The organism is Arachidicoccus ginsenosidivorans (genome assembly GCF_007971385.1).
GTDB classification, from domain to species: Bacteria; Bacteroidota; Bacteroidia; order Chitinophagales; family Chitinophagaceae; genus Arachidicoccus; species Arachidicoccus ginsenosidivorans.
Genome location: NZ_CP042434.1, coordinates 519042 through 576712, shown reverse-complemented (window position 1 = coordinate 576712; position 57671 = coordinate 519042). Strand labels below are relative to the sequence as shown.

Annotated in this window: 60 protein-coding genes, 1 tRNA gene and 3 pseudogenes (2 of these 64 cut by a window edge); 35 read left to right on the top strand and 29 right to left on the bottom strand. The window is 39.2% G+C overall.

All coding sequences use genetic code 11. The annotated features are described in order from the left end of the window. Positions 1-33, top strand: the end of a protein-coding gene (locus tag FSB73_RS02270) for a SufE family protein (protein ID WP_146779951.1). Its footprint begins 426 nt before the window's first position; only the last 33 of its 459 coding nucleotides appear in the window; its start codon lies off the left edge, out of view; the stop codon is at positions 31-33. 242 nt (positions 34-275) lie between these two features. Beyond that, complete coding sequence (locus tag FSB73_RS02265; RefSeq protein ID WP_146779950.1) at positions 276-914, top strand: HXXEE domain-containing protein; 639 nt, start codon at positions 276-278, stop codon at positions 912-914. Between the two features lie 24 nt (positions 915-938). Here FSB73_RS02265 and FSB73_RS02260 read toward each other — a convergent pair whose 3' ends face one another. From FSB73_RS02260 to FSB73_RS23770, 9 genes are all read right to left on the bottom strand, one after another. After that, complete coding sequence (locus tag FSB73_RS02260; protein ID WP_158639376.1) at positions 939-2798, bottom strand: TonB-dependent receptor plug domain-containing protein; 1860 nt, start codon at positions 2796-2798, stop codon at positions 939-941. 187 nt (positions 2799-2985) lie between these two features. Continuing rightward, on the bottom strand, positions 2986-4248 hold the full coding sequence (locus FSB73_RS02255; protein ID WP_146779948.1) for a DUF4185 domain-containing protein: 1263 nt from the start codon (positions 4246-4248) through the stop codon (positions 2986-2988). 225 nt (positions 4249-4473) lie between these two features. Continuing rightward, complete coding sequence (locus FSB73_RS02250; RefSeq protein WP_146779947.1) at positions 4474-4986, bottom strand: hemerythrin domain-containing protein; 513 nt, start codon at positions 4984-4986, stop codon at positions 4474-4476. 10 nt (positions 4987-4996) lie between these two features. Continuing rightward, complete coding sequence (locus FSB73_RS02245) at positions 4997-5758, bottom strand: DUF2249 domain-containing protein (protein WP_146779946.1); 762 nt, start codon at positions 5756-5758, stop codon at positions 4997-4999. 42 nt (positions 5759-5800) lie between these two features. Continuing rightward, positions 5801-6232: an RrF2 family transcriptional regulator gene (locus tag FSB73_RS02240; RefSeq protein WP_146779945.1), complete on the bottom strand. Its 432-nt coding sequence runs from the start codon at positions 6230-6232 to the stop codon at positions 5801-5803. A 24-nt stretch (positions 6233-6256) separates the two neighbouring features. Further along, positions 6257-6580, bottom strand: a complete 324-nt coding sequence (locus tag FSB73_RS02235; RefSeq protein WP_146779944.1) for a metal-sulfur cluster assembly factor — start codon at positions 6578-6580, stop codon at positions 6257-6259. Positions 6581-6671: 91 nt separating this feature from the next. Beyond that, entirely contained in the window at positions 6672-7685 is a 1014-nt protein-coding gene (locus FSB73_RS02230; RefSeq protein WP_225974393.1) for a cytochrome C oxidase subunit I, read from the bottom strand. 181 nt (positions 7686-7866) lie between these two features. Next, entirely contained in the window at positions 7867-8703 is an 837-nt protein-coding gene (locus FSB73_RS02225; RefSeq protein ID WP_146779943.1) for a DUF2249 domain-containing protein, read from the bottom strand. Between the two features lie 22 nt (positions 8704-8725). Continuing rightward, positions 8726-9226, bottom strand: a complete 501-nt coding sequence (locus FSB73_RS23770) for a DUF2249 domain-containing protein (protein WP_225974392.1) — start codon at positions 9224-9226, stop codon at positions 8726-8728. Positions 9227-9562: 336 nt separating this feature from the next. Here FSB73_RS23770 and FSB73_RS02210 point away from each other — a divergent pair, with 336 nt between their 5' ends. Genes FSB73_RS02210 through FSB73_RS27365 form a run of 3 tightly spaced genes read left to right on the top strand, consistent with a single transcriptional unit; the run spans position 9563 to position 11199 of the window. Beyond that, positions 9563-10357: a HoxN/HupN/NixA family nickel/cobalt transporter gene (locus FSB73_RS02210; protein ID WP_146779942.1), complete on the top strand. Its 795-nt coding sequence runs from the start codon at positions 9563-9565 to the stop codon at positions 10355-10357. A gap of 18 nt (positions 10358-10375) precedes the next feature. Continuing rightward, positions 10376-11032, top strand: a complete 657-nt coding sequence (locus FSB73_RS02205) for a prolipoprotein diacylglyceryl transferase (protein WP_262712460.1) — start codon at positions 10376-10378, stop codon at positions 11030-11032. Further along, entirely contained in the window at positions 10975-11199 is a 225-nt protein-coding gene (locus tag FSB73_RS27365) for a prolipoprotein diacylglyceryl transferase family protein (RefSeq protein WP_394344819.1), read from the top strand. The genes FSB73_RS02205 and FSB73_RS27365 overlap by 58 nt, the downstream gene beginning before the upstream one ends. A gap of 246 nt (positions 11200-11445) precedes the next feature. Here the strand turns inward: FSB73_RS27365 and FSB73_RS02200 are convergent, their stop codons facing one another. The 4 genes from FSB73_RS02200 to FSB73_RS02185 form a co-directional block, all read right to left on the bottom strand. Beyond that, positions 11446-12234 carry a hypothetical protein gene (locus tag FSB73_RS02200; RefSeq protein ID WP_146779941.1) on the bottom strand — a complete coding sequence of 263 codons (789 nt, stop codon included), beginning with the start codon at positions 12232-12234 and terminating at the stop codon, positions 11446-11448. A gap of 34 nt (positions 12235-12268) precedes the next feature. Next, entirely contained in the window at positions 12269-14692 is a 2424-nt protein-coding gene (locus FSB73_RS02195; RefSeq protein WP_146779940.1) for a TonB-dependent receptor, read from the bottom strand. A 229-nt stretch (positions 14693-14921) separates the two neighbouring features. After that, a complete protein-coding gene (locus tag FSB73_RS02190) occupies positions 14922-15230 on the bottom strand; it encodes a helix-turn-helix domain-containing protein (RefSeq protein ID WP_146779939.1) in 309 nt (102 codons plus the stop codon). After that, positions 15230-15829 carry an AraC family ligand binding domain-containing protein gene (locus FSB73_RS02185; protein ID WP_146779938.1) on the bottom strand — a complete coding sequence of 200 codons (600 nt, stop codon included), beginning with the start codon at positions 15827-15829 and terminating at the stop codon, positions 15230-15232. Before FSB73_RS02185 ends, FSB73_RS02190 begins: the two co-directional genes overlap by 1 nt. 251 nt (positions 15830-16080) lie before the next feature. On the opposite strand from FSB73_RS02185, the gene FSB73_RS02180 reads away from it, so the two are divergent. The 4 genes from FSB73_RS02180 to FSB73_RS02165 all read left to right on the top strand — a co-directional run bounded on the left by FSB73_RS02180 (position 16081) and on the right by FSB73_RS02165 (position 23237). After that, positions 16081-17520 carry an arabinose isomerase gene (locus tag FSB73_RS02180; protein ID WP_146779937.1) on the top strand — a complete coding sequence of 480 codons (1440 nt, stop codon included), beginning with the start codon at positions 16081-16083 and terminating at the stop codon, positions 17518-17520. Positions 17521-17558: 38 nt separating this feature from the next. Continuing rightward, entirely contained in the window at positions 17559-19061 is a 1503-nt protein-coding gene (locus FSB73_RS02175) for a family 43 glycosylhydrolase (protein ID WP_146779936.1), read from the top strand. A gap of 649 nt (positions 19062-19710) precedes the next feature. Next, positions 19711-21846 carry an SNF2 helicase-associated domain-containing protein gene (locus FSB73_RS02170; protein WP_146779935.1) on the top strand — a complete coding sequence of 712 codons (2136 nt, stop codon included), beginning with the start codon at positions 19711-19713 and terminating at the stop codon, positions 21844-21846. 14 nt (positions 21847-21860) lie between these two features. Beyond that, positions 21861-23237 carry a DEAD/DEAH box helicase gene (locus FSB73_RS02165; RefSeq protein ID WP_146779934.1) on the top strand — a complete coding sequence of 459 codons (1377 nt, stop codon included), beginning with the start codon at positions 21861-21863 and terminating at the stop codon, positions 23235-23237. A gap of 279 nt (positions 23238-23516) precedes the next feature. On the opposite strand, the gene FSB73_RS02160 is transcribed toward FSB73_RS02165, so the two are convergent. After that, positions 23517-23921, bottom strand: coding sequence for a hypothetical protein (locus FSB73_RS02160; RefSeq protein WP_225974391.1), 405 nt, complete (start codon positions 23919-23921; stop codon positions 23517-23519). Between the two features lie 592 nt (positions 23922-24513). Here FSB73_RS02160 and FSB73_RS02155 point away from each other — a divergent pair. The 5 genes and pseudogenes from FSB73_RS02155 to FSB73_RS02135 all read left to right on the top strand — a co-directional run bounded on the left by FSB73_RS02155 (position 24514) and on the right by FSB73_RS02135 (position 29215). Further along, positions 24514-24795: a hypothetical protein gene (locus tag FSB73_RS02155; protein WP_225974390.1), complete on the top strand. Its 282-nt coding sequence runs from the start codon at positions 24514-24516 to the stop codon at positions 24793-24795. A gap of 24 nt (positions 24796-24819) precedes the next feature. Further along, on the top strand, positions 24820-25911 hold the full coding sequence (locus FSB73_RS02150) for a HigA family addiction module antitoxin (RefSeq protein WP_146779933.1): 1092 nt from the start codon (positions 24820-24822) through the stop codon (positions 25909-25911). 502 nt (positions 25912-26413) lie between these two features. Beyond that, a pseudogene (locus FSB73_RS27165) lies at positions 26414-26539 on the top strand (N-6 DNA methylase); the annotation flags it as partial. Positions 26540-26779: 240 nt separating this feature from the next. Continuing rightward, positions 26780-27529, top strand: a complete 750-nt coding sequence (locus tag FSB73_RS02140) for a DUF6577 family protein (protein ID WP_146779932.1) — start codon at positions 26780-26782, stop codon at positions 27527-27529. A gap of 546 nt (positions 27530-28075) precedes the next feature. After that, on the top strand, positions 28076-29215 hold the full coding sequence (locus tag FSB73_RS02135; protein ID WP_225974389.1) for a hypothetical protein: 1140 nt from the start codon (positions 28076-28078) through the stop codon (positions 29213-29215). A 375-nt stretch (positions 29216-29590) separates the two neighbouring features. On the opposite strand, the gene FSB73_RS23180 is transcribed toward FSB73_RS02135, so the two are convergent. Beyond that, positions 29591-29761 (bottom strand): hypothetical protein, encoded by a 171-nt coding sequence (locus tag FSB73_RS23180; RefSeq protein WP_158639375.1) that lies wholly within the window; start codon positions 29759-29761, stop codon positions 29591-29593. A 210-nt stretch (positions 29762-29971) separates the two neighbouring features. Then, positions 29972-30112: an ATP-binding protein gene (locus FSB73_RS27360; RefSeq protein WP_146779931.1), complete on the bottom strand. Its 141-nt coding sequence runs from the start codon at positions 30110-30112 to the stop codon at positions 29972-29974. A gap of 560 nt (positions 30113-30672) precedes the next feature. Here FSB73_RS27360 and FSB73_RS02125 point away from each other — a divergent pair. Continuing rightward, positions 30673-30963, top strand: coding sequence for a helix-turn-helix domain-containing protein (locus FSB73_RS02125; RefSeq protein WP_146779930.1), 291 nt, complete (start codon positions 30673-30675; stop codon positions 30961-30963). Positions 30964-31280: 317 nt separating this feature from the next. On the opposite strand, the gene FSB73_RS02120 is transcribed toward FSB73_RS02125, so the two are convergent. After that, positions 31281-32162: a helix-turn-helix domain-containing protein gene (locus FSB73_RS02120; RefSeq protein ID WP_146779929.1), complete on the bottom strand. Its 882-nt coding sequence runs from the start codon at positions 32160-32162 to the stop codon at positions 31281-31283. A 475-nt stretch (positions 32163-32637) separates the two neighbouring features. Between FSB73_RS02120 and FSB73_RS02115 the strand changes: the two genes are divergently transcribed. The 8 genes from FSB73_RS02115 (at position 32638) to FSB73_RS02095 (ending at position 41953) form a co-directional block, all read left to right on the top strand. Next, positions 32638-34299, top strand: coding sequence for an alpha-L-fucosidase (locus tag FSB73_RS02115; protein WP_146779928.1), 1662 nt, complete (start codon positions 32638-32640; stop codon positions 34297-34299). Positions 34300-35684: 1385 nt separating this feature from the next. After that, positions 35685-37337 carry a SusC/RagA family TonB-linked outer membrane protein gene (locus FSB73_RS23765; RefSeq protein WP_225974388.1) on the top strand — a complete coding sequence of 551 codons (1653 nt, stop codon included), beginning with the start codon at positions 35685-35687 and terminating at the stop codon, positions 37335-37337. 241 nt (positions 37338-37578) lie between these two features. Then, positions 37579-38454, top strand: a complete 876-nt coding sequence (locus FSB73_RS23760; protein ID WP_394344817.1) for a SusC/RagA family TonB-linked outer membrane protein — start codon at positions 37579-37581, stop codon at positions 38452-38454. After that, positions 38397-38741 carry a hypothetical protein gene (locus tag FSB73_RS23755; RefSeq protein WP_225974387.1) on the top strand — a complete coding sequence of 115 codons (345 nt, stop codon included), beginning with the start codon at positions 38397-38399 and terminating at the stop codon, positions 38739-38741. Before FSB73_RS23760 ends, FSB73_RS23755 begins: the two co-directional genes overlap by 58 nt. Before the next feature lie 26 nt (positions 38742-38767). Beyond that, on the top strand, positions 38768-39289 hold the full coding sequence (locus tag FSB73_RS23750; protein WP_225974386.1) for a RagB/SusD family nutrient uptake outer membrane protein: 522 nt from the start codon (positions 38768-38770) through the stop codon (positions 39287-39289). Beyond that, the gene (locus FSB73_RS02105; RefSeq protein WP_225974385.1) at positions 39271-40404 is read left to right on the top strand and encodes a RagB/SusD family nutrient uptake outer membrane protein; all 1134 of its coding nucleotides are present in this window, start codon (positions 39271-39273) and stop codon (positions 40402-40404) included. The genes FSB73_RS23750 and FSB73_RS02105 overlap by 19 nt, the downstream gene beginning before the upstream one ends. A 182-nt stretch (positions 40405-40586) precedes the next feature. Next, positions 40587-41609 (top strand): aldo/keto reductase, encoded by a 1023-nt coding sequence (locus tag FSB73_RS02100; protein ID WP_146779927.1) that lies wholly within the window; start codon positions 40587-40589, stop codon positions 41607-41609. 8 nt (positions 41610-41617) lie between these two features. Continuing rightward, positions 41618-41953, top strand: a complete 336-nt coding sequence (locus FSB73_RS02095) for an L-rhamnose mutarotase (RefSeq protein WP_146779926.1) — start codon at positions 41618-41620, stop codon at positions 41951-41953. A 332-nt stretch (positions 41954-42285) separates the two neighbouring features. Here the strand turns inward: FSB73_RS02095 and FSB73_RS27355 are convergent, their stop codons facing one another. From FSB73_RS27355 to FSB73_RS23175, 8 genes are all read right to left on the bottom strand, one after another. Further along, entirely contained in the window at positions 42286-42504 is a 219-nt protein-coding gene (locus tag FSB73_RS27355) for a tyrosine-type recombinase/integrase (protein WP_225974745.1), read from the bottom strand. Positions 42505-43067: 563 nt separating this feature from the next. Then, positions 43068-43140 (bottom strand) — tRNA-Lys (locus tag FSB73_RS02085). A gap of 132 nt (positions 43141-43272) precedes the next feature. Further along, positions 43273-44418 (bottom strand): N-acetyl-alpha-D-glucosaminyl L-malate synthase BshA, encoded by a 1146-nt coding sequence (gene bshA, locus FSB73_RS02080; RefSeq protein ID WP_146779924.1) that lies wholly within the window; start codon positions 44416-44418, stop codon positions 43273-43275. A 35-nt stretch (positions 44419-44453) separates the two neighbouring features. Continuing rightward, positions 44454-44612 (bottom strand): membrane protein insertion efficiency factor YidD, encoded by a 159-nt coding sequence (yidD, locus tag FSB73_RS02075; protein ID WP_262712459.1) that lies wholly within the window; start codon positions 44610-44612, stop codon positions 44454-44456. Between the two features lie 322 nt (positions 44613-44934). Beyond that, positions 44935-45384, bottom strand: a complete 450-nt coding sequence (gene rnpA / locus FSB73_RS02070; RefSeq protein ID WP_146779923.1) for a ribonuclease P protein component — start codon at positions 45382-45384, stop codon at positions 44935-44937. A gap of 222 nt (positions 45385-45606) precedes the next feature. After that, a complete protein-coding gene (rpmH, locus tag FSB73_RS02065) occupies positions 45607-45762 on the bottom strand; it encodes a 50S ribosomal protein L34 (RefSeq protein ID WP_146779922.1) in 156 nt (51 codons plus the stop codon). Positions 45763-45917: 155 nt separating this feature from the next. Beyond that, positions 45918-46193, bottom strand: coding sequence for a hypothetical protein (locus FSB73_RS02060; RefSeq protein WP_146779921.1), 276 nt, complete (start codon positions 46191-46193; stop codon positions 45918-45920). Between the two features lie 2 nt (positions 46194-46195). After that, on the bottom strand, positions 46196-46345 hold the full coding sequence (locus FSB73_RS23175; protein ID WP_158639374.1) for a hypothetical protein: 150 nt from the start codon (positions 46343-46345) through the stop codon (positions 46196-46198). 489 nt (positions 46346-46834) lie between these two features. Here FSB73_RS23175 and FSB73_RS02055 point away from each other — a divergent pair, with 489 nt between their 5' ends. The 6 genes from FSB73_RS02055 (at position 46835) to FSB73_RS02035 (ending at position 52550) form a co-directional block, all read left to right on the top strand. Beyond that, positions 46835-48250: a tetratricopeptide repeat protein gene (locus FSB73_RS02055; protein WP_146779920.1), complete on the top strand. Its 1416-nt coding sequence runs from the start codon at positions 46835-46837 to the stop codon at positions 48248-48250. 83 nt (positions 48251-48333) lie between these two features. Beyond that, entirely contained in the window at positions 48334-49113 is a 780-nt protein-coding gene (locus tag FSB73_RS02050) for a phosphosulfolactate synthase (protein ID WP_146779919.1), read from the top strand. A gap of 31 nt (positions 49114-49144) precedes the next feature. Then, entirely contained in the window at positions 49145-49876 is a 732-nt protein-coding gene (locus FSB73_RS02045) for a shikimate dehydrogenase family protein (RefSeq protein WP_146779918.1), read from the top strand. Positions 49877-50235: 359 nt separating this feature from the next. Further along, a complete protein-coding gene (locus tag FSB73_RS23170) occupies positions 50236-50412 on the top strand; it encodes a hypothetical protein (RefSeq protein WP_158639373.1) in 177 nt (58 codons plus the stop codon). A 50-nt stretch (positions 50413-50462) separates the two neighbouring features. Further along, complete coding sequence (locus tag FSB73_RS02040; RefSeq protein ID WP_146779917.1) at positions 50463-51332, top strand: carbohydrate-binding family 9-like protein; 870 nt, start codon at positions 50463-50465, stop codon at positions 51330-51332. A gap of 48 nt (positions 51333-51380) precedes the next feature. Then, complete coding sequence (locus FSB73_RS02035; protein WP_225974383.1) at positions 51381-52550, top strand: glycoside hydrolase family 10 protein; 1170 nt, start codon at positions 51381-51383, stop codon at positions 52548-52550. A 105-nt stretch (positions 52551-52655) separates the two neighbouring features. Here FSB73_RS02035 and FSB73_RS23745 read toward each other — a convergent pair whose 3' ends face one another. The 3 genes from FSB73_RS23745 to FSB73_RS23735 form a co-directional block, all read right to left on the bottom strand. After that, positions 52656-53138 carry an adenylosuccinate lyase family protein gene (locus FSB73_RS23745; protein ID WP_225974382.1) on the bottom strand — a complete coding sequence of 161 codons (483 nt, stop codon included), beginning with the start codon at positions 53136-53138 and terminating at the stop codon, positions 52656-52658. Positions 53139-53208: 70 nt separating this feature from the next. Further along, on the bottom strand, positions 53209-53805 hold the full coding sequence (locus FSB73_RS23740; protein ID WP_225974381.1) for a lyase family protein: 597 nt from the start codon (positions 53803-53805) through the stop codon (positions 53209-53211). Positions 53806-53815: 10 nt separating this feature from the next. Continuing rightward, positions 53816-53998 carry a hypothetical protein gene (locus FSB73_RS23735; RefSeq protein ID WP_225974380.1) on the bottom strand — a complete coding sequence of 61 codons (183 nt, stop codon included), beginning with the start codon at positions 53996-53998 and terminating at the stop codon, positions 53816-53818. A 67-nt stretch (positions 53999-54065) separates the two neighbouring features. Here FSB73_RS23735 and FSB73_RS23730 point away from each other — a divergent pair, with 67 nt between their 5' ends. From FSB73_RS23730 to selD, 6 genes and pseudogenes are all read left to right on the top strand, one after another. Continuing rightward, the gene (locus tag FSB73_RS23730) at positions 54066-54227 is read left to right on the top strand and encodes a hypothetical protein (RefSeq protein ID WP_225974379.1); all 162 of its coding nucleotides are present in this window, start codon (positions 54066-54068) and stop codon (positions 54225-54227) included. After that, positions 54224-54595, top strand: a complete 372-nt coding sequence (locus tag FSB73_RS26185; protein WP_317132854.1) for an MqnA/MqnD/SBP family protein — start codon at positions 54224-54226, stop codon at positions 54593-54595. Before FSB73_RS23730 ends, FSB73_RS26185 begins: the two co-directional genes overlap by 4 nt. Beyond that, complete coding sequence (locus FSB73_RS26180; protein WP_317132853.1) at positions 54544-54843, top strand: MqnA/MqnD/SBP family protein; 300 nt, start codon at positions 54544-54546, stop codon at positions 54841-54843. The genes FSB73_RS26185 and FSB73_RS26180 overlap by 52 nt, the downstream gene beginning before the upstream one ends. Before the next feature lie 138 nt (positions 54844-54981). Further along, on the top strand, positions 54982-55326 hold the full coding sequence (locus tag FSB73_RS02020) for a hypothetical protein (protein ID WP_146779916.1): 345 nt from the start codon (positions 54982-54984) through the stop codon (positions 55324-55326). 161 nt (positions 55327-55487) lie between these two features. Further along, positions 55488-56540 carry a tRNA 2-selenouridine(34) synthase MnmH gene (mnmH, locus tag FSB73_RS02015; protein WP_146779915.1) on the top strand — a complete coding sequence of 351 codons (1053 nt, stop codon included), beginning with the start codon at positions 55488-55490 and terminating at the stop codon, positions 56538-56540. Between the two features lie 21 nt (positions 56541-56561). After that, a pseudogene (gene selD, locus FSB73_RS27350) lies at positions 56562-57658 on the top strand (selenide, water dikinase SelD). On the opposite strand, the pseudogene FSB73_RS02005 reads toward selD, so the two are convergent. Continuing rightward, a pseudogene (locus FSB73_RS02005) lies at positions 57655-57671 on the bottom strand (cation:proton antiporter) (it continues 2213 nt past the right edge of the window). The pseudogenes selD and FSB73_RS02005 sit on opposite strands and share 4 nt — an antisense overlap.

The window sequence follows — 57671 nt, the reverse complement described above, 5'->3', positions numbered from 1 at the left end:
ATAAGCAGAGATCATATGGCAGATGCAGTGTAGTAAAACGTAATTTAGGCTTCTAACGATTTGAAAGTAGGATTGTGAATGATTGCTTTGCTTGGGCTGATTGATTGGCATTAATTTATGGGGGATTGAATGACTATTGTCAAACTTTTTTATCTTTATGGGAAGGTAATGTGTTTTTGTGCATATTGCCTTCCGGTATTTTGGGGTATAAGTAACTTCATCCCAGAATATGGCCAACCAATAAGACGCACCTATCTTATTATAAAATATTTGACATGAATTTTTTACGTCGTCACTGGTACGATATCGGGGGCATTTTAGGTATGCTTACACTGATAATGGTTTTGACATTCCTTAGATATTTATCCCATTATCAGTTGTTAATGTGGCTTAGCTTAATATCCTTGTTTTTCCATCAGGTGGAAGAATATCGACTGGTAGGTACCTTCCCGGGTATGGTCAACCATATTATGTTTAATAGCCAGCTACCGGATCGTTATCCTCTAAATACCAATACTGCTTTTATTATAAACGTAATCATAGGTTGGGCGACCTATATTACAGCAGCGATCATCGGCAAGCATGCAATGTGGCTGGGAATGGCGACGATGCTGGTGTCCCTGGGTAATATTATTGCCCATATGTTTGTCTTTAATATAAAGGGCAAAACCTGGTTTAATGCGGGAATGGTCAGCAGCCTTATTTTTTTTGTTCCTTGTGTTTATGGCTATTATAACCTGGTTGTAGCCCGGCATATGGCTTCATTTAGTGATTATTTAATTGGTATCCCACTCGGTATTTTGTTAAATATAGTTGGAATTTTTAAATTGATCAGCTGGTTAGCAGATAAAAATACCCACTATATCTTTAGCCAGCGGCAATTGCTCGCTAAAGATAGGGTGGGTAAGGCTTGATTTTAAGTTGCTGTATTTTGTATATTATTGGAGCTTGAACTTGGCCCCAAGTGCAAACCATCTGGTTGGCATGGGGACTGCGCCTGCTTCTGTATACTGGGCATCGAAAATATTATTGATTGAACTGTAGAGGGTGATTTTGTTGATTTGATAATTTGCCCTAAAATCAGCGACGTCATAGCCATCTGCCAGTTCACGTTTTAAGAGTCGATTTTCTAGCTGGCAGGAGAACTGTCCTATGCCATAATTAATACCAGCAATAAACTGATGCTTCAGGGACTCGAGTGCGTATTTTGACTGCAAATCACTTGACCTGTCAATAATTGGGTTGAGGTAGTTATAGCTCAGGTGATAGCCAAATTTTTGTTTGTGACCAAGGTCAAATGACTGTTGTATTCTTCCATAAATGCCCTGAATCTTATTTTTGCCAAAATTAATGGGTGCGTAAGGTTCACTTTCATTTTCTCTTACCCAGTCAATGAAATCACTGATTGTTCTGTAAAAATAACCGGCCTGGAATTTAAAATTCTTTTTATTGTACTGGATATTACCTTCATAGTTCCAGGCACTTTCAGGCTGAATATCCGGATTGCCTATATTCCCCGGTCGTTGATCTAAATATAGATCCGTAAAAGAAGGAACACGCTCGCCTGAGCCGGCGCTGGCTGAGATTTTCCAATGGGTATCTATTAGATAAGCAAGATCCAAACCGGGATAAAGCTGCCAATTGTAATCGGTGTTATAATTGGCATATAGGCCCACTGAGCCTTCCAGTTTCCTGCCTATTGAGGACTTTAGTTCCGCATAAGCGCCATGGTTTTCTCTTTTGTGTTTGCCGATATTGGAACTACTGATTTTCTCAAATCTGGATTCCCAGCCAATGCCGATGGTGCCAATGGCTGTTTCCAGGCTACTATTGAGTTCAAGCATTAAGGCATTCGTATAATGTCTGGACCTGGCCGTACTTAAATCATCTTTAAAATATCTGTAATCGTCATCACCATATCGATCACTGATTCTTGGAGCCAGTATAAACTTGCCAAATTTATGTCTGGAGGATAAACTAAAGACAGAGGATTTAACGATTTCTGCAGAATTTACATCACCAGGTGCTGCATAAAAACCGTTGGCGCCATAATGACTTCTGGCATATCCGGCCATTGCTTGGATGCTGTTATTATCATTGATGTTGTAATTGCCATCATAGAATATCTTACTGGCTTTCGAGGCTGAATTATATCTTTGGCCGTTATAATTATTTTGTGAGGCAGCAAGCAAATGGTTAACCTTTTTATTACCAAAGGTTCCGGTTAATGCTGCACCACCACCCCAGTAAATACCTGATCCATCCCCTTCGTCTTTGTTTTTAAAAGAACTTCCGCTATGGACATCAATATTTAAGGAAGGGTGATCTAATGTTTTAGTGACAATGTTAATGGCTCCTGTAAGTGCATTGATGCCATAAATTCTGGCAGCGGCACCCCTTAGAATTTCAATGTGATCAATAGCGCTTAAGGGAATGGGAATGTTCATCATATTGTGCGCGGATTGCGCATCGATTAATTTGACTCCATTTAAAAGTACAAGTGTTTGTTCAGATGTACCGCCATCAATAGAAATGTCCGCCTGCGCTCCAAAGGGGCCTCTTTGGCGTATATCTACACCACTTATGTATGACAATACTTCATTAAGTGATCTGACAGGCATTTGCTCAATCTCTTGCTGTGTAACGATTTGGATATCGCGAGTTGCCTGGCTAAATGGTGTCTGGATGCGATTTCCTTGTATAATTACATCATCGAGTTGATTGCTTTGATCTTTTTTTTGTTGCGCAAATGAGAAAAAGGAGGCGAGTACGCCTATCGTAAGAAATATTTTTTTCATAATTAATACTTGCATCTATTGCCCAGTGATCCGATACAATGATTTAAGTTAAATAAAAGCAGCATTGAGTCATGCTGTTAGTGCGCAGCAAATGTAATGTGTCATTATGAATTAAAACACATTTGGGCTAATTAAAATAAAATACAATCGATACTTTTTTCGATGTTTAAACTTTGGTAGATGATAATTAATGGGTTGTTTTTTGCCAGGTAAGCAATAAAAATCTTGGTCTATAAAAAGTAGGTTCTTTACTTAATTTATTTAAAAAATCAAGTGAGTTGACGTTGTAACTGATGAGAAGTTTGCCGGATGGAGATATACTTGGATGTGCCTTTGCGTTATACACTAATAATTTATTGCCAGCCGTTGGTTCTGTACAATGCCAAAGTGTGTCCATTTTGCTAAAAGGGCCATAAGGTGTAGGTGATAGCTTCATACCAATATATGGTTGAATCCCGTCTAACTGATAGATGAGCGCATAACGGCCATCAGGGGTTTTAGTCACACTTAATTCATTTGATACATGTGCTGTAATGTCCTTCAATTGATGGATGTCTTTTTCCCAATTTTGTCCCGTATAATATTCCCAGGTTTTTGGTTTTGTTAAATTCATTTTTGTTGTGCGGGCAACGATTAAGCCCTTATGTATGCCGCGTACACCATAGATATAAATAAAGGGTTCTTCGGCTATGCTGGGCTTATTTTTGGTTTTAAGGTAATTATTTTCCTGGTAAATTCCAGCACCGAAATTTCCCTCGGCAATAACAGGTAACTCGATTGTTTTTATAATATTAAATTGAGGATCAGTTAGCAATAGATCATTAGCAATATCTTTAAAGCCAAAAGGTTCTGAACTGGTGTTGATCATTTTATAGGCAAAGATAGCTAGCGCGGGATCGTCTTTACTTTGCTGAGTTTTATTATCTAAGGCAATGCCATCTCCCAGCCAGTAATATATGGAGTCATCTGAAGATGCGTTTAGTTTTTGCTGGTCGGTTGGCATAAATACAGATCCTGGATGACCTGTGGCTCTTTTTTGCCAATGAAAATGTATTTGTGGGCTATCTGGGCTGACGCCATTTAATATTGCCACTGCATTATGAACCATGGTAAATCCATTGCCTGTTTGATTGCCGTTAACGAGGGTATCTATAATGGAATCACTAAACAGGAATAGAATATTTTTTTCACCTTTTCTGACCATAGGATTTTGAAATCCTGCAGGTAACTGTATGGAATAGATTCCGTCGCCGCCGGTCCAGCCCATCTGACGTTTGAATAATTTTGTCCACCTGTCAGATTTTTGAATGCTATATTTTGATGTTGAATGTGCTTTAGATAAATTCTCTTGCTGAGCGAAAACAGTAGTACTATTTAAGGCGATGATTGCGAGTAAAACATAAGTAATGTATTGCTTTGACGCTTTTAATCCTTTTTGCTTGACTATCATGATTATTGATTTTTTATACAATAATGCAATTTACGGATCAAATCTGGATCGACCGCGATTTGAGGCCCCTAACTGGGTCCAAAGCTGCTTTTTAAAAACGTTGGGTCTAGCAGGTTTTACACTGTGTGGTGAACGATTAGCACGCTGTTAGTAATTGAGTTGATTTATTTAGAGAAAATAATTTGATCACTTTTTTACAGCAAAACCAAATGAAGGTTGCTAAAATTAAGAAATATCCATGTCGAACCCGGCCCTTTTGATGGATCTTTTGGCTGCGTCCAGGGCATAAACAGCCAAATTGAATGGATGGACCGGGACAGGCGTTACATTTTTTAGATCATTCAGTATTTTTTGCGTCTCGTGCAAGGTTAAATTTTCGCATGCTTCGTACATGCCACCTTCCTCTTCTTCAAGTTTGTCGTGCTGGTGCATGATTTGTGCAATTGCATTAATTACTTGCGCAGTAGGAAAGCAAACTAACAGGGAGGTGAGGGCTCCATGGTCCAATCGCAGTTTAGCCTGTAAAGGAAGTGGTATACCGCCGTTGGCTTTTTGAGCCGCCACAAAGAGGATTTTTTCCTCCATTTTAATATGTGTCAATAGTCCAATCCTAAATTCGTGGTATTTTTCTAAAATCACATTATACCTATCTTTTGTGGCCTGCTCAAAGATCGTTTCAATTCTTCTGTGATCACTGGTAAAAAAATCACGGAGTGACCTCTCCTGTTGCCTTTTCATGGGGTGGTTGTTATTTTTTATTTTTAACTTTGATCACCCTGACTTTCCAGTCTTCGGGTCCCTTTTCCAGATATTCCCATCTGAATGGCTCTTTGCTTTCTGCTTCCATTTGGTAATAAAGGGGTTTTGGGTCATGATCATTGGTGAATTCAAAAGCTTCTCCGGGTCCAATATCTGCAAATGCCTTGTAAAACATTTCATGCCTTTCAGTTGGTGGAAATGGCCGTAAATCAAATTCATTGACCACGGAGAATCCATCATCCCCTAATCCACTATTATCCAGTTTGGTTATATGAATAACAAATTCATGTTCGTTTTTCTTTTTATAAATCCATTTGTGTTTGCCCTCAAATTTTCTGATAAAAATACCGTGTATATCTACCGGATCTTCTGAAGCGATTAATTCCATTGTTGTATTTGCTTCCATCATTCCATAACGGTGAAACACAATTTGATTCCATTTGGACTTTTCAGCAATATTAAGATCTAATAGCGTAGAGATGCCTTCAAATTCTACTTCTTTTGATTCTTCGAGCCGTTTTACCTTTACCTTCCATTCTCTACCGCCACGGTTAAGATAGTCCCAACCTACAACGTCGCCGTAGATGGAACGAAGCTCATAGAATAGGGGTAGGGGATCATGGTCATTAATAAAGACAAAGTCATCATTTAATGGCAGTTCTTTAAAAAGATTGATCAGTAATTTATGGCGTTCAATGGGTATCAGTACCCGTACATCTAGTTCTCCATTTATGTTTTTTTCTATACTCATTGTTTAAAATTTAATCTTAAAATGTTTATTATGGAATTCGGTCTAACCAATCAGGTATGCCGAACCCTCCTGGACAGAATTACAAAGATTTTGTATTTTTCTTTCCCTAAATATCTTCTCCATTAATTCCCTTGCAACCTTATATTCACTATGAATAGGGCATGGGTGCGCGGAGGAACACTGGCTCAAACCAAGGCCACATTCTTTAAACACCTCAATGCCTTCGACTGCCTCGACAATTTTTATAATGGGTTGTTGCTGTTGTGCTGGATTTAGATAAAACCCACCTGCAGGTCCTTTTAGACTATTAATTATTTTGTTTCGGGCTAATAGCTGCAATATTTTGCCGACAGTATGTTCACTGGCGTTGATTTCGCTGGAAATCTCCTTTATATTTGCTTTTTCACCGTTTTCGCTTTTTTTTGACAGATAAATAACCGCTTTGATGGCGGTTTTACAAGTAAGACTCAGCATATGTTTAATTTTATTGTACTACCCTTATTGACCTAAATATTCACGACCGGTCATAGAAATCATATTCATATTCCATGCTGGTTCAAAAATAAGGTTGATGATAATGTCCCAATCTGGGAATGATTGCTCAAGAGAATTGTGTGTATCTGATGTGATAGCTTCACCCATAGGGCAAAATTGGGTGGTTAACGTCATGATGCATTCTAGTTTTTTTGCATCTTCATCAAAATACATTTCATATAGAAGACCTAGATCCACGATGTTTAGGCCGATTTCCGGGTCTATTACATTATATAAATCTTGTAAGGCATAATCACATTTTTCGTTATTATTTGTCTTGATATTCATAATTATTTTGATTTATGGTTGGTTGTAATCATCATGTTGTAAACGTATAATATGGCTGAAACAAATAAGAATATTGCACCCGTCTGTAAAATTATTTGATTGAGTAGTATGATGCCAATGATAATGATGGCAAATCCCCTAGGTAACACAATTGCATGATTTTGTAGACTTTGTTATTGAAAATCTCTTTTGGAGCTGGCGTTCTGCCTTTGTGTGCTTTGCTGTGGTATACTTTGTTCCAGATAATAAAAGGCATCGTTTTGAAGGTCATGCCTAGAATTATTGCAGTGATCCAACCAAAAAATATAGTGAAACCATATAACATAACCATTCTATTGATATAGGCTTTTGGTATTGCGCCGATTGTTACTATAAGTATGATAAATGGTATAAGCATAAGCACGATAGAAATTAAAGATGTTGTTACTTGCTGATCTACATTTTTCCTTATTCTGATTTTATAGGCCTTGTAACAATGTCTGCCAAATAATAATATAGCAGCAACACCCATTACGTTTGGTATATAATATAAGTAAGTTGGGGCGCCTGAAAGATAAAAGCCTAAAAAGCTGATTAATGCAAAGTTCAATAGCGCAAAAATCAACCAAAGTATCTTGTTATTTGTGTATTTTGAGATTAAAAACATGGGTATCAATCTTGAGCCAAGGCCAATCACCATTAATAAGAACCATCCAATAATGCCGAGATGTGCATGGACAGCTAAATAATAAACTGAATTATTTGTCAGAAGTGGTGTTTGAAAATTAAATACCAGTAACAGCCCCAGAAACGTTGTTGTTAACAACCATATGGTAGCTGTGATAGCAAACCAGGCGTGGATGTTTTTCTGGTTATTTTTAAAAGCCGTGCTTATGACATTGAGAAGGTAACAAAGAACGCCTAAATTAATCATAGTTGCACCTATTTTAAGTGGTGCACCAACATTAAATACATAAAATCCATAAATTAAAAAAGGAATACCTATAGCCATCAATCCAAAGGTGAGGTAGGCTAATTTATCACTATTTAGCTTTCCCTCCACTAGAACGGGCAATAATTGATGGGAGGCACCAAAGATGAGCATGGTACCCCAGGCTAGTGCCATAGAATGGGTAAGGGCTAGTATATGGGGATTGAAATAATGTACAAATAGGTCTTTGGTGCTAAACAATAAAAGGGTAGTACCCAAGAGTAAGCCTAAGGATGCATAAATATAAAAGGGCAATACCACTCTATAATTTGTGGTTTTTTGTAATCCTCCGATAATAGGCGTCATTATAAGGTACTTATATATTTTTAAATATCAATAGGTAGACTTCCCCCTCCTGTACTTCCTTAATCCGGTAATCAAATTGTCGATCTTTTAACTCTGTTAAAAGGAAAACTGGGATTCTTTTGTGCTGGACATAGAGCGCTTTGTCTGTAGGCATGGTTTCCAGGTTTTCTAAAATTGTCATCATTGGCATCGGCATTTCCAGATGACGGACATCTATATTGACCATATTTCCCTCATATTTTTTTACAAGCGTATCCCAATCCTCTGATGTCGACAGATTTTCATCACCTACATTGGTTGGTGCTGTTTTTTCATCCTGCTTCGTTGTTTTATAAAAATAGGTTTTAATGGTGTCCTGGTCAATAAAATCAACATATGTCTGAAATCCTTGCTTTTCTAATAATTTTATTAAAGGAACAGGTTCAAAGTTATTAATGATGACCAGCACTTCACCCGGATTTAAGGATTTTACTTTTTGTTGGATGGATTTTAAGGGGTCGTTGCCTGTATCCAACATGGCACGTACATCAAAATTAATGAGTTTATCTTGTGGTATGTTATGTAAATATTCGGGTATGGACTTATTTTTTTGGTGGCCTTGATTTTTGGTGGCTAAAGTAGTCTGATCGACCTCAAAACCTAGTGGTACCAATGCCTTATAAAAATCCTCTGGGGTACATCCTCCAATTTTGGAGGCCATGGCGATGGTTGTCCTGCCTGCCATTAATTTTCTCATGACCGGGTTGCGGAGTTTTTTAAAGTCTGGACTGAGTGGCACAATGGCCTCCAATGCATCTGGATGGTGCTTTAAAAGTGCTGCTATTTTAGTCCGTTCATTGATCAGCATAATAATTATGAATTTTTTTGTGTTATTTACTTGATTCCAAGTTTTTACTTACACGTATATCCCACCACTGGGGCCCTTGCTGCAGATAATCCCAGCTAAATGTGTCTCCATGCAACGCTTGCAATTGATAGAAAACAGGTTTGGGATCATGATTATTATGGATAATAAAGCTTGCTCCTGGTTGTTGGGTTTCAAATACCTTGAATATTAATGCATGTTTTTGCTGAGGTTCCACCTTTGGTATATTCAGTATAATCTCCTCTTGCTTTTCTGTGGGGATTATCGGGACGGTTCTGGTAACTTTGATATCCCACCACTCAGGTCCTTGTTGTAAATATTCCCAGGAGAAAATGTTGCCCCTTAATTCCAGCAATTGATAATATACTGGCTTGGGATCGTGATTGTTATGAATAAGCAAATGTTCGCCTTCCATTAAGGTGTTAAATACATTGAATATCGTTTGATGCCTTAATCTGGGTTCAATCTCCTGAACATTAATGATGTTCTCATCAGTTGTTTGCATGTGTTGAAGTTTTTATTGAATTTTTAATAATGAGACAAAGGTAGGTGATTTCTTTAAAAAAGTATTAAAGTACTTGTATACGTTTAATGCAAGAAAGTGGCTAAAAAATTTATATTAATGCTAGGAGCAGAGGAGGAACAACCGATTAAAATAATGTTTATAAGTGGCTTAGAATGAAGTGTGTGCAGTAGCAGCATTTACTTTATTTATTTGAACCTTGATTTGGGGTGGAATGTATACTGTCACTGTATTAGCATACAGTAATGTGTCTGTGAATTGTACATAAATGCAACAGTGTTGCAATAAAATCCTTAGCTTTGCTGAAAATGATAAAAGATGGAATTGGATATATATGGTATTTTGTTGGTTTTCTTATTTGGGCTAAGGCATGGATTAGCTGCTGACCATATAGCGGTCATTGACGGTTTGGGGATGCATTTGAGTAGAAATGGTAAACATCGTATCGTACCCTGGCTAGGGACGCTATTTGCGCTGGGCCATGGCATGGTGATTATCCTTTTCATTACGCTTACTAATCAGGGGGTGGAAGCGCTGCTTTCTGGTCATTATGCATTCCATTGGCTGGAATGGTTTCCAGTAGGACTCCTTTTTATGATTGCTTTTTTGAACCTGAGAACACTTTTGTTAAATAAACCCCATGTTCACTGTTGTATTAAGCTTTATAAAGGCAGCAACAAAAAGGGCAATTCCTTAACTACTATACTAATCGGTGTTAGTATGATTATGATTTTTGACACCTTATCGGATGCGGCCGCCTGGGGGTACTCTGCGGCCAGCAAAGGCAGTATTTTTAGTGCATTGGTAATTGGGGCTATTTTTACTATTGGGATGATTATTACAGATACTATTGATAGTAGGTTACTGGCCAAAACGATTCAACGTTCTTTTATGAATGAAAAAGTATTAAGGCAAAGACGGCTGCTCAGTTGGGTAATTGTAATCTTCTCCTTAAGTATTGGCGTGCAAAAAATGCTAAGCATAATTAATCCTGCCTATGAACTTTCCGAAATGCTTAATTTATGGTTAGGCCTACTTTTGGTACTATCAGTGGCCATATCCTATATAAAAATATATAGAACGCTTCCTGTGGATATTTCACCTGCCAAATAATTTCGATAAAATCTTTATATGTTTAATTTTATAATTTGGAATCTTTCGCCAGAAATCTTTAAGATTCATGGTTTTGCATTAAGGTATTATTCTGTTCTTTTTGCATTTGGGTTTATTTGTGGCATTTGGATTTTGCAAAGAATTTATACCAAAGAAGGGGTTGACCAAAAAGGGTTAAATAAATTGGTTTTATATGTTGGCATAGGAACGCTGGCGGGCGCCAGGCTTGGGCACTGCCTATTTTACGAGTGGGGATATTATGAGCACCACATAGTGGAAATCTTTTTGCCACTGCAAATTAGACCGGGTGGTAATATTGTTTTTACGGGCTATCAAGGTCTGGCCAGCCATGGAGGTGCAATTGGAATACTGCTTGCGATACTGCTTTATTGTAGAAAGTATAAAGTTAACTTATTTTGGTTACTGGACCGGATGGCCATTGTCGTTGCCTTGGCTGGGTTTTTTATTCGTGTGGGCAATCTGTGTAATTCGGAAATTATAGGAACGCCTACAAACGTGCCATGGGCATTTATTTTTAAAAGAGTTGATGCATTGCCTAGACATCCCGCACAACTCTATGAGGCTTTTGCATATTTATTAATCTTTTTGGTATTAAGTTGGTTGTACAAAAAAATAGGGGGATTAAAAAAGCGTATCTTTTTTCTATATTCCTAATTACGGTCTTTGGTGTGCGCTTTATCATCGAATTCTGGAAGCAAAATCAGGAGCTTTTTGAGCATTCCATGCCGCTAAATATGGGGCAATTGCTTAGTATTCCATTCATATTATTGGGCGTATACCTGCAATGGAAAATAAGTAAAAATGCTGCATGGACTAATTGAGGATTGTATTTTGAAGTTGGTTACTAACCCTCTTTGCCGGTTAGTAACCGCTTTAATTAATGATCATTTTTGGAAACTAGGAGCGCTTAAGTAAAATGTGGCATTACCATTCGCTATTATAAATGAATCTTGTGGCTTTTAAGTTTTTGGGGCGCTTTGATGGATAACTTGAATACAGCATATTAAAAAAGCATAAAACCTGACGTCAGGCTTTATGCTTTCCGTTAAATAGTCGTTTAATTTCTATTAATTCACCGTTTGGATATGCAGGTGGAATAGGGTGGCAAAATCTGTGGCGCCATAGGGGGCATTTACGTCATTACTGGCTTTAGAGAAATCGGCATCATACCAAGGATAGTTATTTTCAAACTTGTTTTGGATGCCATGGCGCAAATCTACCACCAAATCAAATGTTTGACCTGCCTTTACAACGGAAAAATAACCGTTTAGGCCAATCATTAGGTTTTTGGTGCCGTCCTGGCTTTTATCTGCATATTGATAATCCAAACCGCCATGATCTTCCAATCCCTGTAAATTTACATATCCCAGGAGCGGATCGCCGTCATCATTTACTTGATCGATTGGTTTTACAGAGCCGGTGGCGACAGGGACAAAGAAGAATTGATGAATATTAGCACCTTCATCCTCATTGCCTTCTTCTGTATACTCATCGTTGCTTGACAGGCCATCCTCACCACGGAATTCAATCTGGAATCGGTAGTCATGATCAGATTTCATGGTCACAGTAGGGGTTTCAGCTTTGGTCGTGTCCCCATCTTTGATGGTAAAGTATTGGCCTGTTGCACCATCTACGTATAAAACCTGTGGGTCTCCATCTGCTGTAAAATCGGTATTGATGCCCGTGCCACTGGCATGCCCTGGAGTGATGGACAGTTGTGTGGAAGAGATGAACTCCTGAGGGGCGACTCTTTGGCCGTTTGTAGGCGGCGTTTTGGAACAAGCACTAAATAGTAGTAATCCTGATAAGATTGTTGTGGCTGACAATACACTTGTTGTTGTTGCTTTTGTTTTCATTTTTTTACTTTTAGTCATTAATGGATAAATTGCTTTAAAATCTAAATATTGCATGTAATTGGATATTGCGGCCTATGTCTTCCGTATAATAGCGGAACCTGTTCATATAATCTCTATAGGCGATATTAAATAGATTATCGACTGTAATATTCAAGGCTAAGGTGTGAGTGCCGCCATTGAATGAAAGGTTGGTTCCTGCTATTATTCCCCAAAGTCCATAGGGTGACGGTGGTGCTATAAAATCACTGTTAGGGGTATAACGTTTTTGCCTGGTAACATATAGATAATTTACCGAAAGGTAATTTTGGGTCATTTTTGCAAGCTGGGGCAGATTCCATTGTAAGCTATTGGTATATCGATCTGCGGGGATGAAAGGCAGATAAGTATCTTTTGTTAGATTATTTGCCCTGAGTAGCGATGCCTTAAGCTCATATTCAAATAATTTGCCGTTGTTGCCAAAACGATATTTGGCATTTAAGTCAATTCCCCTTAAAAGTGCATTGGTCTGTAAATAACGAAAAACCGGATAAGACCCCGTAACGGTTTGTTCAAATGAATCAGTTGGATTGAGATAGATATAATTACGGATATACTGAAAGTAAATATTGGTGTTTAAATCAAATCTGGAGCCAGATTTTGAAATAGTCGTTATCCATTTATACCCCTGTTCACTTTTTAGTGTGCTGTCGCCATACTCAATCGAACTAACGCTTTGGTGCAATCCAAAGCTATATAACTCCTCTGGATTCGGTGCGCGCCAGGCAAGCCCCAGATTGGATCTTACCTGCCAATATGTATTAGGGCGCCATAATGCACCAGTTATAAACGAGAAGCTTTTGAATTTACGATCACCGCCATAATCATGATATCCTCCGTGAAGCCTTAAGGTGTCATGGCGAAAAGGTACTTCTGCGTTAGGCACAATATTGCCGTCCTTATCATAATATAAATAGAGATATCGTTTGCCGGCAGCGTTGAATGCCTGATAATCAAAGCGCATGCCGGCTTCTAATTCTACTTTTTTGTTCAAGGAAAGTCGTTCAATACCAAATAGGCCCACGGAATTAGCACTATAATTTGGAATAACAGGATTGGCTAGTGTAATGGTGTCATTGTAATTACTTTGTGCCCTGAAGCTGATACCAGCGGTACTGTGCCATTTGCCCGCAAAAACTTTTTGCCAACTCCCCTCGAGGGTGTTTGTTGTTAAATGTAAATCCGTAATAGGAATAGTTGCTCTTGTTGATCGTCGTTTGTCATATTCACTGCGGAAATCCTTTTGCAGGTTATATTTTATCTCAAAACGACTGCCAGATACTGTATTGTAATAGAAATCGCCCTTCAATAGCTGATGTTTTACCTTTTGATAGGGGGCGCGATAGTCATAGCTAAATTCCCCTTTTTCAAAGGGGCCTGTGGCATGGATGCGGGCATATAAATCAGCCACGCTACCAATATCGGAACCGATAAATATGCCCAGACTTGTCTGGTACTGGCTGAAAAAAAACTGACCGCCGAAGTGTGCTCCTTGATATCCCAAGGCACCGGAAAAGTTTTTTTGCTCCATACCTGTATTTTCCAAAAAATAATCCTTCGCCCTAAAATTGCCCAACTTATTGTAAGAGCCTTGTAGTCGCCATGCTAATGCTGGCAATCTTCTGAAACTACTACTTAACATAGCAGAACCCGAACCGCCCCTTCCGTTGGAAACACCGTTAAGGGCAATTTCTCCATGTAATGCCGAATCATAAAAGGGAAGAGGAGGCGGGTCTAGTAATATGGCGCCCCCCAATGCTTCCGCCCCATATCTTACACCGTCTGCACCTTTAACCACGGTAATTTGTTGTGCAAGGGACGGGTCAATCTCTGGTGCGTGTTCAACACCCCATTGTTGGCCTTCCAGTTTTACCCCATTATTGATGACCAGAACGCGGTTGCCATATAATCCATCAATTACCGGTTTACCAATTGTATTACCGGTTTGGAGAATATTTAACCCAGGAATTGCCTCTAGGATTTTGGCAAGGTTTGCTCCCCTGGTTTTATCCAGATCGCTGGCGGTAAGTGTCGTGGCAGGTGCAAGTGCATTCACGCCACTTTTCATACTATAGCCCCTAATCGTTACTTGCTGCAGTTGGCTGTCAGCGGCGGATAAATAAAGCGTATCTTTTTCCATGGACTGCTTTGGAAAAAAATGAATATTCAGTGGATCATATCCTGTATGCGTAATTAAAGCGTGAAAGCTCCTAAAAGTGGACTGAGTATAAGTGACTATTCCCTTATCGTCTGCTAACAGCTCAAATGCACCTATTTTAATGGTAGTACCGGGGAGGACTTGCCCATTTTGTTGATCTTTAATAAGTAATGAAAGTACATAATGACTTTTTTGCCCGTAAACGAATAACACACTAGAGAGAATGATCGTGCACAGCAGGGTAAAGCCTTTAATTTTTGCCATATAAATTGAATACTTAAATAAATGCAATGTTGTTGCATTTGGCAAATGTAGGGTAATAAATGCAACATTGTTTCAAAAATATTTCTTAAAATTGTTGCCTTTATTTCCAGGACATCCAATTGGTCTTTTCTATAAAATATTGTTTTATTGTGCGTTCCTAAATGCGCCCAATTTTGGTAGATAAACTATAGCGCAATTTATCCAATCAATGACCGAAAAGGGATTTAGGTTAAAAGGTTTGATTAAGCTGGCGACGATTTAAGTTTCTGAAGCTAAGTGGGGTTTTTCCTGTTTTGTTTTTAAAAAAAATGGAAAAATAATTTGTTGATTCAAATGCAAGCGTGAATGCGATTTCTTTAATAGGCATAGAGGTGGCTATCAGCATATTTTTGGCTTTTTCCACCTTGATGTTCATCTGGTACTGAGCCGGTGTAATACCGGTATATTGCTTGAATAATTTTCTAAACCACGAGTAGCTCATATTTAGTGCAGCGGCAATTGATTCCAGTCGGTTATCTCCAAAAGGATATTCCTGCATTAGCAAGCGCGCCTTATTAATTTTATGGATGATTTCCTTGTCCTTAACAGCATCATTTTTACGGTGTAATGAATAAGTCCTAACAAATGCATCGTAATTCCAGAGAGTAATGGTTGGAAACTCGTCTGTTCACGGCTCGCAATGTCAAGTGCTTGCTGAAATAAATTGACCATTTGCTCATTGTGACCAATATTTTGGATAGGAGCCCTTTTTTGAAGAAACTGTTTGTCCAATAAATTTCCAGCTATTAATCCTTTGAAGCCTATCCAATAGGCGTCCCAGCCTTCTTTGGCAGAAGGACGATAGGTATGCCATTCATCTGGAAAAAGAAAAATAATTGAACCTTCTTCAATGGCAGTGGCGTCTGATTGGGCAGATTTAAATGATCCTTTGCCTTTAGTCACATATATAAGTTGAAATTCCTGTAGGATTCTTCCATAATCAGGGTAGAAGTAATAGGGGGAAGGGTGCTCCTTTGTTGGATAGTCCTGGCTTGGTTTTATCGATTGGAAACCAACGGTGGTAGTTGTCAGACCCCATTTGAGATCATTATCATTGATAGTAAGGTATTTGACGCCATTGAAATATTTGTTGTGCATAGGAAATCCTTTAATTCGAGATAGATTAAAGGTATAGCATTTAAAATCATGCAACTTCAGAAAAGATCAAATTTTATACAAATTCAATCAAAAATCAGATTTTATTGTCGCAGTAAACCGCTAATATCGTATATAAGTTAACGTGTTTTCGTGCCGGATTCGGTAGAATCTTGTCAGGTGGTGTGTTGGTAATGGGTTGTAATATAGGTAATTGAATTATCCAAGGTATTAATTTTATAAGGTCAAACGTTATGCAAAGCAAATTAAAATTAGGGTTATTCGCCATTGGTCTAAAGACTTATTGGAACCAGTTTGATGGATTAAAGTCCAGGCTTGAAGGTTATCTAGGTGTGGTTGAAGGAAAAATTAAAGCATTGCACCCTCAGGTTATTAATGCAGGACTGATTGATACGGTAGACAAATCTTTTGAGGCGGGGAGTCTTTTTAGAAGAAATGAGGTGGATCTTGTGTTTTTATACATTTCAACATACGCGCTTTCCTCTACAGTACTTCCTGCTGTTCAGGCAGCCCAAGCCCCGGTTATTCTATTAAACCTTTCCCCTGAAAAGGCAATAGATTATGATACCTTTAATGCGATGCAGGACAGAACCCGGATGACGGGTGAATGGCTAGCATATAGTTCTGCCTGCCCTGTGCCTGAGCTAATTAATGTGTTTAAACGTATTGGCATCAGATATCATCAGGTTACCGGCCTGTTAGAAGACGATCCTTTGGTGTGGCAGGAAGTATCAGAATGGATTGATGCGGCGAAAGTTAAAAACGTTATGTTCTATAACAGGCTTGGTTGCATTGGTAATTATTATAATGGAATGCTGGACATTTATACAGACTTGACAAGGCAGTATAAGTATTTTGGAGGTCATATAGAATTAATTGAACCGGATGAACTAACCTCTATCAGGAATTCTGTAACACAAACTGAAATCAATCGACAGGAGTTGTTATTTGAAACGCATTTTGATATTGAACTAGATTGTTTGAAGTCTGAGCTTACTCGGGCTGCCAAAACCTCTGCTGCGCTTGAAAAGCTGGTCAGGAAATATAAATTGGGAGCTATTGCATATTATTGCAAAGGCTCAGATTCAAATAATGAAGATACTTTTGCATCTGTAATCTTAGGAAACTCACTACTGACCGCTAATAATATCCCGGTGGCGGGCGAATATGATATAAAAAATGCGCAGGCAATGAAAATTCTTGATAGCTTTGGTATTGGAGGATCATTTACTGAGTATTATGCTATGGATTACCAGGATGATGTAATACTTATGGGGCATGACGGACCTGGACATATTCTGATTGCTGATGGAAAACCTAAAGTAAAGCCTTTACAGGTGTATCATGGCAAAGTAGGAAAGGGGCTTTCTGTTGAAATGGTGGTAAAACACGGCCCCGTGACCATGTTATCAGTGATAGAACAGGCAGATGGAACACTTGCGCTACTTGTAGCAGAGGGAACATCAGTTGCTGGTAAAATTTTGAAAATAGGGAATACCAATAGTCGTTATAAGTTTTCTATCGGTGCAAAGCGTTTTTTAGAGTCATGGAACAGTCATGGCCCTGCGCATCATTGTGCTGTAGGTATCGGGCATATTTCTGATAAACTTAAGAAACTGGGAGCACTATTAGATATGGAGGTGATAATAGTTTGTCGATCCTTTATTGAATAATTTTTATTTTACTTTAAGGACCAAAAAAATAATCATTTATGAAAAAAACGCTTTTTATTTTCCTCTCCTCCCTTTGTATTAATGCAGCCTTGTCTCAGTTTGTTAATTTTAATAAAGAGGGGCAGCCAATTGTTCGTCTTAGCACAACTGGAGATGCCATTGATGCGCATGATGGAGAAATTACTTACTTTAATGGTACCTATTATTTATATGGGACAAGTTATGACTGTGGTTTTGAATGGGGGAATAAGGATGCGCCGTTTTGCGGGTTTAAAGTCTACGCATCAAAAGATTTAAAAACTTGGGATTACAAGGGTTACCTGTTTGATGCCCAAACCAAGCAGTGGCAGTGCCGGTGTAACGGTAAGACTTATGGTTGCTTTCGGCCTCATGTTATCTTTAATAAAAAAACGAAACGTTATGTATTGTGGGTAAATGTCTACGATAATCGTGTGGGGTATCGTGTATTTACAGCTTCCAAGCCTACAGGTCCTTTTAAGGAGGTAAAGGAACCTCATTTGGCTGTAAATAGCGATATGCCCACGGCAGGATTAAATAATGGGGATCATGACCTTTTTGTAGATGATGACGGCACAGCTTATTTAGCCTATACCGATTGGCGTAAAAAGGGTGCTATTGTTATAGAAAAACTGAGTGATGATTATTTAACAGGAACTGGGCAATATGTGGATTCTGTCACAAATGGAGCAACTGAGGCACCTGCAATGTTCAAGCGTGAAGGTAGATACTATATTCTTTATTCTGATCCAAACTGTGGCTATTGCGGCGGTACAGGAACATCATATAAAACGGCATCTTCACCTTTGGGCCCTTGGTCGCAGCCAGTTAAGATTACCAATAACTCTTGTGGAGGTCAGCCTTCCTTTGTCTCTGTTATAAAGTATAATGCTAAAACGATATATGTGTATGGTAGTGACCTTTGGAATAATGGGGCAAAAAATGAAGCATTGGCCAACTATTTTTGGACACCTCTTGAATTTAATGCTAATGGCAAGATTCAAGCGATTGATTGCTCAAATAAAGTAATGAAGGGGGGAGTGATTAAACTTGCAGATAATGTCATTGACAGTGTTCAGTTCACCGCAAAAGGGGATATTACAGGTAATACCCGGTATTTGCAAGTATGGCAGTCGCCCATGTCTGGAAATCTAAAAGAAGTATCGATGACGATATTCAGAAGTGGTTATCCGGATGGTGAATTAGTTTTTGAAGTTTTTAAGATAAACGCTAAAGATTACCCGATTGGGCTACCGCTATTTTCCAAAAAAGTCGCCTCAAGTAGTATCGGATGGTCACCCAATCAGTTAAAGATTTATCCTGGCCTCGATGTTAAGAAAAATGAACGACTTGCTTTTATACTAAGGTCCGAATCTACACCTTTATCAGGTCGCTATGGCGGCGTCTTTGGCCAATCACCTAATTATGGTAATAACAGGGCGTATATTAGCAAGGACCGTGGGAGCACTTATGTTTTAGATTCTGGAAGGATTTTAAAATATACAGTGGATCTTGAAAACTGAAGGGTAAAAGCGATAATAGCCCGTTTTATGAATAACACTGAATTACGTGTAGTAGGCGAACGGTAAATAGTGAAATCTCGTAAAATGCATTCCACGAGATTATTTTAATGTTTTTTAGATTCTGGTAATCAATTACGTACGAAATGGTTACTTATTTTTACTTTTTCATAACTTTGTACAAATGCATGTCGATGGTGAAAGAGAAAAATTTAAAATTGTCATTTGAAGAAAATTCACTCAGAGGGCGAGAAATCCTTAAAAGGCAACCGCCGACCACTTATGAAGAGGCATTGAAACAAATTGAGCGGTTAAAAAAGAATTCGAAGGTTGGGAATTCAGCCAAGAAAAACAGATAGGGAGCCTAATCGAATCATGTAAGCTGAATGGTCATTTTAAAGAATATTAAACCCAGCTCAAGACTAGCGGCCCTTTGCTTTTTGAACCTTTGAAATGCCACATGCCTAAAGAAGAGGGGGAAACCGGGAGGTGCAGATAGTAAAACCTATGTTGAGTAACTGGTTAAACACCATCTAAGCGACTGATCTTAAATTTGTTTTTAGTGTTACGACGTCGCTTAGGGCGATTCAAAACATTAATTGTACTTTTATGCCCAATTTTTAAGGTACTAAAGCTTCAATTATAGGCGGCGATGAGCAAATTTTTTGGAAAAACATGGTGGGGGGAATCTTGGTTAAACGCGTTAAGTCAGATCGATTATAGTAACCGACTGCCCAGGGGCAGTAGATATGCCAGAAATGGCTCTGTGAAATCAATTACTATTGCCGGTGGCGCTATCCAGGCTGAGGTCCAGGGGAGTAGTTATAAGCCTTACAAGATCTCCATCACACTGCCGCCTTTTGCCCCTTCCAAATTGGAGCGCTTCCTGCAGTCATTAAAAGAACACCCCTCATTGGTTTCCAAATTATTAAACCGGCAACTGGACCCTCAAATCCTGGAACTCGCCAAGGATGAAGGTTTGCAGATCTTTCCTGAGTCCTGGAAAGATCTGTCAATGCATTGTAGTTGTCCAGATTCTGCAGTCCCTTGTAAGCACCTGGCTGCGGTAATTTATAAGATTAGTGAACAAATTGATCTTGATCCCTTCGTTGTATTTGAACTTCGACAGGTGAAGTTGTTGGAAGCTTTCCAAGGTGAAGGAACAGGGACGGTAATGGAAAATCAGCGTGTTCCAATGCTGGATGAATTGCTGCTACTTCAAAACAGCAATAAAAGCAGCAATAAAAGTGGTAATAAAGTTCAGGGGAAAAACAAGCAGGTCCCTTCTGTTACACTTAAATTAGCATATGGTGACCTCAAAGATATCGAAGCACCACTTGTTGCTCTATTAAAACCAGCCCCAGTATTCTATAGTGGCACCAAAGATTTTTTGCCCAAATACAGCCAGGCACTCCACAGAGTTATATTGCAGGCAAATAAAATCATTGACCAAGACCGGCAATCAAGGCAGGAAGGGAAGGAACTGCAGCCGTTTAGCCGTCATAGTCATGTGCTGGTCTTAATAGATGAGGCTTTTTGTGGTGAATTTCTGCTGGATGATTTACCTGTCTCATTTGAGCAGACAGCTGAAACTATTTTAAGTATACCAGCTGTTCATCTACCTGATTATCAGCAATCTATTGCGGTGCTATTTCATGGGCTGCAGTTCGCTTTGCATTTATTGGCTAAGGGTGCCATAATTCCGCAGGTATTTCTGACAAAAAAGGGAGATACCAAGATCAGGTGGCTACCTGCATTAATCAGTAGTGAGGTGCGGCTTTTGATGGATCGTTTTGCACAGTTTTACCCAGCAGGCTACTTGCAATTTGTGGATAAAAAGAAATCGGCAACTATTGCAACCTTCAATGATGAAGCCGTGCAATTTCTTTCCCTTTTAATTAGTCATTGGATTGAAGAGGTGAGTCAGAGGCAGGAACCAGATAGCTTTTTACGCCTGTTTTTTCAGGGAGCGTCTATGGCTTTTAATCAGATAAGTGAGGAGGGAATCAGTGGAGCTATACAAACGTGGTTGCAACGTTATCATCTGGGGGCCGCAAAATATAAACCTAGGATTCTGGTTAAAGAAACCAATAAAGATGCTTTTAACCTAGACATTGAGGTGGGGATTGATAGCTCGTCCTCCAAACGCTTTGTGACTTTGGCTGCGATACTGCAACAAGCTAAATATGACAAAACTAGACTTGAAATATTGCAAGCGGTTTTGCAATTGGAGGAGGCGCTGCCTAATTTAGGGCAATATATTTATAATAAGGCAAAATCTCCAATAGTTTTGCATCAAGACGCTTTTGCAACATTTCTATTTAATATGGTGCCAGTCATTCAACTCATGGATATAGATGTCCTGCTTCCTAAATCCTTGCAAAACATCCTGAGGCCAAAAGCCTCCATGAAGATTTCTGCCACGAAAGGAAATGGCATGCTCAAATTGCATGAAATGCTCGCATTTGATTGGCAAGTGGCTATCGGAGATCAAGTGATAAGTGAAGCGGAATTTAGAAAGCTTTTGACCCAATCGGACCGCCTGATTAAATACAAGTCACAATACCTATATGTCAGCAAGGAGGATCTACAAAAATTGCATCAGCATTTTAGTGATAGAAAGGTAATCCAACCAATGGATGTGCTAAGAGCAGCCTTAAGTGAAGATTATGAAGGTGCCGATATTGCCATCTCTTTGGATGCAGCCAAGATAATTGAAAAATTGACCAAAGTAGCAACCATAAGTCCGCCTAAGGGCTTAAGGCAACACTTCGCCCTTATCAGTTAAGAGGGTATAACTGGATGTATCATAATGCCAAGATTGGCTTTGGTTCTGTCATTGCTGATGATATGGGACTCGGGAAGACTTTGCAAGTCATTACTACTTTACTGAAGTTTAAACAAGAAGGAAGCCTTGATAAGGAAAAGGCATTGATTGTAGCGCCAACAGGTCTGCTGACCAACTGGTCTGCAGAAATTGAGCGGTTTGCGCCCAGTTTGAAAGTGCAGGTTTTTCATGGCAACCAACGCAAAATTGCAAAGGATTTTGATATTTTATTGACCTCTTATGGTATTGCCAGATCAGATAGTGCCAAACTAAAGAAACTCCCCTGGCATTCTCTCATTATAGATGAAGCACAGAATATTAAAAACCAGTATACGCGGCAATCTAAAGCCATTAAAAGTATTGAGGCCAAAAATTTTATTGCCATGAGTGGCACACCGGTGGAAAACAGACTCAGCGAACTCTGGTCAATCATGGACTATAGTAACAGAAACTTGTTAGGGGATTTAAATGCTTTTCAGGAGAACTATGGTAAGCCCATTGAGTCCTTAAATGATGAAGATGTTGCGGCTAAACTCAAAAAAGTGATTGCGCCTTTTATGATGCGCCGGCTTAAAACCGACAAGAAAATCATCAGTGATCTCCCCGATAAGGTAGAGATCAATAGTTATGCGAATTTGACTGAGTCTCAGGCCAGTCTCTATGAATCAACGCTAAAAGAGGCAATGAAGTCGATAGAAGCCATGGATCCCAAAGACAAAAAATCATTATTTGCAAGAAAAGGCCTGGTCTTGCAGCTCATCCTGGCATTAAAACAAATTTGCAATCATCCGACGCAGTTTTTAAAAAATAAAATCTTGAACAGTCAGCTTAGCGGCAAAATGGATTTACTGTTTGAGAAATTAGATACAATAGCAGAAACCGGAGAAAAAGTGCTCATTTTCACGCAGTTCAAGGAAATGGGGCTTTTATTGCAATATTTTATTGAAGAGCGTTATAAAGAAAAGCCATTATTCTACCATGGAGGTTGCTCAATTAAACAACGCAAAGAAATGACGGATGCCTTTCAGCAAAATCCAGCGGATAAGGTTTTTATTTTGTCTCTTAAGGCAGCTGGTACAGGATTGAACCTCACTGCGGCGAACCACGTTATTCATTTTGACTTATGGTGGAATCCGGCCGTGGAGGCCCAGGCAACAGATAGAGCTTTCCGTATTGGACAGCAGAGGAATGTATTTGTACATCGGTTTATAACTAAAAATACATTTGAGGAAAAAATTGATGCGATGATACAATCCAAAAAGAAGCTGGCAGATCTGACCGTCAGTTCAGGAGAAAGTTGGATAGGCAATCTCAGCAATAAAGAACTTAAAGAGATTTTTCGGCTGGATTAATACGTGATATCTCTAAGACTTATGGAAATGTCCTTTTCCTCCTTAATAATGCGAGTAAGTTCTTGAATGCGTTTGTGGTCGCGTAAATAAATAAGGATCAGGTTGTTAGCTTGTCAATGAATCAAATAGTTTTCTAGTGTTGACAGTTCCAAAATCACGAGCAAGTTGTTTTAGCTGATGGGAATTCATCTCGCCAGAACGTTTTGCTATATTTTCTGTTAACAAGGTCTGATCTTCTGCCAAAGATTTTAAATTATTGACCAGATCAACCAACAATAACTATTTGGTCACCTTACTCGGAACATAAGGCTTCCTAATAAACCGGAAAGTGCGATTGCCTAATTTAAAATCACCTTGTCGGCTGTGATTATAAACCCTGCGTTCCTTATAAAGTTGAGTGGTTCCTACTCCCAGGGCGTTGTAATCGTTGAATGACACGATGACAAAACGGTGATCTTTTAAAAAAGCTTTTACCAGCTTCTGTTCATCTGCTGGAACTTTTCCAAATACGCTTTGTGAAGGGACATAATATATACCTCTAAATAGCTTTTCTATCGTTCCTTCTTTCACCAATTCCTGCATATGGCGGTCAATAGAAGTGGACCACTTCCTGAGGTCAGCTCTGTGATAAACCTCTCCAGGTTTTAGGTGTTCTTTTACTTTATCCAGACTTTTCATATGCACAAATATTCAAATTTTAAATTAATTGCGCAGGTGTTTTAATGTAAATTTTATTCATCGAGCGTAAGGATGGCTATTGGTAATGTGTGCGCCAACTACTGGAAATATTAATTTTGGCTAGTTGCAGCATTTTATTTGCCATTTAGTGCCCAGGGTTTGTTACAGGTTGTAGGCGTTGTTGACCGATATTAAAAATTCCCACGCCCATTGCCAATGAATGGATAAAAACAGATGAAGCGCCTCTTACGGCTAGGGCCTCGAAAACAATTGGGAAAAAAATTAAGTCAGCCATTCCTGATGGCGGCGTTTTGGAAAAACAAATGGAAGTAATGAAGCGGTTATTTTATATTTGATCCGAGGTTAGGAAGAATTAAATATAATATGGAATGGATATCAAATATAATTAGAAAGAATTTATTCCCAAATATTGTCACTTAAATTCTCGAATTTCGATACATAAGTTAACAAATGCGTCTGAAAGCTTGTCTGTTTATTTAATTAAACTTACATTTGCTGTTATTTAAAAAACCGTATTATTGCCGTGAAAATTGCCTTTAAGAAAAAAACTTGAAAAACTAGCTAATGATTACAAGAAGTGCCAAAAGGAGTTGGGATAAATCGGGCTAAGCTCTATAATAGACGCCTCGGCGATCTTCAGAGAGCCTACACCCTGGAGGGTGTTCGTTACTTACCTGGTCATTATCATGAATTTGTAGGTAATTATAAAGGAAAGTGGGGCTGTGATCTCGACCAACCATACCGGCTGGTGTTTGAGCCCCATGAGAGCCCTGTTCCAACCCATGAGAATGGGCAATCTATTTGGATGGAGATAATGGGCATTGAAATTATTGAGGTGACCAATTACCATGGCAAATAAAAGAGAAGTCAATCATAACAGACTATGGCAAATATAATAAATAAGTATAATCCGCAGACCTTTTTTCATCCAGGTGAAACCCTTGCCGAAAAGTTACAAGAAATGTGTATGGGGCCTAAGGAATTTGCTGTTCGGACAGGCAAGCCTGAAAAAACAGTATTTGCTATATTAAAGGGCAAAAGTAGCATCACTGCTGACATGGCGGTGCAATTTGAAAATGTGCTTAAAATTCCTGCTCATTTTTGGCTTAACATGCAGCGTAATTATGATGAATTTGTTGCTCGTAAGGAACGCTTAGAACTTTTAAATCAATCTACACAATGGGCGAGAAATTTTCCGATTGCTGACATGCAAAAAAAGGGTTGGCTACCTGTTAGAACAACTATTGAAGAGAAAACTGCTGAGTTGTTAGCATTCTTCAGCCTTAGCAGCCATACTGGTTGGGAAGATTATTATTGCAAGCAACAGCTGAAAGTGGCCTTTCGTATTTCACTATCGCATACCAAGGAGTGTCATGCAGTGTCTGCATGGTTGCGTAAAGGGGATTTACAGGCGGCAGAACTTAATGCCCAACCTTACATTGAAAAGAAATTTAAGGACAGTCTGCCTGTAATAAAAAAAATTATGGCCAAGCATCCGAAGGATTTATTTAAACAGTTGCAAACGATATGCTTTGATGCTGGTGTAAAGGTGGTTCACACTTCTTGTATAAAAAAAGCTCCAATAAATGGAAGTACTCGTTGGTTGAATGATACGCCATTAATTCAGTTAACAGGACGCTATAACCGCTATGATATTTTCTGGGTTACCTTTTTTCATGAAGCTGGACATATTTTATTGCATGGCAAGAAGGAGATTTTCATGGAAGATGTAGACTATTCAGATAAAGATTTACAAAAGGAAAAGGAAGCCGATGAATTTGCTATAAAGTGGACACTGTCTAAAGACGAGGAAAAGGAAATTTTACAACGAAAGGTTATTAAGGTGGGGGAGGTGGTTGAGTTTTCCAAAAAGTTTAATACGCACCCTGCTATTATTATAGGCCGCCTGCAACATGAAAAAGTAATTCCTTTTACTTTTGGCAAGCAGTTTATTGAACCAGTAGAATTCGAATAAAGGCCACCAATCACCGAAAATGTTATCGAGTCATTCTAAATAAAGGTATTAGAAGCTATTGGCTATCCGTAAACTATAGGGCGCCGGTATAGCATCCGATAAAGAAACACCAGGAAATTTGTAACAAAATAAGGGCAATTATTTCCTTTATTTGTAATAGAATAAGGGTAGAGTACAAGTAGGTTACTGTTCTAAGGATAATATAATTACCGTTTCGATTCAGTCGCAATTTGCGACTACTTCATTTTAGCTTGGATAATTATTTGAAAACCAAATTTTTCTGTAGAATATTCAATGTTTCTTTGAGCCATTTCATAAGGAGCTTTTTAAAGGAACCTTTGATATTCCTCAAATGGCCAGGTCTAGATCCAAATCGAGGCTTATGAATAGCATTGATATTATGGAATTCTTGTCCCTAATTGTGTTACGGAGGCCTGAAATAGTAGGACCTTGTAATTCAACTACCAATTTTTAGGCTAAATAATTCAGGAATAATAAGTCGACCATTTATGGCCAGGAAGGCAACCAGACCTCCTGGCGGTTGGCAAAGATGAACCTGGCAATTCGTGATATTGATGTCTCCCAGGTGAAATGGAATAATGTGGGCTCATTTTTGAATGCATATTGAGGAATTAAGGAAAATTGTCGTATTGGCAATACGACAATTTATCATATGATAGTAATTGATCGTACTAATCTACGTAGGAGGCGTAATTCGTAGAATAAATATTTTAATTTAACAATAAATTATGTAATCAAATATTTGACAATAAAATTCATTTATTGTCTTTTTTTGGTTTCAAAAATTTGACTATATAATAGTTTTATTGTCCGTTTTTTGATTTAAATTTGGATAATATAACAAAAAATGAGTACGGATTTTTTGACATATCAATTAGAAGAGAAATTTCGCGGAAAAGAATTTATTACCCGGGATGAACTTTATGAATTCTATAGGTTGTTTGAGCCAGATTTGAGCCTGGCTACTTTTGGTTGGCGTATTTATAACCTTAAAGAAAAAAATATACTGCAACCTGTGAAGCGGAATATCTACACACTGGTGGAGAAAAGCAAATTTCAACCAGTGACCTCTCCTAAGTTGCAAGCGCTTGGCAGAAAAGTTAATAAACAGTTCTCTGCGGCTCATAATTGTGTATGGAGTACAAAGTGGCTGAATGTATGGACAATACATCAGTCAGGGAGATTTTTAACGGTGGTAGAAGTAGAGGCATCAGCAATAGAATCCGTATTTTATTTTTTAAAGGATGCTAATTATAGAAATGTATTCTTGAATCCTACGGAAGATATAATTGAAAAGTATATATATGAACAAATGGAAACTATCGTTGTTAAAACGCTTGTAACAAAAGCGCCTATCCAAAAGAAAAAGCACTTTAGTGTCCCTACACTGGAAAAAATATTGGTAGATTTGTTTATTGATAAGAACCTTTACGCACCATTTCAGGGAGGAGAGCTTATCCATATCTTCAACGCTGTCTATAAAAATTTTTGTATAAATACTACAAAATTGCTTGGGTACAGTAAGAGAAGGGGCAAAGAGGAAGCATTGCTTGAATTTATTACTAAAAACACTTTATTAAAAGAATTAGTCGATTAATGATATTGCAGAATCGGATACACCTGACTGGATTAAAGCCAATAGAAAAATTTACACGAAAAGTGACCCCAGTATCATGGAAATGGTTATTTATGCCCTTTCTTTGGTGGAGCATTTGGTCAAATTTGGGCTGAATTACACATTTAAAGGTGGGACTAGCTTGCTTTTATTACTTCCCGAACCTAGTGATGTTTTTATGTGTTTGAATGGTAATAATATATGTTAATTTGTGTCAATTATTAGTCAATTACTACTTTTAAATTCCTAACCTGGCAAAGCCAGAACCGAAAAGGATAAAATTGTATCTTGGCTAAAATTTTGGCCATGGAACTAATACAAGATAGATATTCAGACAAAATATTGGGTTGCTTGGGTTGTTACGATCGGATAGTAATAAAAGGAATACTGCCCAGTATCTGCTATGCTGATGGTATGGGTCATTATTTATTTGATCATGGTGTTTGAATATTTGACTATGCCCATTTTGCTGATGGTTTCAGAGATCAATTAAGAACCAATGCTGAGTGTCTGGCATCTAAATATAATTTGGATATTATATTTATTCGCAGCCATAAGGCCAGAAAGGAAGACATTGTAAAAGAGAACTGGGATGGAGAGAAGCAAGGATTGATATGCATATTATCAGCAATGGAAGGATGCCAGAGGTACCAACCGTGGCATGATAAGATCGCTCATAAAACCTTTCTGAAAGCTACGCAAGGGAAGTGCCCGCATTATTACTTTTATTTTAATAACCCTGAGATTGGGTTTGGCTATGTACGTGTGCCAACCTGGTGCCCTTTCATGTTACAGGTTTACCTTAATGGCCATAATTGGTTAGCCTTGGAATTACAAAAAAAAGGAATTGATTATTCGATGCTTGATAATGCTTTCGACAATATAGCAGATTTCAAGAAGGCACAGAAGATGGCAGACAATTTAAGCATTAAAAAACTGCATAAAAAGCTTGATTGGCTTTCAAATTTATATTGTCCAGTGCATAATGAATTTGATATAAAATACCATTGGTCTATCATGCAGGTTGAATATTCCACAGATATTGTTTTTAAGGATCAAAAGGATCTGGCTCTAATATATGATGAACTGATATCAACCGCCATACATACTGTTAAACCAGATAATATAGCCAGTTTCCTCGGTCAAAAACTTCATGGTAACTATATAGGTGAGGTAGGTAACAATTACCATGTACGCATTGAAGGTAGGCGTATAAAGCATGTAATGGGAACTGTTTCAATAAAAATGTACGATAAGTATTCTAAAATACTGCGTATAGAGACCACCGTCAATAATGTGTCTCAATTTAAACACTACAGAACAGTAGAACACCGGGATGGAACAACATCCCAAAAGCAGGCTTCTGTCAAGAAAAACATTTACAGCCTGGAGCCACTTTTAGATCTTCTAGGTGCATCCAACATGAGGTATATTGAATTCATTTCTGCGATAGAGGACCATACAGGTGGTAAAATGCAGCTCAATAAAATCACAAACCCTAAAGTTGAAAACAACCGAAATTACAAGGGAATAAATTTTTTTGAGAAAAAAGACATTAAGCTCATACAGATACTTACACGTGGAGAATTTAATATTAATGGATTCAGAGCAAAAGATATAAAAAATGGTGTCAGTCACTCTCCGCGTCACAGATCTCCAGAATCCTAAAAAGATTACGCGTACTGGGAATAATTAAAAAGGTAGGAAACAGTTATAAATACTATCTGACTATAATCGGCAAAGCTGCAATCACTACAGGGTTAAAGCTTAAAAATATAGTGATTATTCCAAGCCTATGTGCATAATCGTTCTGTTTTTTTGCCAGTTTGCGTTAAAATATAATTGTTCAGATACTAATGAGATATTTTTCAGTTCGTCCTAAAATATTTACTAATTCACTAGATTTAAGTGGTCGCCATTTACAGAGCTTTAATATTATATTACTCAGTAATATGTGGTCTTTGTTTCTTTGTGGGAGACTTCTATTTTTTTCTGAAGTTCAGGAGGTAATTGGTTAAATAATATTTTATCAACTGGTGCACTTTAATTATCAGTTTTACCGGTATTCTTTTTAGTTGTCTGATAATCAATATTATCAGGGTTCCAGTATTGAAAGCTGTAATTAGGGATATAATAAGTTGAACGCCCCTTGCCCTTTTGAAGAATTATATTTTTATCTCTAAGATCACGGAGATCGGTGCTTAATTTTATCATATCTATACCATTAATCTGCCTATGCGCCGCATTATCTATTGCACCAACTTCTCTCAAAAATATAAGTGCGCGTTTCTGGCTGTCATCCAATTCAAATATGTTAAAGGTTGTTAACTAATTAATGTCGGTTTCACTTAAGAAATGATGTGATAATAATCGCATAGTAAACGGATTATCAGTGTGATTGCTTTCAAATGTGGGCGGCAATAATTAAGCCTTTTCCATAAGCGATCGCATCGAGCGAATCCCACTGCCTTTAGTTTCAGCTAAATTTGTTTCATGAAAAATTGCTGCAATGAAAGGATTTCGATTTCGAGATCCGGGTTCTCTCAATAGGTCTTCTGGCTTCAACGAAAACCTAGGATTTTAATTGCTAACCTATTCCCATACCGAATTAACTGAAAAGTCTGATTTCCTCGGTAAGTTTTGTAAATCAAGCTGTTAACTAATGCTTCGCGGAGAACACGAGTGGGAAGCCCAATACCATTGGCCTGGAGTGCACCTTCAGGCAAAAGAAAGCCTTTTGGCAAATCATCGGCAATTGCGCTAAATCAAAGGGAATAAGAAATGATATGGGCTTGTAAATTTGTCTGCCAAAAAGGTAATGAACATGCGAATTGCTATTGTGAAATATTCATTTGCGGGTCTTTGTTAAGCGCCTTTTAAAAATCGTGTTACAATTAATTTTTTTGAATGATTGGTCTAGGGAATTGCGGTGCAGGCTCGTGTAGGAAACTACCAATGGATAGAATACCGTTCAGTTGGCTTTTGGGTAAAACTCCTCATTCAAGCGTAATTGGGAGATGTATTGGCCAGATACGACCTGGGAGTTGCAAATGTTTGGATAATAAATTTTTAATTTTGGCCTAGTAGGGAAATATGATACAGGGCTGGTAAATCTGGGAGATTATATGGGATATTTACGAAATGATCATTTGGTTGCCGTTGACGACCTAGAAAATTTGAAGGAGGAACTTTTGGTTAATATGAGGCAGATCCTGGCTGGTAAAAGTGAGCGGCCAATAAAGAAATGGCATAAGGCTTCTGAAGCCCGTAAATTGCTTGGCTTTTCTCCAGGTAAGCTTCAGGTGGTAAGGAATAGCGGTTTGCTCACATTCTCTAAGATTGGAGGCAATATCTATTATGATCGCGATGATCTTATGGATCTTTTTGAAAAGTCTAAGGTTGTTAGAACCAAATAATATTGATAGGAATGGAAGGATTTGGGAAGTGTATTGCACCTGAAAAAGAACATGTTATAGCAAGTACTCTACGGAAAGGTCTACCAATTCCTGAGCCCTACTTCCAGTATCATACATCAATGCAAGTATTAAAAGGGGGTGCAGCTCCTTATAGGGCCCGCTATCTGGTTGTTCCAGCAATAATTTTATACGTAAGATTCAACGAGAAATATTTAGGTTGTATGGGATTGCATGTGGTGACTGAAGCAGAAAGGTTGTCTTTTTATTGTTTGTTAGTTTCATATTTCATCCTACTGCATTGGTTTTGGCAACGGGTCTTAACATTTGGTGAAGTGCAGTTGCTTTTTGTACTCACTGGGTGACATACCCGTTATTTTCTTAAATGTATTGGAAAAATAGGATAAATTATCAAATCCTGTCTGATCGCAAATATCTGATAGGATCATACGACTAGTAGCCATTAAATACTGGGCTCGTTCTATTCGCTTTTCATTAATATAAGCAATGGGTCGCATCCCTGTATATTGCTTAAATTGCCTGGAAAAATGATCGACATTTTGATAGACCATGGAAGCCAATTGCGTAACAGATAGATCAAGTTGAAGATTGGCCAGTATATAATTAAGCGATTCGATTATTTTAATGGGAATGACGTGCTCATTTGGTTTCTCATTCTTATTCAGATTGAGGAACCTGGACAAGAATTGCATTAATATACCTTGGGTTTCAATATAAACTCCTTGGCTTTGGCTGTTATTCAATTCTTGGTATTCATCATAATATATATTTTTCTCATAAATTTTTGGATCGTCTGACCGATTAATGCCTCGCCCGGGGTTAATTTGCAATAATCGATTGAATAGTTGAATATCAATATCAGTGGCTTGAATTTTTAAAACGGATCTGTTATTGGAAAACATGGAGATGCCATGTGAAGATTGCTCAAAAAATTGCACAAAATATTGACTTAGTTTGTCTTTGCAACTAAGATTACACATGGTGAAACTGGGTATTATATATAAATATCCAGGTTCAAGTTTAACCGTTTGATTAAAATCAGATATTTCGCCCTCACCATCGTCAATATAATAGATTCTATAGTATGGACTTAAGACATTTCTATAATTCCATTTAGCTGTCAATTGAACATAATCAATATTTAGCAGGGAAAAAGTGTATTGTAGAACTCGTTTAATCATACTGTCAAATATAAAAAAATAAAGAATGAATCTCTTATTGTTTTTGTACAATAGGTATTAAAGTCGGATTTTTATAAATATTGGTCTATTTAATTAAAATTCCTTGCGCTTATTTATTTTAATTTTGATTTTTATCCTTTTAATTTAAAAGAAATAGAATTTAATTGATTATATCCTGATTTTGCTTCATTTCCAAGGTTTCGCTAATTTGATAGGAGCTCTTTTTGAAAATCATTTTTAAGAATTGGCCTATAAATATGCATTTGGGATATAGTTAGGTAATCGAACCGCTCATTGCCCCAAACCTTATTTGCTTGAACATAATAGATGAGGCGCTTAGACTAGGATATGGTATTAGGTTGGGATTAGTTATTTTAATGATTATGAACAAGATAATATAGACGTGGGCCTAAACATTTGCTGGAAATTATTATATGGATTTTTTAAACTGACTTAAAACTAAAATTAATTAGAAATGCAAAGAAGAACAGTAATCAAAACCCTTGCTGCGGCACTTCCTGGCTTGTTTTTTCTCAAAAGGGGTGTTGCATTTGATCACTTGGGTGCATTCGGTCAGGATGGAGCCTTTGTAAAAGGTCCCTTCAAGCCCAATTGGGATTCCCTTCAAAAATATGAAGTTCCTGAGTGGTTCAGAGACGCGAAGTTCGGTATTTGGGCGCACTGGGGCCCTCAATGTGAACCTGAACGGGGTGACTGGTATGCCAGAGGGATGTACCAGGAAGGTAGTGATCAATACAGCTATCATTGTAAGAAATACGGTCATCCTTCTAAATTTGGTTTTAAGGATGTAATTAACGTATGGAAAGCTGATAAGTGGGATCCAGAAGAGCTAGTTGCATTTTATAAGAAGGCTGGTGCTAAATATTTCATGGCCCTAGCAAATCATCATGATGATTTTGATTTATATGACAGTACTTATCAACCGTGGAATTCCACTAAACTAGGTCCGAAAAAGGATCTGATTGCTGGTTGGGCTAAAGCAGCAAAAAAAAATGGTCTCACCTTTGGTGTAAGTGTACATGCAGCACATGCCTGGAGTTGGTATGAAACAGCGCAGCGTTCTGATAAAAAGGGCCCGCTAAAGGGAGTGTCCTATGATGGACGGGTCGCGAGGAAGGATGGTAAGGGTAAATGGTGGAATGGATATGATCCCCAGGTTGATTTATATGCACAAAATCACGCGCTTAGTGAGAACAGCCTTGATGATGGTGAGATCCATAGACAATGGAATTGGGGAAATGGTGTAACCCCACCTTCTGATGCATATTGTGAGAAGTTTTATAGGAGAACGATAGAATTGATTGATAAATACAGCCCAGAACTTGTCTATTTTGATGATACGGTGCTTCCATTTTATCCCATTAATGATAAAGGCGTTCAGATCGCAGCACATTTATACAATAAAACGATCAAGGATAATGGAAAGCTGACAGGAGTAGTAACTGGTAAGATATTAAATGAACAGCAAAGAAAGTGTATGGTCTGGGATATAGAAAGGGGACAAAGTAATGAAATTGAACCCATTCCATGGCAAACCGATACCTGTATAGGTAGCTGGCATTATGATCGGCGGCTTTATGACAATAATCAATATAAAACTGCCAAAACAGTTATTCATATCCTGGTGGATGTAGTCAGTAAAAATGGGAATTTGATGCTCAATATACCCATTCGTGGCGATGGTACGATTGACGACAAGGAAAGAGCTGTAGTTGAATCTATTGGTAAGTGGATGATGGTAAACAGTGAAGGTATTTATGCTTCACGGCCATGGAAGGTCTTCGGCGAGGGGCCGGCAATAGAATCTGCAGCACCTTTAAGTGCGCAGGGTTTTAACGAAGGAAAAGGAAAGCCCCTTGGTGCCCATGATTTTCGCTTTACATGTAAAGGGAATACACTTTATGCCTTTATGTTAGGCTGGCCTGGTGGCCAAGCTGCTTTAATCAAGAAGCTCGCACAAGGAAATGGTGTAGGTCGTATCAAAACTGTTCAATTATTAGGTGCAAATGGCAATTGTCGTTTTGAACAGACGGCTGGAGGTTTAAGAATTGATTTGCCGGAGCCAGGCGAATTAAAAGATGCCTATGTATTTAAAATCGAAGGCGCTATCGTTTAGTGTGGTTGAAGCTAAAAGAGACCAGCGGTATATAATGGATTCGGTTTTCCTTGTAGTGGATTATAAATCAATAAGGTTTAAGGTTTCAGGGGTTGGTCTTTAAGCCTATATAAAATTTATCCCTCAATTGGTTTGATGAATCAATTATGTAGGAATTCAATACTCCAAAGTGTTCTTTCTCCAGGAGATCAATTAATTTGTCATATGATTTGAGTGACAGAGATACTCAGCCCCCCTTTGGGGCTGGAGTGTCTTTGAGCGCAAATTAGCAGGTTCCAATATTGATGAAAGTTGGGATTTGGGGGCTATTTTATAAAAGCAGGGCCAACGTATGAAAGTGAAATGTAGCAGCGGTATTTGTTCTATAAAGGAGATTTTTCCCAATAAAATTCTGGATATTGGGGCCTTCCTTGTTAGTTTGCCCTTAATGTAAAAGACGATAATATTGGGTCTCAGGTAGGCCGATTTTTACAGTCGATTGCATAATTCTGACCAACTAAACTTATAAAAAATAAAAGAGCTATAGCGAATTTTTACATGTTCTCTTTGCGCACAGGACTAACCATATTGACAGAGACACTGGGTCGATTGCGGGTAATTGCAAATAAGGATAAGTCAAATTTTAATACGGTGGTTACAAAAATTAGAGCAATCCCTGAATAATGGATGAAATTATATTTAATTTTGCGGGCTTTTTATATAACGATACTCCTAAATGGGATAGAGGCTTGCTTTTACCTCTAATGGAGCGGCGACTGCTTTTGAAATAGAAACTAATTATGAGTGGCAGGTAGGCTTATTTAAAATGACTGCACATTATTGTTGACATGTAGGCTATTACATCGCCGAAGCTGTGTTTTGGAAGAGGAAAGGGAATTATGCCTTGTGCCCAAAAGCATACGGGTAGAAATGGTAAGTTAAAAGGAGGACTTCCTGCTTTATTGACCTCGATAAAGTGATGTATCAAAACGGTGAACCAACGGGTAAAGGCAGTTGAGCAAAATTATTTAATTACAACACTATTTAAATTGCAATTATCATGTGCATTTAATTTTTTTTTTTTGATTCAATTGAATTTGGTCTTCGATGTGAATTTTTAATTTTTTTGTTTGGCATCCAAGTTCAATTTGGCAGACATTGTTGAATTATGCTTTTTAGTTGTTAGTGTGCAATTAATATATATTGATTTGTCGAATGTCGGATTTTTATAATTTAATGTCGATTAATTGTAATTTATATAATTTTTGTGAGGTTAATTTTGGTTCATGTTAAGGTTGCATAAATTCCATTAACTACAAGGGTTTTTATTTAGCCTCTTCATCTTTTAGACTAAATGGTTTTTGAGCGGTTTTAATTCGATTTTTAAACAATATTATAATACCAAAATGCAAAAAAGAACTTTTCATTTCATGTTCGGTAAAATGTTTAGTTGTGTAATTCTTCTGATGCTGGTCGGGTTTGTAAAAGCCTTGCCTTATCAGGATACTGCAAGGTTAGTCAAGGGTAAGATCACTGGTACAGATGGCGCGCCGATTGCCAGTGCATCAGTGATTGAGAAAAACACCAGTAATGGAACGTTGACTTTAATTGATGGTACTTTTTCCATAATGCCTAAATCTGAAAATGCAACCTTAGTAATTAGTGCAGTAGGTTATGCAAATAAGGAAGTGCAACTAACTAAGGAACCGTTTTATCTCATTACTTTGGATGCCACCAATAACAATTTGAATGAGGTGGTCGTAATTGGCTACGGTACAAAAAGAAAGGTTGATCTGACGGGATCTGTTTCAACAATTTCTACAAAAGATATTGAGAATCGGCCAATTACCCAGACTTCTCAGGCACTTGCAGGACTGACTACCGGGGTTACTGTTTCACAGGGCTCTGGTCAGCCGGGTAATAACGGTGCGGGCATTACGATCCGTGGCATCGGTTCCTACGGTGCAGGTGGTGGCCCGTTAATATTGGTAGATGGATTGGCTACTTCTATTAACGATGTGGATCCCAATAATATAGCGAGTATTTCTGTATTGAAAGATGCGGCATCAGCTTCCATTTATGGCAGCCGTGCGGCCAACGGTGTGATCCTGATCGAGACCAAAAGAGGCAGAGCGGGTAAGATACAGGTGAATTACAGTGGTTATGCGGGTTGGCAAAAGGCAACTGAACTGGCTGATTTTGTTCCCGCATGGCAATATGCAACGCTGCGTAATGAAGCAAATAAAAATATGGGTGGATCTGCTACTTATACGGAAGAGGAAATTCAGAAATTTAAAGACCAATCTGATCCGGATAATTATCCGGATGTAGCACATTATAAAGATCTGCTGACCTCTGGCTCAGGATTCCAGTCCAGTCATAATGTTACTTTTCTTGGTGGAAATGCAATGAACCGTTATGTGTTTTCTGCCAGTTACCTTACCCAGGACGGGATTGTAACCCAAAACGGGTATAAGAGATACAATTTTATGTTTAATGAGGACAGCAAACTCACCGATAATCTCACCTTAAAAGTAAGTATAAACGGCTATACTGCGAAGCAGCATTCACCAAGGCAGTATGACGGGGGAATGAACAGCATGATCAATTTCGCTGTCAGGGAAGGGCCTGTATATGCAGGGGAGAAATCAGATGGGACTTATGGGTACCAAGATAATTACAGTCCGGAAGCCTGGCTGGCCAGCGGGGCCTTTTACCAGGGTTCAAACAACTATTTTCTGGGTGGGGCGGAACTTATCTGGAAACCCTTCACTGGCTTTAGCATAAGTGGAAAAGCGGGGTATAATTTCTGGAGTTATTATAATAAAGATTATGCTGCTGATTTTCAGTTTGATCCCAATAAATATGTGGGGCCAAATAATCTTTCTGTTACCTCGGGTCAGGGTGAGCAATTGACCTTACAGTCAATTGCCACTTATAATAAAGTTATTGGGGCTCATTCATTTGAACTATTAGGGGGATATCAGAGGAGCGCTACAATGACCGTTTTCTTACTGGTTATAGAAAGGACTTTCCCACTGCACTACTCTATGAGCTGAATGCAGGTGGTGCTACCGGAATGACCAATGGTGGTTCCGCCTCTGAGTGGTCTATGCGTTCTTATTTTTCCAGGTTTAATTATTCCTACAAGGATAAATACCTCTTTGAAGCAAATATCCGGGCTGACGGCACTTCAAGGTTTCCCTCAGATGGTCGCTGGGTTATTTTCCCTCTTTTTCTGCGGGATGGCGTCTATCGGAAGAATCCTTTATTAAAGACCATATCAGCTGGATTGACAATTTGAAAATACGCGGCTCCTGGGGTAAATTGGGTAACCAGAATATAGGCACCTATCCTTATCAGAATATTATTAGCCTGGGGCAGAACTACTCCCTTGGTGGAACCTTGGTCTCCGGGGCAGCGACCACTCGGCTGAGTAATGCGGCGATAACCTGGGAAAGTACGACCACAAAAGATCTGGGCATGGACCTAGATGTATTAAATGGCAAATTTGGTCTGGTGGTAGATCTGTTTGATAAGAATACAACAGGTGTACTATATACCGTTGCCACTTCTTCGGTACTTGGTTTGGGCACTTCCCCTGTCAACGTGGGTTCGGTTAAAAACACTGGATTTGAGGCCGCCTTGACCTACCGTCAAAGCTTTGGTGATCTGCAAATCGGTCTTTCTCCTAATTTCTCCTATACAAAAAACCGGATTACCTCGCTGGCAAATGGCCTTAAAGAGGATATTGGCAGTGGCCTTTTTGTAGGCCAGCCAATAGGGATCATATACGGATATGTTGCGGATGGTTTATTTGTGGATGATAAGGATATTGCCAGTTATGCCACCCAGCCTTATAGTGCTGAACCAGGGATGGAGCGATATAAGGATATCAGCGGTCCGGATGGAGTTCCGGATGGCAAGGTAGATGCGACTTATGACCGGACTATTATTGGCAATACAGTACCTAAGTATACTTATGGCCTTACTTTTAATGCTAACTACAAGGGATTTGACCTGTATGTTCTCGCACAGGGACTTGGTGGTTACGAAAAACAAATTGGTTCCTATGCTGCTTTTGCTTTTTATAATGGGGGCAGATTCAACAATGGCAGGTGGACAACCGCTGGACTGAGGAGAATCCCGATCCCCGGGCGGCTTATCCTAAACTAACAAGCCTGAATATGGGCAGCGGCGCGATACTTACGTCCACTTACTGGAACCGGGATGCCAGCTTTCTAAGGATCAAAAGCATTCAATTGGGCTATACCTTGCCGACCACTTTTGTGGAGAAGGCTAAGTTTAGCAAGGTGAGACTCTATTTTAGTGGACAGAACCTGTTTTCCTGGAATCACTTTTATAAAGGCTGGGATCCGGAAATGGGAATGTCTACAGGAGATAATTCCCAGTTTTATCCGCTGACCAGTGTTTATACATTTGGGATTAATGCTTCTTTTTAAATTTCTATACATTAAAATAAGTCAAGGTGAAAAATATTAATATATTCAATAAAAGGTCATTTCGTTATTGGTTTGGGGCGCTTATGTTGCTGCTGATAACCATTGTAGGGTGTAATAAGGATTATTTTGACAAACAACCATTAGACTCCATTTCTGATGCAACTTTCTGGAAAACCGAGAAAGATGCGAATCTGGCACTCATCGGTTGTTATAATATTGGAGCAGGCTGGACAGGGGAAAACTTTTGGATGCCGCGCAGTCTGTTGTACCTGGATCTGATGGCGGGATTTGGTTCGGAGAAGGAATTAATACCGGATCATGTCACTGATGGTACGGTGACACCTTCCTATGGCGAGATAAGTGCTTATTGGAGCAATTCTTACAATAAGATCGAGCGCTGTAATAATTTCCTGGATCATATTAGTACTATTCCTATGGAGGAAACGACCAGGGGCATGATGAGCTCCGAGGTTAGGACAATTCGTGCCTATGAATTGTTTAACATGGCGCTCTATTACGGGCAGTCCCCATGCCCACCCATCTATTAACGGTTGATGAGGCGAATACCATTTCTAGGACGCCGCAAAAGGATGTTTGGGATTTTTGTGAAAAGGAATTAAATGATAGTTACGACTCACTTCCAAATACACGAACATCTGATGAAAAGGGGCGGATTACTAAAGGAGCGGCTTTGGCTATTTTAGGGAGGGTACAGATGGCTGAGAAAAAATGGGCTGCCGCAGCAGCAACTTATAAAAAGATCATCGATCTGGGTGTTTATGAAATTGATCAGAAGGGATACCATCAATTGTTTATGCAAGTAGGGGAGGATAGTAAAGAAATTATATTAGCGGCTCAGTTTCAGGAGGATACGTATAGTCATGTGATGCTTCAATACCTATATCCTGAAGCATTTGGTGGTTGGCATCAATTTTCGCCCTATAATGAGCTGGTACAGACATTTGAATGCACGGATGGCAAAACGATTGATAAGTCTCCTTTATATAATGTCGATGCACCATATGATAACCGGGATCCCAGACTCGATTATACAATTATGATTAATGGTAGAACGAAGTTTGAGGGTCAAACCTTTGTCTCCACTCCGAATTCCAGTTCACCTGATAAAATGAATAAATATAATTGGAGTGGCTATTGTATCAATAAATTTATGGATTCTACTTTTAGTGGAAACCTGATGAATTATGGTGGTAATTTTTCTATTATTCGGTATGCGGAAGTATTATTGAGTTATCTGGAATCAAAGATGGAGGCAGGGGATCCGATTAGTCAATCTCTGTTAGATCAGACCATTAATGCTGTTCGTGGCAGGGCATCTGTAAATATGCCCCCTGTTACGGCTACCGACGCGGCCACCTTAAGGCCGATCATTCGCAGGGAACGCACTGTTGAATTTGCATTCGAGGGATTACATTATTATGATATTCTGCGTTGGGGTATTGCTGCCTCTGAACTCAATCGCCAGTTCACTGGCATGAAACTCACAAATAGCCCATCAACTTATAAAGATTTTCCTGTTGATGCCAATGGATTCTTTATTTATCAGAAGCGAAATTTTGTTGCTGGTAAGAATGAATTATGGCCCATTCCGCAATCAGAAAGAGATATTAATCCCAACCTGACACAAAATGCCGGTTATTGATGGGTAACAGTTAGAGATTGATAGTTTCTTTAATAGATTTAAATAATTCGGGTGATTTTTATTGGGGTATTCTTTGATTAGAAGAAACTCGGATAACTGTATTTTGTTTAAGCCTTTATTATAAATTGGTTTATTTTTTTAAAATGAACGAAGAAGGTATTGATTAGCTACATAATATCAAAATGGATAAATTAATAATTCCTGATGTGGTTTTCGGGACGAGCGGGCTAGGTAATCTTTATGTTGCTTTACCTGAATCGCAAAAGGAGGATATTATACTGGAGAGTGTAATGCATGGGTCAAGGCCGGTAGTTTTTGACACTGCTGGCAAGTATGGTGCCGGATTAGCGCTTGAATCTTTAGGTAATGGGTTACGGCAGGCATGTGTGAATCCTAAGGACGTGACTATCAGTAATAAGCTTGGGTGGATACGGACTGAACTGAAATCTCCCGAGCCCTCTTTTGAGCCTGGGGTTTGGAAAAGCCTTAAATATGACGCAGTGCAGAGGATTAGTGAGGAAGGTATTATTGCTTGCTATGAGCAGGGCAATGAGCTTCTTAATGGTTACGAGGCTAAATGGGTATCTGTCCATGATCCTGACGAATATTTAGCTTCTGCACAAGGAGAGGCTGATTATCATAGACGTTTTCAGGATATACTAGCGGCGTATGAGGCGTTGGCTAATTTGAAACGTCAGGGTCGGGTTCAGGCAGTGGGTATTGGTGCAAAAAACTGGAAAGTCTCCAGGGAGATTATAGAATACATGGATTTGGATTGGGTTATGATTGCCAACAGCATGACGTTGCATAGCCACCCTATTGAGCTGATTGATTTTTTGAAGTTGCTTGACAAACATGGGGTTCAAGTTATTAACTCTGCTGTTTTTAATGGTGGATTTCTGACAGGAGGAGACTATTATAATTACCAGCCTGTAACACTTGAGCGAAATGCGGATCTTTATCACTGGCGGGAGGAATTCTTTGCTGTCTGTCGTGATTTTAGTATCCGACCGGAAGTGGCCTGCGCAATATTCGCTAAGCGAGCACCCGGGGTATGTGGAATCGCATTGAGTACTACAAATCCGAAGCGCGTTAAATCGAATACTGAAATGGTTAAATCAATAATTGATGATGCGTTTTGGCATAAACTTGTTTTAAAAAAATTGATTAACCCTGAATTTGCGGAAGCTTACTTATACGTATAAAAATAAATATGAAGAAACATTGTTATGCATTGGATTTAATTAATGATCCAGATTTGATTTCGGAATATGAATTTTGGCATAAATCAGAAAATGGTTGGCCTGAGATTAGAAAAAGTATAATTAGTTCCGGTGTAACAGATATGCAGATTTACCGGACGGGCAATAGACTATTTATGATCATGGAAACGGACGATGATTTTCGTCATGAAGATAAAAAGATCCAGGATGAGGCTAATCCTGTTGTTCAGCAATGGGAGCAGTTGATGTGGAAGTTTCAGCAACCTCTTCCCTGGGCAGTTGGCAATGAAAAATGGGTGTTGATGGAGCAGATATTTGGCCTTTAATTAATGGATATTTTAATAAAGATTTAAATAATATAGTTGATTTGAAGCGTATCTGACAGTGCTGGAGGTTGAGAATTTTAAATAGTAAAATTAATAATGACCTAGCATAAGCTATGTTTGTGAAGTTGCTGGCTATTTTCGAATATAATAACAATATTGTAATGGTTGTAAGGGGCTAAATTTATAGATCATTTAAAGGGGCTATTTTAGTTCATGAAATAAAGTGAAAGGGAAGGGGCCGGCGTCCATAAAAATAATGTTGCTCCAGCCTAATTATATTCAGCTGCGATTGATTTTAATGGTTAATTAATCACTATAAAAATGACTTGGTATTATTGGTGTGTATATCGCTGAGTGGTTCTAATTGATTTATGACCGAGCATTTTGCTCACCTCTTCTAATGAAAATTCAAAAATATTAAGCATCATGTCCGCAAGGGCGTGCCGAGCTAAATGCGTATTTAGGTTTCTGTTGATTCCAGCGATTACTGCAAGCTCTTTGAGATATCCATTGTATCTGGCATTGCTGTTTAGGCAGTAAAAGCCCGTCATTGACTCTGCAAGGGTGGTTGGCGTATTTGTCAATAATTTCAGCTGCAATGAGCATGATTGGTACTATTTCCGAAACCCCAGTTTTCCCTATTTCTTTACTTAGCCAGAGTTCGCCTTTTATCCCTACTTTAATTATATTGTCTCCGGTAGTCCCTAGACATCCTGTAAGGCAAACCCAGTAAAGCACTGGAATATAAATGCATCCCTAACTTCTGCGAGGCGTTGAATGGATATATTCTTTTCCCACAGTGTTTTTACCTCGTGTAATTCTAACGGTGGAACATCGGTATCATCGCCACCACAACGAAATTTCTGAAGGGTTTTTGTCAAATTAATCGTGTGTCTCCGCGAACGATAGTATCTGCTTCGTATTTTTGATCTGCTTTTTGGCCGAAGCCTCACTAAGTAGTGGTTCCCTTTCAATTGTCAGGTAGAGCTTCTGATAGGGCACCCGTTTGGGCACCAGTCAGATTGATTAGAATTGATGAAAAATGACCTATTTATAAAATACGCTGTAATTGCGCTATAATAATGCAAAAAGGCGCTATTACTAGCGCCTTATGTGATCCCGCTGGGACTCGAACCCAGGGCCCATACATTAAAAGTGTATTGCTCTACCAACTGAGCTACGGAATCTTTCCTTAATTCACCACCTAAGTTTCTGTGTTTCAGTAACCTTGTTGGGTTAATTGGAGTGCAAAAATAAAAGAAAAATTTATACCAGCAAACTTTTTAAAGGAAAAATTCAAAATTATTTTTTACTGGCACTTATTCGTCTTCTGGACAATTGCATCTACAAAACTTATTATAGAGTTTTTCGTAGATAGGAATGATATTATTGATGTTGAAACTCAGCGCTTGTTGATACGCATTTTCCTTAAATTGATTCAGTAAATCATCGTTGCCTAATAGGAGTGTTGCCTTTTCAGCAGCGGTGTCCACATCGCCAACATTAAATAAATACCCAGTTTTACCTTCTATATTTACTTCAGGTAATCCGCCTGCATTACTACTAAGTACCGGTACATGGGCAGCCATGGCTTCCAGCGCTGCGAGCCCAAAGCTTTCATATTCTGAAGGCAATACAAATAAATCAGAAATCGCCAGGATTTCCTCCATTTGCTCCTGCTTTCCCATAAAGCGCACTTCGTTTTCCAGACCAAGTTTATTGATTGCTTCTTCACAAACCGGCCTTTCTGGTCCATCACCAACCATTAATAGCTTACAGGGAACTTCACTTTGGACTTTCGCAAAGATTCTTACTACATCACACACTCTTTTTACTTTACGGAAGTTAGAAGCGTGCACCATGATCTTTTCTCCTTTTGGCGCTACAGCCTTCTTAAATGCATCAATAGGCTTTTTATCGAAACGCTGGATATCAACAAAATTATAGATGACTTGGATATCCTTTTTAATATTAAAATATTTGTAGGTCTCTTCCCTTAGATTATTGGACACAGCCGTAATCGCATCACTTTGGTTGATGGAAAAAGTAACTACCGGTTCATAGGTCTTATCCTTGCCCACCAAGGTGATGTCCGTACCATGCAGCGTTGTTATAAATGGTACATCCCGGCCCGTTTTCTCTTTAACGATCTGCTTGGCCATATAGGCTGCTGATGCATGCGGGATGGCATAATGGACATGCAAAAGATCTAGGTCATATTTAATAATTACATCGACGAGTGTACTGGATAATGCCAGTTCATAAGGCGGATATTCAAAAAGGGGATATTCTGGAACGCGCACTTCATGGTAGAATATATTGGCGTTAAACTCGTTGAGTCTCACAGGTTGCCGATACGTAATAAAATGAACAGCATGACCTTCGTTGGCAAGGGCTTTACCTAATTCAGTAGCCAGAACGCCACTGCCACCAAAAGTGGGGTAACAAACAATTCCAATTCGCATTTTTTTTGTTTAATAAGTGATACCAAACCAATACTTCAGTGGCTAAGGCACAGGATCATAGCCACTGCCACCATGGGATGGCACCTGGATATTCGTTTTATTGTCAGCCATCCTCCTTTGAATAAACCGTATTTTTTAAATGCCTCAATGCCATATTGTGAACAGGTCGGTGTAAATCGACAGGTTGCAGGCAATGTAGGCGATATGACAAGTTGGTAAATCTTGATCAATAAAATAAACGGATATCCTAATATTTTAAGTATTGCTTTAATAATAAATGATTTATACGTTCACCAGATCATGCCCCTTAATTACATCAAGTTCCATTATCTAAATGCGGAACCGCCAAAATAAATCCAGAAAGCATAATCCTTTGATGAACAAATGATAATCAAAGGTAATATACCTTAAGGAAAGAAAATGTAAAAGAAATGTAAGGACTGGTTATTATTGAGGTAGTCGGTTTAACAGCAGAAACCTACGGATAAAAACAATAGGTGGAGAAACCACCTAGGCTTAAGCATTCAGTTTCCCGCTTAATTTCTCATTAAGTTCTTGTATGAGGTTACCTACCTTTTGATTGATCAATTCCTGCGACGGCAACTGATTGTGACCATATAACCAAAATAAAGTGAGCTTACAGCCAGTTGCCTGGCATAAGGTCCATAATGGACCTTTTTGCAACCGGTAAGCTTCCCTTAATAGTCTTTTTACTCTATTGCGACGTACAGCTTGTTTAAAGAACTTTTTGCTGCAACCAAAACCCACCTGCACGTTGGCCACATGCTGAAGGGGTACCTTAATATTATTTGCGGACTCGTCACCATGGGCAACTTCTGTCCTATGCAGTTCGTAAAACAAACGGATGGGTGTATCTGTTATAAATTTTCTTGCTTTAAACAGTTGGTCGATTTGTTTGCGACTTTTAAGCTTTTCAGATTTTCCAAGGGAACGGTTCGTTTTCATAATAGGATAGGAGGGACAAGCCTATATTTATGGTTGAGAGACTTCTATTGATAAAGTTATGAAAGAATGCAGGACAAAAGGCCCGCAAAGCGCTACCAGCAAAATGAAAATGAGACGAAAATTAAAATAAAAAAAGCGCTATAAAATATTATTTTACAGCGCTTTTAAGTATTGTATACCTTTCGTAGGTATTATAAAGAGCCGTAGCCCTTTCAAATACAATTATTTTAATTTCCTTTCATCAGAAACCGTTAACTTTTTACGGCCCTTAGCGCGACGAGATGCCAAAACCTTGCGGCCATTGGCAGATGACATGCGCTCACGGAATCCGTGTACAGATTTACGGCGGCGGTTATGTGGTTGAAATGTACGTTTCATCAGTTCTTTTTTTTAATAATTTGACTATATAATTAACTCTAAAACAAAACAGCGACCATTAACTGCTTTTGTTGTGAAAGGTGGGCAAAAGTAAAACATTTTACCTGAATAGAAAAAATATTAAGGATAATTTCTCAAAATTTGCCAATGGCACCTCAACGATCCATAGGAGTCTTGAATATAGAGAATGGTGATGATTTCAGTTTGTAGCTATATGGATATATAACTACCTGATTACCATTTTGTACCCGGATGCTAGAATTGATTTCTACACTTTTGCCTGATGGGGCAATTTTAGGTTGCTCCGTAAAGGTTCCAGCGGGACTCACAAATCGATATTTACCCAGGCTGGATAAGCTAGTCACATCCCCTCTGCCTGAAGAAATAGAAGAAAGCGAAAAGAAAGGCTCAGGACTTTGCAGATCCTTCAAACTTAATTTTTCTGTTTTATCTTTCTTTTATCCTTGTCTTTATCGTCACGGTTATAGGCACTTGTGTTGCTGAAAGATGCATAAGACATCGCTACCATGGCACTGAATACCAGGGTAAAAATGACTTTAATATTTAATATCTTTCCTAACATTACTGCAAAGGTACAACCTTTGTTAAATATTGCAAAAATTATTTTTTTATTTTACATTAAGAAATTATGAACAAATGTGTGTAATTTCAGGGAGTTATATATTTGACCTATTACTTATCCAGATATGCACATTTGACATGGATTATTGTTGGTCAAATCAAAATACTGAACTACATTAGTTGTATTGAGTCTATGAATCTTAGATAGTTAATTGTAAAGGGGAATAGGTTATATATATTAACATGTTAATTTGTATAATTGTTTATTTTTAGTTGGTTGTATATGATTTTATCACTAATGTAAACAGTTGTTGTTGAATATTTTGATAAAATTATTAGAAAATGCCTTTCCAGTCAGATAATGACTAATATTGCAAGGTTCAGCGTTTTGCCATACAGGTACCCAATGGCAAGCAACTACCGGATTGCAATTGTTTGGTGGCAGAATGGCAAAAAAAACATTTTGGTACATTTTTAAAAGGAGGGGGTTATGCGAGAAGATAATTTCAGAGAGGAGCAACAATTTTTAAGTGAATGGTTAAAAACTTACGAAAGACTTCGTAGCGGAGCTGAAAATGTATTTTTGGAAGAAGATGTCTTTTTAACCATCATTGAATACTTTGATGAGTTGGATAAGGTGAAAAAAGCAATGGAGGCAGTAGATATTGCCTTACAGTATTACCCCTATTCAACACCCTTATTGGTAAAAAAAGCCGACTATTTAATTGTATATAAACACCTGGATGAAGCGATGGCGGTCCTGGATCAGGCCATGATCTATGATAATCAGGATGTAAATATTTATATCTTAAAGACAGAAGCTTTGCTCGCCATGAAAAAAAACATGGAAGCCAAAGAGATTCTTGAGTCTGCTATGAACTTGTTTGAAGGAGAGGAACTAGTGGATCTTCTTTTTGAACTGGCGGATGTTTTTGATGATTATGAATTATACAATGACGTATTTAATTGTTTAGCTTCGGTATTAGAAATAGACCCTAATAATGAAGAGGCACTTTATAAAATCTGTTTTTGGACAGATTTTACCAATCGTCATTATGAGGGGATTCAGATATATAAACGCATCATAGATGCCTATCCTTATAACGAGCTCGCCTGGTTTAATCTAGGTGCCGCCTACCAGTGCATTAAGCGTTATGAAAAAGCCCTGGATGCCTATGAATATGCCATCGCTATCAATGATAAATTTGATTATGCCTATCGCAATATGGGCGATGCTTTGATGCATATGCGCCGCTATAAGGAGGCGATTGAAGTGTTGAAAAAAACACTTGAGCTTTCAAAGCCGGATAGCGTCGTATATGAAGCTATTGGCTATTGTTATCACAGGTTACTCAATGGAGAAAATGCCCGGTTTTATTTTCGTAAAGCCATTCATCTGAGCCCAACGGAGAGTAAGCTTTATTATAAAATCGCCTTGACTTATATGGATGAGATGAAATGGTCTCAGGCCCTAAAGTCACTGGATACGGCTATGGCCTTTAATCAGAATGCATATGAGTACGAACTGGCTAAAGGGGAGTGTCTGATGAATATGGAAGAATATACGGAAGCCATCTTTTCCTTTGGAACCGTTGTAAAGCATCGTAGAAAAAGTGTAACAGGATGGTCTAATCTGATAAAATGCATGTATCTGGCTGGCGCCTACGAGGATGCGGAGGAGCAGGCAGCCACTGCCTATGAACTGACAAATGGTAAAGCTATATTTTTATATTTTACAGCTTTTGCCCAATATGAGCAGGGTCGGGTAGGTGATGCACTGATCAATCTGGAAACCGCACTGGCAGCCTCTCCCAAACAATTTAAAAAAGTAGTTGAATTAAATCCTGCGATTTTACAAAACCACAGAATTGTTAATTTACTGGCTCAATATAAGAAGCCTAAATAGTAAATTGGACAGGAAATTGATCATTTTAAAAGTACATTTCAATCAATAAGCTTATTTTTGCGCCCAAAGTAAAAACTTTCTAGATGAATTTTAAACTATCTCAGATTCCTGAGCGTACTATTTCCCCAAGAGAATTCGGACTCACAATGGTCATGGATAAAGGCTTGAGCCTGGAAGAAACAAAAAACTTTGTCAGCATCGGAAAACCTTATATTGATATCGTGAAACTGGGCTTCGGAACCTCTATGGTCACCCCGAATCTTAAAGAAAAAATAGATATTTACCGTTCTCATGGTATCGCTGTTTATTTTGGCGGCACTTTGTTTGAAGCTTTTTTAATCCGTAATCAAATGGAAGATTATATCGCCATTTGTAAAGATTACGGGATTGATTATATGGAGGTCAGTGATGGCTCTATTTCCATACCACACGCAGAAAAATGTGGCTATATAGAAAAGCTGACTGAACATGCCACTATTTTAAGCGAGGTGGGTAGCAAGGACGCAACCAATATTATGGCCCCTTACCGTTGGATACAATTGATGCAGGATGAACTCTCAGCGGGAGCTACCTATGTTATTGCTGAAGCACGGGAAGCAGGCAATGTTGGTTTGTATCGGGATAGTGGAGAAGTTAGACAGGGACTCGTTAATGAAATCCTGACCAAGATTCCTAAGGAAAAAATTATCTGGGAAGCACCTCAAAAAAACCAACAACTTTATTTTCTGGAACTTTGTGGCTGTAATGTCAACCTGGGTAATATTGCGCCCACCGAAATCATACCGCTGGAGACTATGCGGATCGGTTTAAGAAGTGACACCTTCCATTTATACCTGAACAAGGATCAGCAGAGCACCTATTAATCTAACCCCAAAAGGATTCATTTAAAGATACATGAAAAAGTACGCAATCATCGGACTGCCGCTCGGACACTCATTTTCAAAAAAGTATTTTGAACAAAAGTTTGCCCAGGAAGGACTGTCAGATTGTGTCTTTGAAAACCATGAACTACAGCGAATTGAAGAAGTTGAGCATTTATTTCGAGATCCTGAACTAAAAGGATTTTGTATTACGATCCCTTATAAAAAGGCTATTATCCCTTATCTAAGCGAGTGCAGTGAAGAAGTGCAAGCCATGCAGGCTTGCAATTGTGTGCAGTTAAAACAGGGCAAGCGCATTGGTTTTAATACAGATGTTGTTGGCTTTGAAAAATCATTCATTACCAAACTGCACAAATCAGACAAAAAAGCCTTGATTCTGGGGACCGGTGGCGCAGCAGCGGCTGTTTGTTTTGTACTACAAAAACTGGGTATTGAGTATAAATTTGTCTCTCGCAGCCCTCATGCTGATCAGTTTAGTTATCAGGATATTAAATCGGCTGATATTTTACAGCAATATACCGTCATTATTAATTGTAGTCCGGTAGGAACCTTTCCCAAAGAAGACCAGGCGCCTGATCTGGCCTATGAGCTATTATCTGATCGTCATTATCTATATGACCTGGTGTATAACCCAGCCGTTACCCAGTTTTTGCATAAAGGACAATTGCAAGGGGCCAGAATACAAAATGGCTATCCCATGCTGACCATACAGGCAGAAGAAAACTGGATGAATTGGAACAGATAGGCCGATTTTTCCAACAAAGTCTTCATAGTACCGCTTGCATAATCCCTGGAAATACCTGGAAATCCCTGGAAATCCCTGGTTCTTTTAACGATTTTATTTTCCTTTTCTAAAAAGCGTTAGATTTGTTGTTCACGATGGCGTCGGGCTTAAGCCTGGCAATTGAATACAATGAAAATAATCTGACAAAAGGGTGAAGGGTGGTGAAAATAAATTATTATATAAACAAAGAAGCCGCTCTGCAAAGTAGTGGTAGCAGACCGTTCAAACGCTGCTTTTGGAAGCTTGCTATTTATTTAAGTCTTTTCATTTTTTTCTTTTGCCATACAGGATTACAGGCTCATAACTTGAACAACGGCGAATTGAAAAAAAAACAAAAAGATTCTACTGCGCCTAGTATCCCAAGTATCCCAATTGGCTTACTTACGACGCCCAAGACCTACCATGCGCCCATGGCAGGAAAGGCCATCGTGATTGATGGAGATCTTAATGACGCTGCCTGGCAAAATGCCCCTGGAGTGATGATTTCTCAGATATAGCCGGTAATTCTGTATTAAAAAATGTAAGGATTGATGGGCAGGATCAAATTTTGCCTACGCAGGTTAAAATGTGTTGGGACGATACGTATTTATATATTGCCGCAAAATTAACTGACCCAGATTTATGGGCCACTTTAAAGAAAAGAGATACCATTATTTATAATAATAATGATTTTGAGGTATTCTTTTCCACCGCCTCTTTAGCTAATAGTTATTATGAGCTGGAAATCAACCAGCTGGGGACAATTTTGGATCTCCTTATGACCAGGCCCTACAGAAATAGAGGGCAGGCACTCATTCATTGGGATTTAAAAGGCCTTAAATCAGCCGTGAAATTGCATGGAACTTTAAATAACAGCGCAGATAAAGACAGCGGTTGGACAGTAGAAATGGCCATTCCTTATAAAGGAGTATTGGCTTTTGGTCAAAGAAGACCTCAGGCAGGAGATTATTGGCGGATTAATTTTTCAAGGGTGCAGTGGGATGCACATCCCACTGCCAGCGGCTACCAAAGAAATAAAGGAGGTGGTCGGTTGTTGGCAGAGCATAACTGGGTCTGGTCACCGCAAGGCATCGTTAATATGCATGCGCCAGACAGATGGGGATATTTATTTTTTGTAAAAGACAGTACCCAGAAAGAAGTATTGCCTATGATTGAATTGCAAAAGGCTGCGCTTTGGAAAATTTATTATGCTGAACAGTATAGATATGCTAAGCGTCATAAATTTGCCTTAACTTTAGCAGAACTAAGTGCGGGGGATAGCCGTATTGAGCTCATTAATCCCCAAAATGGCAAAACAGAGACCTATTGGCTGGGGTTAAGTGCGGGTGATCAGTGGTTCCGCGTTTGTTTAAAAGATGAAAAAGGCCAGGAATTATTAGCCCTTGATCAAAACGGCGCACTGTCCGTGTTTAAGTGATACGATATTCTTCAGACATAAAAACCTTAATGCTAAAAATATAAGGCAATGAAAGACCACAGAAGAGATTTTCTAAAAAAGGCATTACTCGCCTCTGCTGGCGTGGCCACAGCGCCCCTGATCGGTGCTGCGCACCGCTCAACTGAGCAGCAATCTGGTATGCACCCCTCCTTGGAAAATACCGGGAAAACGGCCGCTAAAAAGGTGCTCAAAAACTGGGTCTGGATCAATCCGGATCAAAATAAATCAACGGCTGAACTCGATACTACCTACGGCGCGTATGCCAAAGCAGGTATCACAGGTGTGTTCTTTGAAAATGACAGTGAAAAGCATTTTAGGTCCGCCAAGCGCCAGGGACTGGAAGCACACCGTTGGATGTGGACCATGAATCGAGGAGAAAAAGACCTTTTACAAGCGCATCCCGACTGGTATGCCGTCTCCAGAACTGGCAAGAGTTGTGCGACCCAGCCACCTTATGTTGATTATTACAGGTGGCTGTGCCCATCCAAAGCGACCACGCTGGAATATTTGCAAAAACAGGTCAGTAGTATTCTGGCACTGGACTATGTAGATGGCATTCATTTGGATTATGTCCGGTATTGTGATGTGATTTTACCGGTAAACCTCTGGTCTAACTATAATCTGGTGCAAACAACTGAATTGCCAGATTATGATTTTTGTTATTGTGAACATTGTCAGAAAAGCTTTACGAAGTGGTGTGGAGAAACTTTAAGCGACATTACTTATCCTGAGGCAAGTCTATCCTGGCGGCAGTTTCGCTATAATCAGGTTACAAATATTGTGAATCACCTTGCAGAAATCGCACATGGGACCAATAAAAAGATTACTGCTGCAGTATTCCCCACACCGGAAGTAGCCAGAAGAAATGTGCGCCAGGACTGGACTTATTGGAATATGGATGGTGTCTGCCCAATGATTTACCATGGATTTTATAAGGAAAACACGCGCTGGATCGGAGATGCAGTAGCGGAAGGCGTACATTTCCTGCATGGTAAGATGCCGCTTTATGCCGGACTATATTTACCCGATTTTAAAAGCAGTGGCGATCTAAAAGAAGGCATACGTTATGCACTGGATAATGGTGCCGGGGTGTCTCTTTTTTCGGAAAGGTGTCAGATGGGGACCTGGCTTGTTTGCAGGAAGTTACAGGGCAGTTTCTGGCCAAATAAAAATAAAAAACAAAATATAAGTAAATAGAACGCGTCAAACAAAAGCTGCAAGCTTTTGTTTGACGCGTTCTATTTAAAGTTTAACAGGTATATTATTTTTATACGACCAGCTTATTTTTGCGTAATATATGCGCTAGAAAGCGGCCGTAATGCCGATATAATTTTCAGGAGTGATCTGGCGGAGTTCATCTTTCAATTCCTTTGACACTTTAAGTGTTGTAATAAATTTCTGGATATCCTTTTTGGTGATGGACGTCTTGCCCCTTGTCAGATCCTTTAAGGCTTCATAAGGATTTGGATAGTTTTCTCTACGCAGGATGGTCTGGATGGCTTCGGCGACCACTGCCCAGTTATTTTCCAGATCAGCCTTAAGTTTTGCTTCATTCAGCAATAGTTTATCCAGACCTTTTTCAATGGAACGTAAAGCAATAAGGCTATGGGCGACCGGAACCCCCAGGTTGCGCAAAACCGTGGAATCGGTCAGGTCACGCTGCAGGCGGCTAATGGGCAGTTTTGCACTCAGGTGCTCTAATAATGCATTGGCAATGCCCAGGTTTCCTTCTGCATTCTCAAAATCAATCGGATTCACTTTATGTGGCATTGCAGAAGAGCCCACTTCTCCTTTTTTGTTTTTTGCTTAAAATAATCCATGGAAACATAAGTCCAGATATCTCGGCATAAATCGATTAAGATATTATTGATTCTTTTAATAGCATCAAACTGTGCTGCCAAAAGATCATAATGTTCAATTTGGGTGGTAAACTGCATACGTTGCAATCCCAGCCTTTCATCAACAAATTCATTGCCCAATTTGACCCAGTCTTTTTTCGGGAAAGCAACATGGTGCGCATTAAATTACCGGTTGCCCCACCAAATTTGGCGGCAAAAGGAATGGCCGTTAATAAATCTACCTGATGAATCAGTCTTTCGACAAATACCATCCATTCTTTTCCGAGCGTTGTAGGCGAGGCGGGCTGCCCATGCGTTCTGGCCAGCATTGGGATGAATTTCCATTGGGTAGCCATTTGCTGCAGGTGCATCTGTAGATTTAAAAGTGCAGGCAAATACTGGGATTCTACAGCGTCCTTCCAACCTAAAGGGATGGCGGTATTGTTGATATCCTGAGAAGTTAGCCCAAAATGAATCCATTCCTTTAAGTCACTGAGACCTAATCCGTCCAGGATTTCTTTTAAGAAGTATTCTACTGCTTTTACATCGTGATTGGTGGTTTTCTCAATCTCCTTGATACGCACTGCATCTTCCAGACTAAATGCTTCAGCCACTTCCAGTAATTTATTTTGTCTTTGGCGGATAATTTGAAGATTTTCTTATCTGCCAGGAAGATAAATACTGTATTTCTACATACACGCGGTATTTGATCAGGGCATATTCTGAAAAAAAGCCCTCTAAAGTGCTTACCTGTGGATGGTAGCGGCCATCAATTGGTGAGATGGCTGTAAGCTGGTGGAGATCCATTCTATTTGTTTTTGCTAACGTTTGATTATTTTGATAAATCTTATCTTTGCCGGCAAATTTACAGCATTTGAAGAAGATTAAAGTCGCAGCCGTTAGTTATTTGAATACAAAGCCTTTATTGTATGGCATAAAACGATCTCCAGCATTATTGGCCCAAATGGAATTGGTGGAAGATTTTCCTGCAAAAATCGGTAAGATGCTGGTAGATAATGAAGTAGATATGGACTGATCCCTGTAGCCTATATTCCCCAATTAAAAGATTGGAAAATAGTTTCAGATTACTGTATTGGGTCTGTAGGCCCGGTTGAAACAGTTTGCCTTTTCAGTGATGTACCTGTTCAGGAAATTGAAACCGTGATTTTGGATTACCAGAGTTTTAGCTCCATTAACCTGTGTAGGGTGATCTTCCACCACTTCTGGAAAAAACAGGTAGTATATAAGCCCGCCACGCCGGGATATATTGACCAAATTAAAGGCACAACAGCCGGTGTTATTATCGGAGACCGGGTTTTGAGCAAAAATACGGCCCCAAGCCCCAGAGGTATATTTATGATCTGGCAGAAGTTTGGACCGATTTTACCGGTCTGCCCTTTATGATGGCTGCCTGGATTGCCAATAAACCGCTCCCAGAATCCTTTATTAAAGCATTTGATTTGGCCAATCAGGTAGGACTTGATAATTTAGCAGCGGTATCAGCGGAGAATCCCTATAGCTATTTTGATCTGGAGACGTATTTCAGGGAGAAAATCAGCTATGATGTGAATCCTGAAAAAATGCAGGCATTGCAATTATTTTTAGAACTCATGCAGCAAACAAACGCAGCTGATCCCGATTTGTCTAAATAAGTAACAAATAACTTTCCTTTGAAGTCCTTCATTAAGGGACCAACCTAAAAATATGAAATTAGAAAAGCTGTACCGTATACTAAGTGCCATTTTGATGCCCATTATATTTATTCTGGCATTTTTTGCAATGCTCTTTTGATGGCTTCCTTTTCTAATCCTGCATTTTTGTTTGCAGCCTTTGTGTTGGGCTGTGTCACCATTTATATGGTCAAATCCACCCAGTTTTATCGCCGTAATATAGAACCAGGGATTCCGGCCAAAGCGAATCTCAGGGATTGGATAAGAGTGAATGCCTTTGTTGCCATATTTTTTGTACTCCAACTGATCTTTAGTGCAGGCTATATGATGGTCATGAAAGAAGAGGTGTTGGCTAATTGTCAACTGCTTTTAAATCAGATTCAGGGCATGGAAGGGGGTGGCTCAGTTAAATATACAGCCGAAGAGTTATATAGCAGCATGAAAAATATAATGATATTTTTTTGATTTTTGATGTTCTGCTGGCCATCCATATTGTTTGCACCTTTAAACTACTTAAAAAATACAAGGGATTACTGGTGCATCCTTCATAAATAACGTTTGATGCAGATATGCCCCCATTTTTTAAGCAGTAGATTCTATTGGTTTGTTGGTATCTTTGGGAGGTAATGATCCATCCTGTTACTATAGAAATGATTCTGGATCCAATATTGTCTACCCTGCCAATCCTGGATATCCGCAGCCCGAAGGAGTACGCTAAGGGGCACATCCCAGGTGCGTTATCCCTTCCCTTATTTACAGATGAGGAGCGTGCAGTAGTAGGCACCACCTATCACCAGGCAGGCCGACAAACGGCCATTTTAAAAGGGTTTGATATAACAGGTCCCAAATGGGCGGGGTTTATTAAAACGGCGCTGCAATATGCACCGGATCAAAAAGTCGTGCTACACTGCTGGCGAGGCGGGATGCGCAGTGAAGCCATGGCCTGGGCGTTAAATCTGTATGGATTTGACGTCTATGTAATCAAAGGCGGGTATAAAGCCTTTCGCAGATGGACGCGTAGGATCTGTAGTCAGCCATTAGATTTAATTGTACTCTCAGGTAAAACCGGGTCCAATAAGACCGGGATATTGCACCAATTACAACTTGACGGTGAACAGGTGATAGATTTGGAGGCCATGGCATGCCATCAGGGATCCGCCTATGGGAGTATGGGTAGCCTTACCCAACCAAGCCAGGAACAATTTGAAAACAATCTGGCCTGGACCATAAAAGTGTTGGATCCAAATAAACAAGTCTGGATGGAGGATGAAAGTATGACCATTGGTAAAGTGGCCATACCAGCGCCACTTTGGGCACAGCTTTGCATTGCCCCAGAAATTGAATTAGCGGTTCCTTTGGAAAACAGGGTAGAGGTACTTCATCAGCAATACGGAATACTTGATAAAGATTTTCTGGAAGCCTCCACGCTCAAAATAAAAAAAAGACTGGGACCGGATCAGACCAGCGCCGCTATTGAAGATATTCAAAATAACAAAATGCGTAGTTTTATCAGGCGTGTATTAACTTATTATGATAAAGCTTATGCTAAAAGCCGTAAACCTGTGGAAAAAAAGCGCTGGACGGCACAGCTGTCAGTTGAGCAGGTGCAGGACGCAAAACAAGTGGCTGTTTTGGTTTTGGCGCTGGCCAAACAAAACGGCTCAATACAATCTAAATAAGCTATAAAAATATAAATAGAGATGCATTCAGATAATAAAACCCCAATTTCTGATAATAAAGAAACAACAGATTTTAGGCTGACCGCTTATTCTCATGGTGCAGGCTGTGGGTGTAAGATTAGTCCGGCTGTATTGGATGCAATTCTACCCCAAGGAGGATTAAATGCCTTTAAGGACGCCAGGTTATTAGTAGGTAATCAGCTGCGCGATGACGCTGCTGTCTGGCAGATAGATGAGCATGCGTCCTTAATTGCCACCACCGATTTTTTCATGCCTATTGTGGATGATCCATTTGATTTTGGACGGGTGGCCGCGGCCAATGCCATCAGCGACGTTTATGCCATGGGCGGGCGGCCGGTACTGGCACTAGCCATACTGGGATGGCCTGTAAAAATCTTACCTATTGAACTGGCAGGAAAGGTACTGGATGGTGCCAGATCGATCTGCACCGAGGCAGGCATCAGCCTGGCCGGCGGTCATAGTATTGATACACCGGAGCCCATCTTTGGGTTAGCCGTAAACGGCCTGGTCAAAACAGCGCATTTGAAAAAAATGCGACCGCTACACCAGGGGATAGGTTATATCTGACCAAACCAATAGGCGTAGGCATTTTGTCTACCGCCCAGAAAAAAGGGCTGATTCGACCCTTAGACGCCGCGGCAGCACTAGATAATATGACGCGGTTGAATAAAGCAGGTGCGGTGTTCGGTAAGTTGGATTATGTCACTGCGATGACAGATGTAACCGGATTTGGCCTGCTGGGGCATTTAAAGGAAATGTGCCAGGGCAGTGGGGTAAATGCGGTAATAGAAATGCAAAAAGTGCCTTTATTGGATCATATTGAGCAGTATTTGGCTGCGGGAGCGGTGCCAGGCGGTACGCTCCGCAACTGGGAAAGTTATGGCAGATTTATAGGGCCATTATCAGAGCACTTCAAACAACTGCTTGCCGATCCGCAGACCAGCGGTGGACTGCTGGTGGCTGTTAAGGAGCATAAAGCGGATGAATTTGAAGCAGTCTTAAAAGCAGAGGGATTGCCTGTACATAATATTGGCTGGCTGGAAACCAGATCTGAAAAGGCTGCTTCAGAAAGCGCAGCATATATCCAGGTTAATTAAATTAATTTAAATT

Coding starts and splice junctions, on each gene's coding strand:
- FSB73_RS02265 (WP_146779950.1), top strand. CDS start 276: ATGAATTTTTTACGTCGTCACTGGTACGATATCGGGGGCATTTTAGGT.
- FSB73_RS02260 (WP_158639376.1), bottom strand. CDS start 2,798: ATGAAAAAAATATTTCTTACGATAGGCGTACTCGCCTCCTTTTTCTCA.
- FSB73_RS02255 (WP_146779948.1), bottom strand. CDS start 4,248: ATGATAGTCAAGCAAAAAGGATTAAAAGCGTCAAAGCAATACATTACT.
- FSB73_RS02250 (WP_146779947.1), bottom strand. CDS start 4,986: ATGAAAAGGCAACAGGAGAGGTCACTCCGTGATTTTTTTACCAGTGAT.
- FSB73_RS02245 (WP_146779946.1), bottom strand. CDS start 5,758: ATGAGTATAGAAAAAAACATAAATGGAGAACTAGATGTACGGGTACTG.
- FSB73_RS02240 (WP_146779945.1), bottom strand. CDS start 6,232: ATGCTGAGTCTTACTTGTAAAACCGCCATCAAAGCGGTTATTTATCTG.
- FSB73_RS02235 (WP_146779944.1), bottom strand. CDS start 6,580: ATGAATATCAAGACAAATAATAACGAAAAATGTGATTATGCCTTACAA.
- FSB73_RS02230 (WP_225974393.1), bottom strand. CDS start 7,685: ATGGCACTAGCCTGGGGTACCATGCTCATCTTTGGTGCCTCCCATCAA.
- FSB73_RS02225 (WP_146779943.1), bottom strand. CDS start 8,703: ATGCTGATCAATGAACGGACTAAAATAGCAGCACTTTTAAAGCACCAT.
- FSB73_RS23770 (WP_225974392.1), bottom strand. CDS start 9,226: ATGCAAACAACTGATGAGAACATCATTAATGTTCAGGAGATTGAACCC.
- FSB73_RS02210 (WP_146779942.1), top strand. CDS start 9,563: ATGGAATTGGATATATATGGTATTTTGTTGGTTTTCTTATTTGGGCTA.
- FSB73_RS02205 (WP_262712460.1), top strand. CDS start 10,376: ATGTTTAATTTTATAATTTGGAATCTTTCGCCAGAAATCTTTAAGATT.
- FSB73_RS02200 (WP_146779941.1), bottom strand. CDS start 12,234: ATGAAAACAAAAGCAACAACAACAAGTGTATTGTCAGCCACAACAATC.
- FSB73_RS02195 (WP_146779940.1), bottom strand. CDS start 14,692: ATGGCAAAAATTAAAGGCTTTACCCTGCTGTGCACGATCATTCTCTCT.
- FSB73_RS02190 (WP_146779939.1), bottom strand. CDS start 15,230: ATGCAGGAATATCCTTTTGGAGATAACCGACTGGAATCAATTGCCGCT.
- FSB73_RS02185 (WP_146779938.1), bottom strand. CDS start 15,829: ATGCACAACAAATATTTCAATGGCGTCAAATACCTTACTATCAATGAT.
- FSB73_RS02180 (WP_146779937.1), top strand. CDS start 16,081: ATGCAAAGCAAATTAAAATTAGGGTTATTCGCCATTGGTCTAAAGACT.
- FSB73_RS02175 (WP_146779936.1), top strand. CDS start 17,559: ATGAAAAAAACGCTTTTTATTTTCCTCTCCTCCCTTTGTATTAATGCA.
- FSB73_RS02170 (WP_146779935.1), top strand. CDS start 19,711: ATGAGCAAATTTTTTGGAAAAACATGGTGGGGGGAATCTTGGTTAAAC.
- FSB73_RS02165 (WP_146779934.1), top strand. CDS start 21,861: ATGTATCATAATGCCAAGATTGGCTTTGGTTCTGTCATTGCTGATGAT.
- FSB73_RS02150 (WP_146779933.1), top strand. CDS start 24,820: ATGGCAAATATAATAAATAAGTATAATCCGCAGACCTTTTTTCATCCA.
- FSB73_RS02140 (WP_146779932.1), top strand. CDS start 26,780: ATGAGTACGGATTTTTTGACATATCAATTAGAAGAGAAATTTCGCGGA.
- FSB73_RS23180 (WP_158639375.1), bottom strand. CDS start 29,761: ATGATAAAATTAAGCACCGATCTCCGTGATCTTAGAGATAAAAATATA.
- FSB73_RS02125 (WP_146779930.1), top strand. CDS start 30,673: ATGGGATATTTACGAAATGATCATTTGGTTGCCGTTGACGACCTAGAA.
- FSB73_RS02120 (WP_146779929.1), bottom strand. CDS start 32,162: ATGATTAAACGAGTTCTACAATACACTTTTTCCCTGCTAAATATTGAT.
- FSB73_RS02115 (WP_146779928.1), top strand. CDS start 32,638: ATGCAAAGAAGAACAGTAATCAAAACCCTTGCTGCGGCACTTCCTGGC.
- FSB73_RS23765 (WP_225974388.1), top strand. CDS start 35,685: ATGCAAAAAAGAACTTTTCATTTCATGTTCGGTAAAATGTTTAGTTGT.
- FSB73_RS02105 (WP_225974385.1), top strand. CDS start 39,271: ATGCCCACCCATCTATTAACGGTTGATGAGGCGAATACCATTTCTAGG.
- FSB73_RS02100 (WP_146779927.1), top strand. CDS start 40,587: ATGGATAAATTAATAATTCCTGATGTGGTTTTCGGGACGAGCGGGCTA.
- FSB73_RS02095 (WP_146779926.1), top strand. CDS start 41,618: ATGAAGAAACATTGTTATGCATTGGATTTAATTAATGATCCAGATTTG.
- FSB73_RS27355 (WP_225974745.1), bottom strand. CDS start 42,504: ATGACGGGCTTTTACTGCCTAAACAGCAATGCCAGATACAATGGATAT.
- bshA (WP_146779924.1), bottom strand. CDS start 44,418: ATGCGAATTGGAATTGTTTGTTACCCCACTTTTGGTGGCAGTGGCGTT.
- rnpA (WP_146779923.1), bottom strand. CDS start 45,384: ATGAAAACGAACCGTTCCCTTGGAAAATCTGAAAAGCTTAAAAGTCGC.
- rpmH (WP_146779922.1), bottom strand. CDS start 45,762: ATGAAACGTACATTTCAACCACATAACCGCCGCCGTAAATCTGTACAC.
- FSB73_RS23175 (WP_158639374.1), bottom strand. CDS start 46,345: ATGTTAGGAAAGATATTAAATATTAAAGTCATTTTTACCCTGGTATTC.
- FSB73_RS02055 (WP_146779920.1), top strand. CDS start 46,835: ATGCGAGAAGATAATTTCAGAGAGGAGCAACAATTTTTAAGTGAATGG.
- FSB73_RS02050 (WP_146779919.1), top strand. CDS start 48,334: ATGAATTTTAAACTATCTCAGATTCCTGAGCGTACTATTTCCCCAAGA.
- FSB73_RS02045 (WP_146779918.1), top strand. CDS start 49,145: ATGAAAAAGTACGCAATCATCGGACTGCCGCTCGGACACTCATTTTCA.
- FSB73_RS02035 (WP_225974383.1), top strand. CDS start 51,381: ATGAAAGACCACAGAAGAGATTTTCTAAAAAAGGCATTACTCGCCTCT.
- FSB73_RS23735 (WP_225974380.1), bottom strand. CDS start 53,998: ATGGATCTCCACCAGCTTACAGCCATCTCACCAATTGATGGCCGCTAC.
- FSB73_RS02020 (WP_146779916.1), top strand. CDS start 54,982: ATGGCTTCCTTTTCTAATCCTGCATTTTTGTTTGCAGCCTTTGTGTTG.
- mnmH (WP_146779915.1), top strand. CDS start 55,488: ATGATCCATCCTGTTACTATAGAAATGATTCTGGATCCAATATTGTCT.